The organism is Lysobacter arseniciresistens ZS79 (genome assembly GCF_000768335.1).
Taxonomy (GTDB): Bacteria; Pseudomonadota; Gammaproteobacteria; order Xanthomonadales; family Xanthomonadaceae; genus Novilysobacter; species Novilysobacter arseniciresistens.
Map to the genome: position 1 here is coordinate 1 of NZ_AVPT01000021.1, position 45190 is coordinate 45190.

The following is a 45190-nucleotide window of genomic DNA, read 5'->3' on the forward strand; positions in this document are numbered from 1 at the left end:
AGCCAGAACCCACACCAGATTCCGGATACCCAAAAAAAATACCCCGGCCGAAGCCGGGGTATCCGTCGCATCCATGCGACCACATGGAGGGTTGGACTCAGTCGACCCGGGCCTGCAGGGTTACGCCGGCGAAGGCGCTCTCGCCGACGAGACGGATGTAGTACGACGCTTCGGCCGGCTTGCGCACGCGCACGGCCTCGTTGTTGCCCGGACGGTTGGAGCGGTACTCCCAGGCGTCGCCGGCCGGCGGCTCGCCGCTGCTGACGTAGACGCTGACATTGCCGCTGCCGCCATGCGACATCACGTTGAGCAGCCGAGCGCCAGCCGGCACGTCGATGCGGAAAAGCAGTCCTGTCCCCGCCGCGCCGGACAGGCCGGTCACCGGGACCTTGCTGGCCAGCTGGACGGCGCCGTCGTCGCCCCCGTCATCGCCCCCGTCCCCACCGTCCCCACCGTCACCGCTGAGTGCCAGCGTGATTGCGGCGTCGGCGTCGAGCAGGCCGCTGCCGATCGCGCGGTCCGGCGTCGCCGGGAACGGCCGCGCGCTGTCGACCAGGATCGCCTCCAGCTCGGCCGGCGTCTTCGGCGCCTTGCCGGCACCGACCACCGCGCTCTGCACCAGCGCGGCGACACCGGCGACATGCGGCGAAGCCATCGAGGTGCCGCCCATGCCGACGTAGGTCGGCTCGCCGAGGTCCGGCGAGGTCGCCGAACTGTTGGTTGCCTGCCAGACGTAGCCGCCCGGGTTGCCGTCGACGCCGCCGCCGCCGCCCGGGCCGGTCAGATCGACCACGCTGCCGTAGTTGGAGTAGCTGGCGCGACCACCGGTGATGCGCCCCGCCGCGACCGACACCACGTTGTCGCAGCTGGCCGGGGTGAAGTTGGCTGCGTCGGCGTTGCTGTTGCCGGCGGCCACCACCACCGTGGCACCCAGCGAAGTGGCGGTGTTGATCGCCGCCTGGCTGATCGCCGAGCAGCTGCCGCCGCCGCCGAGGCTGAGGTTGATGACCTCGGCCGGGTTGGGGTTGGCCGGCACGCCGGCGACGGTGCCACCGGCGGCCCAGACGATCGCGTCGGCGATGTCGGAGGTGTAGCCGCCGCATCGGCCGAGCACGCGTACCGGCAACACCCGGGCATCGTGGGCGACGCCGGCCATGCCGATCGCGTTGTTGCTCAGTTCGGCCACCGAACCGGCGACGTGGGTGCCGTGGAACGAGCTGTCCGACGCCGGTCGGCCGGCGGCGCACTCATCCGCGGCCTCCCAGTCGCCGTAGTCGTACGCGCCCGGCACGCGGGCGTCGGTCTCGCGCCGCGACACGAACGCGTCGGTGATGAAGTCGTAGCCTTCCAGCATGTTCGCGTCCATGTCGGGGTGCGGCACGATGCCGGTGTCGAGCACCGCCACCACCACGCCTTCGCCGGTCGAGGCGTCCCAGGCCGCCGGCGCGTCGATGCCGCCGGTCGCGTCGTGCAGGTGCCATTGGTACTGCGCGTAGTACTGGTCGTCGACCACCAGCTGCGGCTGCGCCAGCGTCGCCCGGCGCGGGCCGGGCAGGCCGGTGTGGCGCAGCATCCGGTCGACCTCGACCGAGCGCACCGAGGGGTCGGCCGCCAGCTCTCTGACCAGCGTGGACAGCCCGGCGTCGTCGAGCTTGCGCGACAGCTGCAGCAGGTCGGCGCCGACCGCGAGCCTGCGGACGTGGCGCATGGTTGGCGCCGCGGTTCGGACATCCGACATGCTGCGGACCAGGCGCTGGCCGTGTGCGCGGCGGGCGGCGGCGTCGGCCACCTGCAGCTTCGTCGCGCGATCGGTGCCGGCGTCGCGGTACCGCACGATCAGGCGCGCGCCGTGCGTCTCGGCGTCGGCGGCGGCGGGTAGCGGGCGGGTGTCCAGCGGCGCGCCGGCGTGGGCGGCCGGTACCGCCAGGGCAGCGGCGATCATCGAGGCCAGCAGGCCGGTGCGCGGATGCTTGTTACCAGTCATGTCCATTCCTTCTGGTTGATTGGTCGGGCGTGTGTCGTGGAATGTGGTGGCCGGCTTACCAGCCGAAGCCGACGCCGGCGCCGACCGAGGTGTCGTCACCGCTGAAGGCGCCGCCGAAGGTCACCGTGGCCCGCTCCGACAACGCGCGCTGGTAGCCCAGCGACAGTGCGGTCGCGCCGTTCTGGAAGCCGACGCCGACGCCGACGCGGTTGGCGCTGTCGATGCCCGCCGCGCTGGTGGCCATGTTGACCATCGCCGCGCTCATCGCGCCCATCTGGTCGATGCGGTGCTCCTGCTGGTTGAAGCGTGTGTCGACCTCGCCGCGCAGCGCGGTGAAGTCGTCGTTGAGCATGGTGAAGCGGGTGTCGGTGTACGCATTGGCCGAGTGCAGTGTCTGTGTCGCGGTGGTGTCGGTGTAGGCATTTGCCGATTGCAGCGTCTGTGCCGCAGCGGCGTCGGTGTAGCCCTGCGCACTGGCCAGCACGCCGGCGTCGCCGGCCTGCACCTGATCGAGGCTGGCAGTGCCGGCCGTCGCCGGTCCGGCCCCGCCCACCGTCAGCCGGCCGTCGATGTCGCCGTGGCCGATGGCCGCCACCGGAGCACCGGTCCCGGACGTGTCGGCTGCCAGCGACCCTTCCGGCGAAGACATCGCACCGGCGTCGGATGAACTGGCACTCGCGCGTCGCTTGCGCTTGCGGTCCTTGGCGCGGTTGCCGGGGATCGCATCGATCTCCTCGGCGAGCGAGCTCAAGCGCTGGTCGACCGCGGCGAACGCGCTGCCGATGTCGCCGTAGCTGCTGCCCTGGATCATGTAGCTGGGCGGGGCGAACACACCGCCGACGAAGCCGGCGCCGCCGCCGAGTACCGTCGCCAGCGACTGCAGCTGGCCGACGTTGACCGCGTCGTACGCCTGGGAGCCGGCGGCGACGTTGGTGATTTGACGCTGGAACGCCTCGCTGTAGTCGTCACCGGCGCTGCCAACCGAGATCGTGTTGGCTCGGTCGGCCAGCGAGCCGGCGCCGAGCGCGACGCTGTCGTAGGCATCCGCGTTGACATAGGCATTGGTGCCGACCGCCACGCTGCTGTCGGCGCCGGCCATAGCGCCGAAGCCGAGCGCGGTGGAGTAGCCGCCATCGGCGACCGACATGCTGCCGACCGCGGTATCGCCGATCGATTCGTAGTACTCGCTGCCGGCCACCGCGCCGTTGCCCAGCGCGGTCGCGCCGATCCCGTGGGCGGCGGTCAGCATGACGATCCGGCCCGGCGGGAGGCCGATCACCGCGCCGAGGTCGAACATGCCGCCGGCGGCGTAGCTGTAGTCCCCGGTGGCACTGGTGCCGGCGCCATAGCTGGCCGAGAACGCGCCACTGGCCAGGCTCATGAAGCCGGTGGCCACGCTCGCTTCCCCGCTGGCCAGCGACTGGCTGCCAAACGCGAGCGTGCCGGTGCCGCTGGCCTGGGCTTGCGAACCCAGTGCGACGCTGGCGCCGCCAGAAGCGATGGAACCGCTTCCGAGCGCGGTCGCCCCCGCGGCGATGGCTTGGCTGCCGGCGCCATAGGCGCTTGCGTCGGCGTGGTCGGCCACCGCGTTGAAACCGGTCGCGGTGGCGCCGTCGCCCAGCGCGAACGCGCCCGAACCGAACGCGCCGGCGCCGGTGCCGATCGCGCTGCTGGCCGAGCCGAACGCGCTGCTGTAGTCGCCCTCGGCCAGCGCATCGGAGCCGGCGGCGATGGACTCCTCGCCCAGCACCAGCGCCTCGCCGGCACCGGTCGACTCGAAGTAGATATCGGTCGACCTGGCCATCTCGCCGAGTTCTCGCAGCTGGGCGACGTTGACCGCGTCGGTGTCCTCGACACCGGCGGCGACGTTGGTGATCTGCCGTTCGCTACCTTCGCTGCCGACCGACACGCTGTCGTCGCGGTCGGCGACCGAGCCGCCGCCGAGGGCGACGGCGTTGGCCGCGGTTGCACTGGCGCCGTAGCCCACCGCGGTGCTGTTGATGCCGCTGGCGGAGCTGCCCGACCCGAGCGCCGACGAGTAGAAGGCGCTGGCCTGGCTGCCGGTGCCGAACGCCGACGCGGCGTAGTCGGTCGCGCTGCTGCCTGCACCTACCGCGGACGCGTTGATGCCATCGGCGGTGCTGCCGGCGCCGACGGCGGTGGCGCTGACATTGACCGCCCGGCTGTCGGCACCGATCGCAGTGGCCGCCGAGCCGGTCGCGCTGCTGCCGGCGCCGAACGCCGAAACCTTGTAGCCGAACGCCTGGCTGCCGGCGCCGACCGCGGTCGCGGCCTCGCCCATCGCCATCGCGCCACTGCCGCAGGCGAGGCTCTTCTCGCCGTTGGCCATGGCCGGAGCGGAGCCGTCGGTCAGGCAGATCCCGGCGGCGGCCGCCGGCAATGCGGCCAGCGACAGCGTGGTGGCCAGTGCCAGCGAGAGTGGGGTCAGGCGCGTGCGCGGCGCGGACGAGGGGCGTGCGGAAACGGCGGAAGCGCGCAACGTCGGCGCGTTGTTGGAGACGAGCATGGTGATTTCCCTATGTGTGCGTCCATTCAGAGCGCGCGCCAGCTGGCGTGCCTCTCCCCGAACCAGCCCGCCCGCCCGATCCCGCGCAATGCAACGGCCGGTCATTGGCCAAGAGCGCGGGAGCGTTGCCGTCGCGCCGTCAGGCGACGCGGGGCAGCGACCGGAGTGGTGGCGCGGAGGTCGACGACGCCCGCGCTACCCATAGCGATATCACGAACATGACGGGAATGTGAACAACACGCCGCAGTACGGCACTGCGTTCGCACGCGCGGCGGTTCAGCCCGCCCATCTGGCAAGGCTCAGGCAGGGAAAGGCCGCGGGGCCTGTCGCGGCGCTGCACCACGCGGGCGCGGAATCATTCCTGCAGAAGTGCCCGGATCGCGTCGAACCCCGCCTTCGCCCGCTCCTGCTTGCGCGCAGCATCGGCGACCGGGTCGGCGCCGTCGCGCTGCACTTCGTCGGCCGGCAGTTCGTCGAAGAAGCGGCTCGGCTTGAGCCGCAGCAATTCGCCCCACTTCTGCGCCTGTTTGGAGTACGACAGCCACAGCTGTTCCTTGGCGCGGGTGATGCCGACGTACAGCAGCCGCCGTTCCTCGTCGATGCGGCCTTCCTCGATGCTCGCCTCGTGCGGCAGGTTGCCGTCGTCGACGCCGACGATGAACACGTAGCGGAATTCCAGCCCCTTGGCCGCGTGCAGGCTCATCAGCCGCACCTGGTTGCCGGCGTCGCCCTTGTCGGCGTGCGACAGCAGCGCCAGTTGCGCGGCAAGCTCACCCGGGCCCGCGCCCTTGCCGCCGTCGAACCAGTCGGCCAGCTCTTCCAGGTTCTGCTTGCGGCGCTGGTAGCCGGCCTCGTCCTTGCACTGGGCGCGGATCGACTGCAGCAGGCCGGAGCGATGGGCGAGTTCGCGCACAAGCTCGGCCGGGGTCAGCCGGCGGGCGTCCTCGCGCAGGCCGCGCACGATCGTGGCGAAGCCGTCGAGCGCATTGGCGGCGCGCGGCGGCAGCTGCTTGAGCGCGCCGACCGACTCGATCGCACGTGACATCGGCATGTGCGCGCGCTGCGCGAGTTCGGCCAGCTTCGCCAGCGTGGTCGCGCCGACCTCGCGCTTGGGCGAAGTGACCGCGCGCAGGAACGCGGCATCGTCGTCCGGGTTGGCGACCAGCCGCAGCCACGACAGCGCGTCCTTGACCTCGCCGCGCTCCAGGAACGCAGTGCCGCCGGTCAGGTGGTAGGGAATGCGCAGCAGCTGCAGCGCCTTCTCCAGCGCGCGCGACTGGTGGTTGCCGCGGAACAGGATGCAGAAGTCGCTCCACGGCGCCTGCTTCGCGGCCGCGGTGAACTGGATCTCGGCGGCGACCTTCTCGGCCTCGTGGGCGGCGTCGCGGCACTCCCAGATGCGGATGCGTTCGCCGTCGGCCTGGTCGGACCACAGCGTCTTGGGGTGCTCGTGCGGGTTGTGCGCGATCAGCGCGTTGGCCGCGCGCAGCACCCGGTTGGAGCAGCGGTAGTTCTGTTCGAGCTTGACGATCCGCAGCGCCGGGTAGTCGGTGCCGAGCGACAGCAGGTTGTCGGGATTGGCGCCGCGCCAGGCGTAGATCGACTGGTCGTCGTCGCCCACGCAGGTGAACAGGCCGCGCGGCCCGGCGATCGCCTTGAGCAGGCGGTACTGGGCGTCGTTGGTGTCCTGGCACTCGTCGACCAGCAGGTAGCCGATGCGCTCGCGCCAGCCGGCGGCGCACTCGGCGTCGCTTTCCAACAGTTGCACCGGCAGCCGGATCAGGTCGTCGAAATCGACCGCGTTGAAGGTGCCCAGCCGCGCCTGGTACAGCGCGTAGACGGTCGCGGCGTCGACCTCGCGTGCGCTGCGTGCCTCGGCCATGGCCTGCTCCGGCGACAGCCCGGCGTTCTTCGCTCGCGAGATCAGGTTGCGCATGTCGTCCAGCGCGTCGGGCTTGGTGCCGGTGCCGAGCAGGTCCTTGATCTGCGCCGCGCTGTCGTCGGCGTCGAAGATCGAAAAGCCGCGGCGCAGGCCGAGCTTCGCATGCTCGATCTGGAGGAACTTCAGCCCGAGCGCGTGGAAGGTGCAGATCGTCAGCCCGTCCGCCGCGTCGCCGCGGATGCGCTTGGCGACGCGCTCGCGCATCTCCTTCGCCGACTTGTTGGTGAAGGTGATCGCGGCGATGCGTTTGGCCGGCATCCGCCCGGACGCGATCAGGTGCGCGATCTTCTCGACGATCACCCGGGTCTTGCCGCTGCCGGCGCCGGCGAGCACGAGCAGGGGGCCGTCGGTGTGCTCGACGGCGGCGCGCTGGGGGGGGTTGAGGCCGTGCATCGGACGCGGAGAACCGGGTGGTGCGGCCGGGCATTCTAGCCGGCGCCGCCGCGGCGGACTGCGCGTGCCGGCGCACTCCCGACGCTAGACTGCGTCGATGGCAAAGCTCTATTTCTACTACTCTGCGATGAACGCGGGGAAGACCACGACCCTGCTGCAGTCGGCGCACAACTACCGCGAGCGTGGCATGCGCGTGGCGATCCTGGCGCCGCGGCTGGACGACCGTGCCGGCCCGGGCACCGTGGCCTCGCGGATCGGGCTCAGTGCCAGCGCGGTCGCGTTCGGGCCCGAGCAGGACCTGCAGCGGCTGGTCGAGGCCGACATCCTCGCCCGCGGGCCGCTGCATTGCGTGCTGGTGGACGAGGCGCAGTTCCTGCGCAAGGCGCAGGTCTGGCAGCTGAGCGAGGTGGTCGACGCGCTCGGCATCCCGGTGCTCTGCTACGGGTTGCGCACCGATTTCCGCGGCGAGCTGTTCGAGGGCAGCCAGTACCTGCTGGCCTGGGCCGACGAGATCAGCGAGATCAAGACGATCTGCCACAGCGGCAGCAAGGCGACCATGAACATGCGCGTCGACGCGCAGGGCCGCGCGGTGCTCGAGGGGCCGCAGGTCGAGATCGGCGGCAACGAGCGCTACGTGTCGGTGTCGCGGCGCGAGTACAAGAAGGTGATGCGCGGCGAGGGCACGATCGAGCCGCTGCAGGCGCCGCTGCCGTTGTAGCGGGCGCGGCACCGGGCCCGCGGCGGGACGAGGTCAGCGTGGCGCGGTGGCGTCGGCCAGTGCCGGCGACGGCACTGGCGGCAGGTTGCAGCCGGCCCGTATCGCGGCCACCTCGCGGTTGATCGCGCCGCCTTCCGGCCGGCTCTGGCGCAGCTGGCCGTCGAGCCGGTCGAGCATCATCAGCGCCTCCGCCTGCTGGCCATGGCGGCAGCGCTGCTGCGCGGCATGCGCACCGGCGCGCCACGCGACCTGGCGCAGTTCGATGTCGTCGGTTGGCAGCGCGGCGAGGGTGTCGAGCAGGGTCAGCGCCTCCCGTGCCTGCGTGGGGTCGGCCGCCTGTGCGGCGTGGAGGGCGAGTTCAAGCTCGACCCGGCGGGTGCCGGGGTGGCCGTCGCCGAGCCGCCTGCGTGACACCTCCAGCGCATGCGCCAGCCGCTGCAGGCCGCTGTCGGTCCGGCCCAGCGCCAGTTCGACGCTGCCAAGCACGCGTTCGGCGGCGGCCGACGCGTGCCCGTCGCCGTGCAGGCCGCGGCGCAGTTCCAGCGCCTCCAGCAGCAGCGGGTGGGCCGGCCGGTGCTGGCCGGAGCGGTGCAACACGCTGCCCAGTTCGACCAGCGCGTCGGCGACCGGGCCGGGGACGCCGGCTTCGCGTCGGAGTGCCAGCGCCTGGCGCAGTTCATCGGCCGCGGTGGCGACGTCGCCGCGCTCCCACGCCAGGCGTCCAAGCCGGCCGTGGCCCTCGGCGAGCGCGACGTGGCGGTCGCCGTGGCGCCCGGCCAGCCTCCGCTGGATCGACAGCCAGCGTGCCCGCGCCTCGGCATGGCGCCCCTGGTCGGCGAGGATGCCGGCCAGCTGGCGCTCGACCGTCAGTGTGGTGGCGTGGCCGGGGCCGTTGATCTCGGTGGTGATCGCCAGCGCGTCCATCAGCTCGCGCTCGGCCTCGCCGAGTCGGCCGCCGGCGCGGTGCAGCCGGGCCAGGTTGCGGTCGATGTCGACCAGCAGCGGGTGGCGGTTGCCGGCCTCGTCGCGCAGCTGGTTGCGGGCCGCCTCGAACTCGGCCAGGGCGATGTCGACCTTGCCGGCGTCGGCATCGAGTCCGGCGAGGTCCATCAGGTTCTCGACCTCGCCGACGTGGTCGGTGCGGTTCTCGCGGCGCAGCGCCAGCGAGCGCTCGAACAGCTGCCGCGCGCCCTGCAGCTGCCCGTCGGCGCGCCGGCAGCGGCCCAGTTGCGAGTAGAACTCGGTGACCTGCGGCGGCAGCTGGGCCTGCTCGCGCTGGGCCATCGCCAGCGCAGGCTGCATCAGCTCGAGGCAGCCATCGGCGTCGCCGAGCAGGCGCAGCACGCGGCCACGCTGGGTCAGCGACTCCAGCTGCAGGCTGGTCGGCACGTCGGTGCCCTCGATCAGCCGCGCCTGTCGCGCCAGCAGCGCGCGCGCCTCGTCGTAGTCGCCCAGCCCGGTGCGCAGCCGCGCGATCACGCCGAGCAGCTCGGCCAGTGTGCGCGGCTGCCGCGCCAGCTCGCGGTCGCCACGCTCGACCGCGGTCGCCAGCAATTGGCGCAGGTCCAGCGGCTGGCCGTCGCGGGTGCCGCTGGCGCGCTCGAACACGCCGACCATGAAGTCCTGCATCGCCTGCGCGCGCGCGGCCTCGCGCACCGCTTCGCGTGCCTGCCACGCGACCACGCCGAGCGAGGCGGTCAGCACCAGCGCGGTCAGCGTGCCGGTCGCCAGCGCCCAACGGTGCCGGCCGATGTACTTGGCGACGCGGTAGTTGAGGCTCTGCGAGCGCGCGTGCACGGGCTTGCCGGCGACGTGCCGCTGCAGGTCCTGGGACAGCGCCTCGACCGAGGGGTAGCGTCGCTCCGGCTGCTTGGACAGCGTCTTCAGCACTATATTGTCGAGGTCGCCGGACAACGCCCGCGCGCGCCGCTGCATCGCCGCGGCGGCGGGGTCGTCGTGGCGGCTCTCGGCCGCGCGCTGCAGCGCCTGCGACGGCCGCAGCGGGTCGTGGGTGAGGATCGCCTCCTCCCAGGCCGCGTCGCTGTCGCGCTTGGGCCGGTATGGCTTGTGGTCGCTCAGCAGCTCGTACAGCACCACGCCGAGCGAATAGACGTCGGTCATCGTCGTGACCGGTTCGCCGCGCACCTGCTCCGGCGCGGCGTAGTGCAGGGTGAACGCGCGCATGCCGGTGCGGGTCTGTTCCGGTGCGCCGTCGGTGTCGAGCAGCTTGGCGATGCCGAAGTCGAGCAGGCGCACCTCGCCGGCCGGCGTCACCAGGATGTTGGACGGCTTGAGGTCGCGGTGGACGATCAGGTTGGCGTGGGCGTGGCTGACCGCGTCGCAGATCTGCCCGAACATCCGCAGCCGGGCCTCGAGCGGGGTGCGGTGTTCGCGGCAGTAGTCGGTGATCGGTGCGCCGTCGACGTGTTCCAGCGCCAGGTACGGCAGGCCGTCCGCGCTGATGCCGGCGTCGAGCAGGCGGGCGATGTGCGGGTGCGCCAGCCGCGCCAGGATCTGCCGCTCGCGGGTGAAGCGCAGGCGCAGGTTGGTATCGGCCAGGCCCGGGCGCAGCAGCTTCAGTGCGACCCGTCGCTGGTACAGGCCGTCGGCGCGCGCGGCCAGCCAGACCTGGCCCATGCCGCCTTCGCCGAGCAGGCGTTCGAGCCGGTACGGGCCGACCTCGCCGCCGGGCAGCACGCCGCGCTGCGGCGACACCACCGGTTCGGCGAGGAAGTCCTCCTGCCCGACCTCCAGCGCGATCAGCTCCTCCAGCTCGTCGGCCAGCGCCGGATCGTCGGCACGCAGCTCCGCCAGCCGCCGTGCGCGGCCGTCGGGTTCCAGCTCGAACAGCTCGTCGAGCAGGGGGGAAAGCCGTTGCCAGCGCGTGCTGTCCATCGTCCGGTGGTACCCGTTGCGTCGCCTCGACCCCGTCTGGCGCGGGCCGGTGGCGGCTACTCCTGCAGCGAGGCCAGCAGGAACAGCCGCGCCTTCTGCCAGTCGCGCCGGATGCTGCGCTCGGAGCGTTCCAGCAGCGCCGCGATTTCCAGTTCCGACAGGCCGGCGAAGTAGCGCAGCTCGACCACCTGCGCCAGCCGCTTGTCGACGTCGGCCAGCCGGGTCAGCGCGGTGTCGAGGCCGAGCATCTCCTCATCCAGCCGCAGGCCGCCCTCCAGGTCCTCGGGCAGGTCGGTGACGCGGTGCAGGTCCCCGCCGCGCTTCTGCGCCAGCCGCTGGCGCGCGTAGTCGACCACCACCGAGCGCATCGCCGAGGCCGCGTAGGCGAAGAAGTGCGCGCGGTCGTCGAACTTCGCTTCGCGCCGGCCGGCGAGCTTGAGGTAGGCCTCGTGCACCAGGGCGGTGGCGTCCAGCGTCTGCCCGCGCTGGCCGGCGAGCTGGCGCCGGGCCATGGTGTGCAGCTCCTGGTACAGCGTCGCGAGCACGCGGTCGAGTGCGCCACGGTCCCCGTCGCGGGCTGCATCCAGCAGTTGGGTGATGTCGGCGGTCCCCGCCATCCTGTGATCCCCGTCGCGTTTGCGGGGGACTATAGCGCGCCCGGTCGGCCGGCGTATGGCGGGCTGTGGGCGGTCTGAACGCTGCCGGGGCCACCGCGGGCGCGCGGCCGTGCCGTCAGCGCTGGCAGTGGCCGCACCAGACGGTCGCGCGTTGGCCGACCATGGCGTGCCGCAGCGCGCGGCCACAGGCCGGGCAGGGCAGGCCGGCGCGGCCGTAGACCGACAGCTCCTGCTCGAAGTAGCCCGGCGCGCCGTCGGGGCTGATGAAGTCGCGCAGGGTGGTGCCGCCGCGCGTGATCGCGTGGCCGAGCACCCGCTTCACTTCTTCGGCCAGCCGCCCGTAGCGCCCGCGCGAGATCCGCCCGGCCGGCCGCAGCGGCGAGATGCCGGCGGCGAACAGCGCCTCGGCGGCGTAGATGTTGCCGACCCCGACCACCACCGACTGGTCCATCAGGAAATTCTTGACCGGCGCGCTGCGGCCGCGTGACAGCGCGAACAGGTGGTCGCCGTCGAAGGCATCCGACAGCGGCTCGGGACCGAGCGCGGCCAGCAGCGGATGGACCTCGCCGGGTGCCTGCCACAGCAGGCAGCCGAATCGGCGCGGGTCGTTGAAGCGCAACACGCGGCCGCCTTCCAGCACGAGGTCGACGTGGTCGTGCGCGCGCACCGGGGTGTCGGCCGGAAGCACCCGCAGGCTGCCGGACATGCCCAGGTGCAGCAACGCGCTGCCGGCTGCGGTGTCCAGCAGCAGGTACTTGGCCCGGCGCCGCACCGCGTCGATGGTCCGGCCCGGCAGCAGGGTCGACACTTCCGCCGCGATCGGCCAGCGCAGGCTGTCGCGGCGCAGCGTCGCGCCGAGCACGCGGCGGCCCTGCAGGTGGGGCGCCAGGCCGCGGCGGGTGGTCTCGACTTCGGGCAGTTCGGGCATCGCGCAAGCTTAGTCGCGCCGGAGGCGGCCGGCGGCGGACTTGCTGAATGCGACGGGCGCCGCGCTTGCGCACGTCGATGAACACCCCCATCACGGAATGGACAGGCACCCGCGTGCGGGCCGGTGGGCGATGGCATCATGGTCCGGGGCTCGCATCGCCGCGTCCGCCGGCCCTGCCGCTGTCCCGCCCGTTTGCCCGCTGTCCCGCCGTATCGGAGTTCCGACGCAATGCCCGCTTCCCTGCTCGATTTCCTCGCCGGCGGCCTGTTCCAGGCCGGCTGGGGCGCCCTCGCGCTGTACCTGCTGGTCGCGACCCAGCTGACCATCTTCTCGGTCACGCTGTACCTGCACCGCAGCCAGGCGCACCGCGCGGTCGACTTCCACCCGGTGATCGCGCACTTCTTCCGGTTCTGGACCTGGCTGACCACCTCGATGATCACGCGCGAGTGGGCCGCGATCCACCGCAAGCACCACGCCAGGTGCGAGACCGAGGAAGACCCGCACAGCCCGCAGGTGAAGGGCATCGGGACCGTGTTCTGGCGCGGCGTGGAGCTGTACCGCGAGGCGCGCGGCGACCGCGAGTCGATCCAGAAGTACGGCAAGGGCTGCCCGGACGACTGGATCGAGCGCCACCTGTACACCCCGCACGCGACCCTGGGCCCGACCCTGCTGCTGTTCATCAGCTTCGCGCTGTTCGGCTTCGCCGGCGTCGCGGTGTGGGCGATCCAGATGCTGTGGATCCCGTTCTGGGCCGCCGGCGTGGTCAACGGCCTCGGCCACTGGTGGGGCTACCGCAACTTCGAGACCACCGACACCGCGACCAACCTCACCCCGTGGGGCGTGTGGATCGGCGGCGAGGAGCTGCACAACAACCACCACGCGTTCCCGAGCTCGGCCAAGTTCGCCCTGCGCCGGTTCGAGTTCGACATCGGCTGGAGCGCGATCAAGGCGCTGCAGGCGGTCGGGCTGGCGAAGGTGCTGCGCGTCGCGCCGTCGCTGGACGTGCGCCCGAACATCGCGATGCCCGACGGCGAGACCCTGAAGGCGCTGCTGGCGATCCGCTTCCAGGCGATGACCGACTACTACCGCAAGGTCACCCTGCCGAGCCTGCGCGAGGGCGGCTCGAAGCTGCCGCGCGCGCTGCGCAAGGGCTTGGCCGACGGCGGCCGCTGGCTCGACGACGACAAGCGCGCGCGCCTGCAGGCGTGGCTGGCCGAGCGGCCGAAGATGGCGACGCTGGCCGAGTACCGCCAGCGCCTGCAGCAGGTGCTCGACGACCGCTCGCACGACGCCCAGACCACGCTCGCCCGGTTGCAGGCCTGGTGCGCCGAGGCCGAGGCGACCGGGATCCAGTCGCTGCAGCAGTTCTCGGCGCGGCTGAAGGGCTACACCCTGGTGCCGGCGCGCGCCTGAGCCGGCGCGACACCCCCGTGACCGCGCCGGCCCCGCCACGCGAACGCATGAAGCCCGCCGCGCTTGCTGCGGGCTTCGCGCTGGCCGCGATCGCCGGGGCGGCACTGGCGCCGCCGGCCGCCGCGCAGGTGACCGCGCCGTCGGCCTACCTGGAGCGGATCGACACCGACGGCAGCGGCGACGTATCGCTGGCCGAATACCAGCAGTGGATGGGCTACGCGTTCGAGCGCATGGATGCCGACGGCGACGGCGTGCTCGCCCCGCACGAACTGCCCGGCGGCCGCGGCCGGCCGGTGCGTCTGGCCGACCACCGCGCCGCGCTCGCCGCCGCGTTCGCACGGCAGGACGCCGACGGCGACGGCGTGCTCGACGCCGCCGAGCTGGCCGCGCCGCCACGCTGAGCCGCCGCGCGCGCCGGCGTCAGGCTCAGGCGCCCTCTGCGTCCACCTGCGGCGCCCGGTGCCGGTCGGGGTCGAGCACGTAGGCCAGCAGGTCCTCGTCGGCCGGTTCGCGGTCGTTGAGGAACACGCTGATGTCGCCGGTCACCTCCAGCACCGCGCAATGCACCTGCGACAGCGAGCGGGCGCCTTTCATGCGCAGCTCGGCGTACAGCTCGCGGCGGGTGGTGCGCTCCTTGCGCAGCGCCTCGAAGTCGACCCGGCCGTCGCGCACCAGCACCCGCGGACGCGATTCCATGTAGTCGCGCAGCGGCCGCGAGTGTTCGGCCAGCGTCTCCAGCAGCACCATCACCAGGGTGACGCCGACCAGGATCAGCGCCGCGTACACCAGCGGCACCGACGGGTACAGCAACGCGTCGCCGGCGGCCGAGCCCAGCGCGATCAGCAGCATCTGCTGCATCGGGCTGAGGTCCTGCTGGCCGCGCTTGCCCATCAACCGCAGCACCAGCATCAGGATCGCGAAGACCACCAGGATCTTGAACACGATCTCCAGCATGTAGAGCTTCGGCGGCAGCCCGAGCAGCAGGCGGTCCCAGTCGAATACGCGGATGTCGGTTTCCATGGCGGCCCTTCGCGGTGAGGCCGCCAGTTGGCACCGGCGACGGGCAAGGCGGGGTGACGGATGCGACGCCCGTCGACGCGCCCGCGGTGCGCGCTGGGGCACACTGGGGCCTGCGGCGGTCGCCCGCCGCGCCCGTCGAACAGCCCAGGAGCGCGCCATGAACACGACCCCCACGGTCCATCCGGTCGATCCCGCCTTCGCCGCCGATGCGCGGATCACGCGCGAGCAGTACCAGCGCCTGTACGCCGGGTCGTTGGAGCAGCCGGAGGCCTTCTGGGGCCGCATCGGCGAACGGCTGGACTGGATGACGCCGCCGACGGTGATCAAGGACACCAGCTTCGACCTGCACGACTTCCGCATCCGCTGGTACGCCGACGGCGAGCTCAACGCCGCCGCCAACTGCCTCGACCGCCACCTCGCCGAGCGTGGCGACAAGACCGCGATCATCTTCGAGCCCGACAGCCCCGACGCGCCGGCGCAGCACATCAGCTACCGCGAACTGCACGCGCGCACCTGCCAGGCCGCCAACGCGCTGCGGGCGCTGGGCGTGCGCAAGGGCGACCGGGTCACGATCTACCTGCCGATGATCCCGGAGGCGGTGGTGTCGATGCTCGCCTGCGCGCGGATCGGCGCGGTCCACTCGGTGGTGTTCGGTGGCTTCGCCGCCAGCTCGATCGCCGACCGCGTCGCCGACTGCGGCAGCAAGCTGATCATCACCGCCGACGAGGGCCGTCGCGGCGGCCGCGGCGTGCCGCTCAAGGCCAACGTCGACGCCGCGCTGAAACTGCCGGGCACCAACAGCGTCGAGACCGTGCTGGTGGTGCGCCACAGCGGCGCCGCGGTCGACATGCAGATGCCGCGCGACCGCTGGTTCGACGCGGTGGTCGACAGCCAGCCGGTCGAGTGCGAGCCCGAGCGCATGAACGCCGAGGACCCGCTGTTCATCCTCTACACCTCCGGCAGCACCGGCAAACCCAAGGGCGTGCTGCACACCACCGCCGGCTACCTGGTCTACTGCGCGTACACCCACGAGGCGGTGTTCGACCTGCGCGAGGACGACGTCTACTGGTGCACCGCCGACATCGGCTGGGTCACCGGCCACAGCTACATCGTCTACGGCCCGCTGGCCAACGGCGCGACCGCGCTGGTGTTCGAGGGCGTGCCGACCTGGCCCGACAGCGCGCGCTTCTGGCAGGTGATCGACAAGCACGCGGTCACCATCTTCTACACCGCGCCGACCGCGATCCGCGCCCTGATGCGCGAGGGCGACGAGCCGGTCAAGTCGACCTCGCGCGGCTCGCTGCGGCTGCTGGGCAGCGTCGGCGAGCCGATCAATCCCGAAGCCTGGCGCTGGTATTTCGAGGTGGTCGGCGGCTCGCGCTGTCCGGTGGTCGACACCTGGTGGCAGACCGAGACCGGCGGCATCATGATCAGCCCGCTGCCGGGCGCGATGGACCTCAAGCCCGGCTCGGCGACGCGGCCGTTCTTCGGCGTGCAGCCGGCGCTGGTCGACCCCGCCGGCCGGGTGCTGGAGGGCGAAGCCGAGGGCAACCTGGTCATCACCGATTCCTGGCCCGGCCAGATGCGCACGGTCTACGGCGACCACCAGCGTTTCATCGACACCTACTTCCGCACCTACCCCGGCAACTACTTCAGCGGCGACGGTTGCCGCCGCGACGCCGATGGCGATTACTGGATCACCGGCCGGGTCGACGACGTCATCAACGTGTCCGGCCACCGCATCGGCACCGCCGAGGTCGAGAGCGCGCTGGTGTCGCACCCGAAGGTGGCCGAGGCGGCCGTGGTCGGCTTCCCGCACGACGTCAAGGGGCAGGGCATCTACGCCTACGTGACCCTGGTCGCCGGCGAGGCCAGCAGCGACGGCCTGCGCGACGAACTGGTGCGCCACGTGCGCGCGCAGATCGGCCCGATCGCCACGCCCGACCACCTGCAGTGGGCGCCGGGACTGCCGAAGACGCGCTCGGGCAAGATCATGCGGCGGATCCTGCGCAAGATCGCCGAGAACGCCACCGACCAGCTCGGCGACACCAGCACGCTGGCCGACCCGTCGGTGGTGGAGTCGCTGGTGCGCGACCGCCGCGTGCCCTGACCGGGCCGGCGGCGGCTACTCCACCGCGATGCGCCGCCCCTGCGGCAGCGCCGCGGTGAGCCAGTCCAGCGTGGCGCCACGCATGCCGGTGCTCGCCACCTGGGAGCCACGGCCGGAGGCGTCACACGGCCCCAGCCGCGCGTCCGCCGGCACCAGGCTATGCAACGCGACCTGCGCCGCTACGTCGCCGACGCGGTGGGCCTCGGCGTGGCTGGCGAGCAGCTGCGCGGTCGCGGTTTCGTGCTCGCCGCGGGCCAGCGCCAGCAGCATCGCGACCACGTCCATCCGCAGGTCGGTGGCCCACAGCTCCGGCGGCAGCATCGTTCGGGCGGTGGCAAGGTGGCTCGCGGCGCCCTGCCAGTCGCCGGTGGCGGCGCTGTTCTCGGCCAGGCCGAGTTCGGCGTGCCCCTGCAGCCAGTGGTAGCCGGTGCCCTGCAGTGCCGCGACGGCCTCCCGGTACAGCGTGGCGGCCTGCTCGTGGCGGCCGTTGCGGTCCAGCAGGTAGGCCAGCTCGATGCCGTCGCTCCAGCGGTCCGGTGACGGCGGCTGGCCGGTGACCTCGGCGGCCAGCGCGTCCAGCCGCTGGTCGGCGGCCGGGGTGTCACCGGCCATCTGGTCGAGCCAGGCGCCCAGCCACTGCGCGCGCAGCTCCACGAACGGCTCGTCGGTGCTGCCGCAGCGGTCCAGCTCGATCCGCGCCTGGTCCATCCGGCCCTGCAGCACCAGCAGGTCGCCGCGGGCGCAGGCCAGCCGCGCCAGGGTGGTCTCCGGCAGCCCCGGCAGGCCCTTGCGCTGCAGCCGCTGCGGGGTCTGGCCGAGCGCCGCCATCGCGCCGGCATAGTCGCCGTGCAGGGCCTGGATGAAGGCCTCGAACTGGTCGAGCCAGACCGACTCGTCGGCGGCCAGGTCGTCGTGGCGGATCCGCCGCACGCGCTCGCGGGCCTGGTCGAACTGGCCGGTCAGCAGGTCCTCGTTGAGCAGGTCCAGCTCCAGCGCGCGCAGGCCCAGCGCGTCGCCGGCGGCCTCCGCCGCGGCGCTGGCCTGCTCCAGCCGCGTCCGGTACATCGCCAGGTCGCCGGCGGCGTAGTGCTGGAACGCCGAGCGCCGCAGCAGCTGGATCTCGATGCTGCGGTAGCCGCCGGCGTACGCACGCGCCAGCAGCGTGTCGAACCGCGTGTAGTCACCCGGCGGGCCGGTCAGGTCGGCCGAGACGCGCGCGTACAGCGCGTCCAGATCGGCGCCGATCGACTCGTACAGCTTCGCCGCCTCCTCGAAGCCGGAGCGGTCGGCCTTCGGCCCGTGCTGGTAGACCTCGACCATCGCCAGCAGGTGCAGGGCGCCGGCCAGTTCGCGTTCCCAGCCGGCGCCGGCCGCGCGCGCCATCGCCTCGGTCCGGCCGGCATGTTCGCGCACGGCCGCCGGGTCGCCCTGCGAGAACGCGATGTCGGCGCGGGTCAGGTGCCAGCGGATGCGCACGTTGGCCGGCTGGGCCTGCCAGTCGACCGTGTCGAGCGTGGCCAGCGCCGCCTCGGGGTTGCCGGAGCGGTACTGGTAGCCGGCCTGGTCGAGCCGGAAGCCGGTCTTGCCGGGGTAGTCGCGGGCCAGCGCGTTGTAGGCGTCCGCGGCCTCGAGGTAGCGCTGCGGGTCGACCGTCAGCGCGGCGGCGTCGAGCACCCGGCGTGCGTCGTCTTCCAGCGGGGTCAGGCGGCTGAGTGCCGCCCCCATGTGGGCGACCGCCGGTCGGGCCTGGCCCAGTCGCGCGAGGCTCATCGACAGTTGCAGGTGGGCCAGCCCGAAGCCGGGGGCGCGCTCGACCACGGCCTCCAGCGCCTCGACGCTGCCGGCGAGGTCGCGCCGCGCGTAGCGGTCGTAGGCGGCGGCGTAGGCGCGGGCGGTGTCGGCGTCGATCGCCAGCGCCGGCCAGGCGGCGTCCGCACGGGCCGGCAGCAGCGCCGCCAGCACCTGCGAGGACAACTGGTCGACCAGCGCGGGGATCTCCTCGGCGCTGCCGCGCAGCTCGACGTTGCGCGGGCCGTCGGGTCCGTCGAGGCGGGCGCGGACGAAGTACTCGTCGGGCCGCCCCGCGGCGGTGCCGGAGGCCAGCAGCACGACCCGCGGGGCCAGTTCGCCGGCGTCGGCGGCGAGGTGGGCCTCCGTCAGCAGCATGGCCTCGGGCAGCGAATCGAGCTTGAACTCCAGCCACGCGTGCAGCAGCGCGGTCGGCCAGCTGCGGTCGCGGTCCGTGCCTTCGCCGACCTCGACCAGCGCGATTGCGACCGGTCCGGTGCCCGCGGTGCCGGTGCGCCACGGCGACAGCAGCAGCGCGGCGGCGACCACCAGGAGCGCCACCGCCGCGGCCGCGCCGCCGATGAGCAGGCGGCGTCGCGGCAGGCGTGTGCGGGAGCGGCCCGGCGCGGCGTGCCGGGCGGGCGGGACAGGTGGGGCCGGGACGAAGGCCGGGTCCGGCGCCGGTGTCGTGGCCGGATCGAGCGCCTCGACGGCGTCACGGGACGGCGGCGCGGTCACGGGCTCCGGTGTTGCCGGAGTCACTGGCCGCTCCTCCGACGCAATTCCGGAGGCCGGTGCCGCAACGGCATCCGCCGGCGGAACCGGCGCGGAAGCCTCCGCGGCCGCCGTACCGGCAGTCGACAGCGGGCCCGCCGGTGGAACCGGCAGACCAGCGGCCGTCGGATCGACGACGGCCTCCGCCGCCACCGCCGGGTCCGCCGCCTGTCCAGGCTCGCTCCCTGCCACCACCGACACCGCACCCGGCGGTTCGAACACGTACCCGCTCTTGGCCACCGTCCGCACCCAGTCACGGCGCGCCGGGCCAAGCGCCTTGCGCAGCATCCAGATGCTCTGCGACAGGTTGGCGTCCTCGACCACCAGCCCCGGCCAGACCTGCTCGAACAGCGACGCCCGCGAGTGCAGCACCCGCGGCCGGGCCAGGAACACCAGCAGCAGGTCGAACACCCGCTGCGGCAGTTCGACCTGCTGTTCAGGTCCCTCCACCTGCCGGTAGCGCAGGTCGATCCGCAGGTCGCCGACCTGCAGACGGGTGGCATCGAGCGGCCAGGGTGCGCCGTCCCGTTCTGTCACAGCTCTCTCTCCCCGGGCGGCGCGGCCGCGCCGAACGGACCGCGGCGTCGCCACCAACGGCCAATGAATTCAAACAGTTATGCCCTGATCCATGGGCCTGGGAGAACTCCGGCACTGCATCTTTTAGAACTTAATGAGACCGAATTTAGCACCCCGCAGAAGCGCCGACCCGATCCGGTCACATACATCTGCATGGTGCTCCGGCGCCGGTCAGGATGACAGGCGGCGGGAGCGCGCGGGATCGCGACAGAGGCGGCACGGAACGCCGGACAGCGATACCACGGTCGTGGACGCCGGGATGGATCCGCATCCACGACCTCCTTTATTTCCGGACCCTCCAACGGCATCGGGACGATGCCTGCGGGCCACAGGGGGTCGGGTCCGGACCTTGAGACTGATACCCAGCCAGGCACACGCCAGGGGAATTCCACGATGTCCACAGGTTCCAATCCGCACCGCATGCGCAAGCATGCCCTCGCCGCCGCCACCGCGGCCGCTCTCACCGCCGCCATGGTCGCCGCGCCGGCCGCCGCCGCCGGCAACGGCCTGGTCAACGCTTCCGGCCTGCAGTCGGACGCCAGCAACGACCGCTTCATCGTCAAGTACAAGGACGGCGCCGACGAGCGCGTCAACCCGGCCGCGCTGCGCCGCTCGCTCAACGCCGCCGCGCAGGCAACCGTGCACGGCAAGGCGCTGGGCCTGCACAAGCTGCGCAACATCGCGACCGGCGCGACCGTGCTCAAGACGCAGAAGAAGCTCGGCCGCTTCGAAGCCGAGGCGCTGATGCGCCGGCTGGCCGCGGACCCGGACGTCGCCTACGTCGAGGTCGACCGGCTGATGCAGCCGATCCTGACCCCCAACGACACCTACTACAACGACTACCAGTGGCACTACTACGAGGCCGCCGGCGGCATCAATGCCGATGACGCCTGGAACGCCACCACCGGCACCGGCATCGTGGTCGCGGTGCTGGACACCGGCATCACGGACCACAGCGACCTCAATGCCAACATGATTGCCGGCTACGACTTCATCAGCGATGCCTCCATCGCCGGCGACGGCAACGGCCGCGACAGTGATCCGAGCGACGAAGGCGACGCTTCAGGCGGCCGCAATTCGAGCTGGCATGGCACCCACGTGACCGGCACCGTGGCGGCGGTGACCAACAACAACTCCGGCGTCGCCGGCGTTGCTTACGGCGCCAAGGTTTCGCCAGTGCGCGTACTCGGCAAGGGCGGCGGTTACACCTCCGACATCGTCGACGGCATCGTCTGGGCCGCCGGCGGCAGCGTCTCGGGCGTGCCGTCCAACCCGAACCCCGCCGAGGTCATCAACATGAGCCTGGGCGGCGGCGGCGGCTGCTCGTCCAGCTACCAGAACGCGATCAACTTCGCGGTCGGCCAGGGCACCACCGTGGTGGTGGCCGCCGGCAACAGCAACGACGAGACCGCCGGCTACACTCCGGCCAGCTGCGACAACGTGATCGCGGTGGCGTCCACCACGCGCGACGGCAGCCGTTCGAGCTTCTCCAACTACGGCAGCCTGATCGACGTGGCCGCGCCGGGCAGCGACATCGCCTCGACCATCAACACCGGCACCACCACGCCAGCGTCGGAAGGCTACAGCCTGTTGTCGGGCACCTCGATGGCCAGCCCGCATGTGGCCGGTGTCGTCGCACTGATGCAGGCCGCCGCCGGCGGCACGCTGAGCCCGGCAGAGATCGAGTCGACCCTCAAGAGCACCCTGCGTGCGTTCCCCTCCACCCCCGATCGCGACATCGGTGACGGCATCGTCGACGCCGCGGCGGCGGTCGCTGCCGTGTCCGACGGTGGCGGCGGCGGCGGTGGCGGCGGTGGCGGCGGCGACGGCACCCTGCAGAAGGGCGTGCCGGTGAGCGGGCTGTCGGCCAGCACGGGCAGCGACGTCACCTTCACCTTCGAGGTCCCGGCCGGCGCGAGCAACCTGTCGTTCACGATGTCCGGCGGCAGCGGCGATGCCGACCTGTACGTCAAGCGCGGCAGCGCCCCGACCGACAGCAGCTACGACTGCCGTCCGTGGCGCAGCGGCAATGCCGAGACCTGCAGCTTTGCGACGCCGACCGCGGGCACCTACCACGTCCGCATCAAGGCGTACTCGAGCTTCAGCAACGTGAGCCTGGTGGCCGACTACACCGCCGGCGATGGTGGCGGCGATGGCGGCGGCGACACCGGTCCGCAGACCTACACCAACAGCACCGACTACACCATCTACGACAACAGCTACACCACCAGCTGGCTGACCGTGTCGGGCCGCAGCGGCTATGCCCCGGCGACCACCCGCGTCGACGTCGACATCCGCCACAGCTACCGCGGCGACCTGAAGGTCGAGCTGATCGCGCCCGACGGCAGCGCATACCTGATCAAGGCTGCCAACAGCCGCGACAGCGCCGACAACGTCATCGGCTACGCGACCCTCGATCTGTCGAGCGAGCAGCTCAACGGCCGCTGGACGTTGAAGGCGACCGACAACTGGACCGGCGACACCGGCTACATCAACAGCTGGGGCATCACGTTCTGATCCAGCGTAACGGCTGACCCTGGAAACCCGCCGCAAGGCGGGTTTTCTTTATCCGGCAATGCAGCCAGGAGGCGGCGCGCGCACTCCGGCCGGCACAAAAAAACCCGCCGTGAGGCGGGTTTTTGGTGACTCGAACAAGCCGGAAGGCTTACTTGATCTTTCCTTCCTTGTACATCACGTGCTTGCGAACGACGGGATCGTACTTCTTCATCTCCATCTTGTTCGGCGTGTTTTTCTTGTTCTTGTCGGTGGTGTAGAAGTGACCGGTACCGGCCGAAGAGATCATGCGGATCTTGTCGCGCTTGCCTGCCATGATTCAGTCCTCCTCAGATCTTTTCGCCGCGTGCGCGGAGATCGGCGAGGACGGCGTCGATGCCGTTCTTGTCGATGGTGCGCAGGGCCTTGGTGGAAACACGCAGCTTGATCCAGCGGTTCTCGCTGGCGACCCAGAACCGGCGTTCGTGCAGGTTGGGCATGAAGCGGCGGCGGGTCTTGTTCATGGCGTGCGAGACGTTGTTGCCGGTCGTCGTTCGCTTGCCGGTTACTTGGCATACACGGGACATACGCACCTCGAAAGGTAGTTGGGGCTTCCCTTGGCCAGGGAGGCGGCGGCCCTGCCAGCCGCGGGTTCCGCGGTGGCGCGCGATGCAGGTGGTGGAACCCGCCACGCAGGGCGGTTGCTGGAACCGGCGGGCCGGAATCGCGCTTCCGGAGGGCCGCCTCGCCGACCCCCGTGGGGCGGCTGGACACAGCGAGCCGGGCATTGTCGCGGTTTTTTCGACGTGGGGCAAGCGCCCCGGCGGGCGGACTAGCCGGCGCCGTCGCCGCGCAGCCGCTCCAGCACGCCGTCGAGCGAGTCGAGGTCGCTGTAGTGGATCACCAGCCGCCCCTTGCCACCACGCCCGTGCAGGACGTTGACCTTGGTGTTGAGCGACTCCGAAAGCTCGCGCTCGAGGCTGACGATGTCGGCCTGCGGCTTGGCCCGGGCCGGCTTGGCGCGCTTGCCCTCGGGCACCTTGCCGAGGGCGAACTGCTGCGCGCGGTGCTCGACCTCGCGCACCGACCAGCCGTGCTCGGCGGCGTCGGAGGCGAGCTTGCTGGCCAGTTCCGGCGACAGCGTCAGCAGCGCGCGGGCGTGGCCCATCTCCAGCCGGCGGCTCTCGACCAGCGCGCGGATCACCGGCGGCAGCTCCAGCAGGCGCAGCAGGTTGGACACCGCCGCGCGCGAGCGGCCGACGGCACCGGCGGCCTGTGCATGGGTCAGGTCGAACTCGTCGATCAGGCGCTGCAGCGCGGTCGCCTCTTCCAGCGGGTTGAGGTCCTCGCGCTGGATGTTCTCGATCAGCGCCATCGCCACCACGGTGCGGTCGTCGACCTCGCGCACCACCACCGGGATCTCGGCCAGGCCGGCGCGCTGGCTGGCGCGCCAGCGGCGCTCGCCGGCGATGATCTCGTAGGTGCGCGAGCCGCGGTTGCCGTCGCGCACCTCGCGCACGACGATCGGCTGGATCACGCCCTGGGCGCGGATCGACTCGGCCAGCTCGTCGAGCTTCTCGTCGTCCCAGTGCTTGCGCGGCTGGTACTTGCCGGCGGTCAGTGCATCGACCGGCAGGTGGCGCAGGGTGTCGCTGCCGGTGGCCTCCAGCGACGGCGCCTCGGCGGCGGCCTTCGGCCCGAGCAGCGCCTCCAGCCCGCGGCCGAGCCCGCGCTTCTTGGCGGCGGCACCCTTGGCCGGCGCCTTGGCGATGGTCTCGTCTGCACTCATGCGGTGGCCTCCTGCGGCTGTGGCGTGGCCTGCTGGCGCTCGCGCTGGCGGCGCAGCACCTCGCCGGCCAGGCCGAGGTAGGCGATGCCGCCGCGGCTGGCCTTGTCGTAGCCGACGATGCTCTGGCCGTGGCTGGGTGCCTCGGCCAGGCGCACGTTGCGCGGCACGATGGTGCGGAACACCTTGTCGCCGAAATGGTGGGTGAGCTCGGCCGAGACCGCGTTGGCGAGGTTGTTGCGCACGTCGAACATGGTGCGCAGCACGCCTTCGATCTCCAGCGCCGGGTTGAGGTTGGCCTTGAGCGCCTCGATCGTGTCGAGCAGGGCGCTGATGCCTTCCAGCGCGTAGTACTCGCACTGCATCGGCACGATGATCGAGTCGGCCGCGGTCAGCGCGTTGAGGGTCAGCAGCGACAGCGCCGGCGGGCAATCGACCAGGATGAAGTCGTAGTCGCCGGCGACCGGCGCGAGCGCCCGCTTGAGCTGCTGTTCGCGGCCGTCGACGCCCATCAGGCGGATCTCGGCGGCGGTCAGGTCGATGTTGCCCGGCAGCAGGTCGAAGTCCTCCGGCGCGCGCACGATCGCCTCGCGCGCGGCGGCCTCGCCCAGCAGCACCTCGCAGACCGAGGTCTCCAGCTCGCGCTTGTCGACGCCGCTGCCCATGGTGGCGTTGCCCTGCGGGTCGAGGTCGACCAGCAGCACCTTCTTCGGCGTGCGCGCGAGCGCGGCGGCAAGGTTGACCGCGGTGGTGGTCTTGCCGACCCCGCCCTTCTGGTTGGCGACGGCGATGATGCGGGCCATGCGGCTCGTCCCCGATTCTGTGGTGGTTCTGTGTGTGCGCAGGACGGCGCGTGGCGCCGGTCGGACAGGCGATTATGCCCGCCTCGGCCGGGGCTTGCCCGAACGGGGCCGACGGTGCCGATGCTCGCGCGTGCCGGCGGCGGCCGGCGTGACTGCGGTCACGGCCGCGCGGATGCGTCCCGGTCGTCGTTGCGGCCAACCACCACCAGGTGGCGTTCGGCGGCCAGGCCGGGGACCCGCAGCGGGTGCGATTCGAGCATCGTCCAGCCGGCGGGCAGGGCGGCGATCTCGTCGGCGGGGTAGACGCCCTTCATCGCCAGCAGGCGGCCGCCGGGGCGCAGCAGGTGGCCGCCAAGCTCGACGATCAGCGGCAGCGTCGCCAGTGCGCGCGCGGTGATCGCGTCGTAGCGGCCGGGCTCGTCCAGCGCCTCGATGCGCGACTGGGCCACGCGTACGTCGGCCAGCGACAGCCTGCGGATCGCCTCGCGCATGAAGCGCGCCTTCTTGCCGTTGCTCTCGACCAGGGTCACGCGCAGGCCGGGCCGGGCGATCGCCAGCGGGATGCCGGGCAGGCCGGCGCCGGTGCCGAGGTCGGCCAGTGTGCCGCCGGCCGCGGCAATGCCGGCGACGAACGGATGCATCGCCAGCGAATCGAGCAGGTGCTTGTCGACCATCTCCAGCGGGTCGCGCACCGCGGTCAGGTTGTAGGTGCGGTTCCAGCGCAGCAGCAGCGCGAGGTAGTCCAGCAACGGCCCGGCCAGCGCGCGGTCAAGGCCGAGCGTGTCGAGGCCGGCGGCGAGGTGGGTATCGAGTTGCGTGCGCAGCGCGGGCGGGAGGGCGTCGTTCATCGGCGCGATTATGCCGCGGGCGCCGCCGGCGGCCGCCGCCACGCGAGTGCGCCGAGGTAGCCGGGGGCCGGCCGCAACTGCCGCAGCTGCCAGTCGGCCGGTGCGCCGAGGGCGGGGTCGCAGCCGGCCAAACGCGGCTCGCCGTCGTCGTCGATCACGATGTGCAGACGGTCCAGCCCGAACGACAGCCCGCGCCCGTGCGCCTTCAGCACGGCCTCCTTGGCGCACCACAGGCGGATGAACGCATCGGTGCGCGTCGATGGCGGCCGCGCGGCCAGCCAGTCGGCCTCGCGCGGGTCGAAGAAGCGCCGCGCCAGTTCCCCCGCGCGCGGCCGCGGGCGCAACCATTCCAGGTCGACCCCGACCCGCAGCCGGTGGCCCAGCGCCACCAGCAGGCCTTCGCCGCTGTGGCTCCAGCTGCAGTCGGCGTCGTCGAGCGGCGGCCCCAGTTGCGGGCGGCCGCGGCCGGTCCGGGACAGCGGCAACGTTATGGCGTCGTGTCCCAGCTGCGCCGCCAGCCAGGCCCGCGCGAGTGGCTCGGCACGGGCGCGGCGCGGCAACGGCAGGAACGTCCAGCGCGGCGGCGGTGGCGCAGACAGGGACATGAAAGCTCGGTTGGCGCGTGGCCGGCGGGCCAGCGTAAGCTAATCCACAGGGGGCGGCGTGGCCGCAGGAACACAGAAGAACAATGTCCGCGGTGATTGAAACCACTGCCGCGCAGGTCGCCTCGGGCGCGCGCGCGGCGTTGACGATGGGGGCGCCCGGGCGTGCGATCGCGTTCGACGCCCGCGGCGACATCCTGCTTGAGCAATTCCGCCGCGAGGTCCGTGGCGTGGCCGCGACGCTGCCGGCGGCGCCGTACGCAATCAACCTGTGCGAGGACCGCTACCGGTTCCTGGTCGCGTTCTGCGCGGCCGCCTCGCGCGGGCAGGTCACGCTGCTGCCGTCCTCGCGCGCCGCGGCGGTGGTCGACGAAGTGCTGGCCGCGCACCCCGGCAGCTACTGCCTCGGCGACCAGCCGCTCGATCCGGTGCCACCGCATTACACCTGCCTGCCGCCGCAGCTGCCGCAGCTCGACGGCGGCCCGCTCGACATCGCCGCCGACGCGCTGGTCGCGATCGGCTTCACCTCCGGCAGCACCGGCCAACCGAGCGCCAACCGCAAGCACTGGAGCTCGTTCCGCCGCAGCACCGCGCAGAACCTCGCCGCGCTGGCCGACCTGCTCGATCGCCACGGCAGCACCCACGTGGTCGCCACGGTGCCACCGCAGCACATGTACGGCATGGAGATGTCGGTGCTGCTGCCGCTGCTGGGGCCGGTCGCGGTGCACGGCGCGCGGCCGTTCTTCCCGCAGGACGTCGCCCGCGCGCTGGCCGAGGCGATCACCCCGCCGCTGCTGGTGACCACCCCGGTCCACCTGCGCGCGCTGCTGGAATCGGGCATCGGCCTGCCTCCGCTGGCCGGCATCGTGTCGGCGACCGCGCCGCTGCCGGCCGAACTGGCGCAGGCCGCCGAGGTCCGCTTCGGCTGCGAGGTGCGCGAGGTGTTCGGCTCGACCGAGACCTGCGTGTTCGCCCGCCGCCGCACCGCGGTCGAGACCGCCTGGACCCTGCTGCCGGGCGTGCGCCTGGCGCCGCAGCCCGATGGCACCGCGGTGCACGCGCCGCACCTCGACCACCCGGTGGTGCTGGCCGACCTGGTGGAACTGTGCGCCGACGGCCGCTTCGAGCTGCGCGGCCGCAACGCCGACCTGCTGGAGATCGCCGGCAAGCGCGCCTCGCTGGCCGACCTGACCCGCAAGCTGCTGGCGGTGCCGGGCGTGGTCGATGGCGTGGTGCTGCAACTGGATGCCCGCGACGGCGCCGGCGTGCGCCGGATCGCCGCGCTCGCGGTGGCTCCGGGGCTGGACGCCGCGGCGATCCTGGCGGCGCTGCGGCGCCAGGTCGACCCGGTGTTCCTGCCGCGCCGGCTGCGTTGCGTCGACACCCTGCCGCGCAACGACACCGGCAAGCTGCCGCGGCACGCGCTGCTGGCCCTGCTGGAGGGGTGACAGACCGCCCGTTCAGGCGGCCGTGGCGGCGCCCGTTAATTCCCCACATCGCCGTCACGTGGGCCTATACAGACTGAAATCCGCCCCCACGCAGGGGTGCGTTCCCACCCTCTGTAACGGACCAAGGAGACACAACCATGATGGGTATCATCATTTGGCTGATCGTTGGCGGCATCATCGGCTGGATCGCCAGCATGATCATGAAGACGGATGCGCAGCAGGGCATCTTCCTGAACATCATCGTCGGCATCATCGGCGCCTTCCTCGGCGGCTGGATCGGCAGCATGCTGGGCCTGGGTGGCGACATCAACGACGGTGATTTCAGCCTGTCGGGCCTGTTGCTGTCGCTGGTCGGCGCGATCATCCTGCTGGCGATCGTCAACCTGTTCCGCCGCGGCCGGGTACGCTGAGTCCGGCTGTAAGGTGGATCGAAAAGCCCGGCACCCCGCCGGGCTTTTTGTTGCGGCCCGCGTCATGGCTCCGCGCGGGCCGCGGAAACCGGCACGGGCCGAACTGACGGGTCGGGCAAGGTCGCCCGCGGCGGTCGATGCGAAGATGCCGGCTGGCCCCGGAACCCGAGTCGCCCGTGAACCTCCGCCATCCAGTCCTGTTCGCCTGCATCACCGCCGCCCATCTCGCGCTTGCCGCCCCGGCCGCGCTCGCCGACGCGCCGGCATCCGCGCAGGCCGCCGCCACGGACGCCGCGGCCGCGCCCAGTGCCGCCGACCGGCAATTCACCGCCATCCATGAACGCGAGTGGGAGTGGCGCCGGCAGCAGTTCGGCATGGCCGACGAGGACAGCGCCGGCGATGACGCCCGGCATACCCTGCCGTCGGTCGACCCGGCCAGCCAGGCCGCGCGGCTGGAGGTCTGGGAAGGCGTGCTGGCCGAGCTCGACGCCCTCGCCACCACCGCGCTGTCGCCGGAGAACCGCATCCACCTCGCGGTCTACCGCCCGCAGATCGAGAACCTCGCCGCCGAGGTGCGCTTCCGCGGCTACCAGATGCCGTTCAACTCCGACTCGTCGTTCTGGTCGAACCTCGGCTTCATGGCCCGCGGCGACTTCGACGGCGTCGGCGACTACCGCGCCTACATCGACCGCCTCGCCGACGTGCCGCGCTACTTCGACCAGCAGATCGCCAACATGCGCGACGGCCTGGCGCGCGGCTTCAGCGTGCCGCGCGCGGTGCTCGACGGCCGCGACGTATCGATCGCGATGGTGGCCGAACTCGACGACCCGACCGCGTCGTCGCTGTACGAACCGTTCAACAGGCTGCCGGCGACGATCCCGGCCGACGTGCAGGCGCAGCTGCGTGCCGACGCCCGCAAGGCGATCGCCGAGCGCGTGATCCCCGCCCACCGCGAGCTGCTCGCGTTTTTCCGCGAGGAGTACGTGCCGCAGGCCCGACCCACCCTCGGCGCCTCCGAGCTGCCCGACGGCGAGGCGTACTACCGCCAGCAGATCCGCGAATACACCACGCTCGACCTCTCGCCCGACGAGATCCACCGCATCGGCCTCGCCGAGGTCGCCAGGATCCGCGCCGAAATGGACAAGGTGATCGACAGGACCGGGTTCGACGGCAGCTTCGCCGAGTTCCTGCACTTCCTGCGCACCGATCCGCAGTTCTACGCCAAGACCCCGCAGGAGCTGCTCAACCACGCCGCCTGGATCGCCAAGCGCATCGACGCGGTGGTCGGCGACTACATCGGCACCCTGCCGCGCGCGCGCTTCACTATCGTCCCGGTGCCGCCGGAGATCGCGCCGTTCTGGACCGCCGGCCGCGGCGGCAACAACACCTACTGGCTCAACACCTACGACCTGCCGTCGCGCCCGCTGTACAACCTGCCGGCGCTGACCCTGCACGAGGCCTCGCCCGGCCACGCGCTGCAGGGTGCGCTGGCCGAGGAGCAGAAGGCGCTGCCGGACTTCCGCCGCCACACCTACATCTCCGCCTTTGGCGAGGGCTGGGGCCTGTACGTCGAGAAGCTCGGCGAGGAAATGGGCATCTACGAAACCCCGTACCAGCAGTTCGGACGCCTGACCTACGAGATGTGGCGCGCCTGCCGGCTGGTGATCGATACCGGCGTGCACGCCAAGGGCTGGACCCGCGAGCAGGCACTGGCCTACCTGCGCGACAACACCGCGCTGAGCGAGCACGAGGTCACCACCGAGGTCGACCGCTACATCTCGTGGCCCGGCCAGGCGCTGAGCTACAAGCTCGGCGAGCTGGCGATCGTGCGGCTGCGCGGCGAGGCCGAGCAGGCGCTCGGCGCCGACTTCGATATCAAGGCCTTCCACGACATGGTGCTGGCGCTGGGCTCGGTGCCGCTGCCGGTGCTGGAAACGCAGGTGCGCGCGTTCATCGCGGACCGCGCGGCCGCGGCGAAGGAGAAATCCGCGGCGAAGACCGCGGCGCGCTAGTCGTCCGAATCGCCCGGGCGGGCGACGTCGAGCAGGTCTTCCAGCTGGCCGAGCACGGCGTCGTCGCGGATCACCCGCTTGAGCCAGGCGTGCAGGGGCATCTCGCCCCAGTGCGCGGCCTTGTCGGCGAGGTAGGCGACCGGGCTGTGCGGCTCGGTGCGGCGGAACCAGTTGGCGACGTTGCGCAACTGCGCGATCGCCTCGGCGCGGCTGGTGATCTCGCCGTTGCGTGCGGCCGGCGCCGCGGCCGCGGCGGTGCCGGGCGCGGTGCCAGGTGCGGCCGGCGCGTCGTCGGCGAGGTCGACCAGCACGCCGGCCTCGCGGGCGAAGCGCTGCACGGTGTCGTCGAGCCGGGCCAGCTGGTCGCGCAGCGCGGTGAAGCTGGGACCGTCCTGGCCGAGCCGTTCGTCGACCACCTGCTCCAGCGCGGCCAGAGATTCCTGGCACAGCGGCATCGCGTTGCTCAGCTGCAGGTAGAACTCGTGCGGGGTATCGCGGCGCGCGGCTTCCATCGTCTCCAGCGTCGGGCCGTCGCCGTCGTCGCCCTGGCGCGCGCGCGCGGCCTCGAAGTCGGCCAGGCCGAACCGGCCCTGCGGCGCGCGGGTCAGCGGGACCTGCCGCAGCCAGTCGCCGGAATGGCCGATCAGCCACACCAGGTTGCCGATGCGCTGCTCCAGGTCGCCGTCCTCGACCGCGGGATGGACATCGTCCCAGTAGCGCTCGCACAGCCCGGTCAGCAGCCGGTAGCCGGCGGTCAGCCCCTCGATGCCGTGGTTGCGCGCCTGCGCCTCGGTCCACCACACCGCCAGCCGCAGGTCCTTGCTGCGCTCGCGCAGCAGCTGGCTGCACTGGCGCGCGACCGCCGGCCAGTCGGCGGTCTTGAGTTCGGTCACCCACTCGCCCTGTTCCAGCGACGGGTCATCGGCGCGGCGCGCCTCCTGGATGGTGTCGTACTCCAGCGAGAACGACAGGTCCTCGCCGGTCGGGCGGCTGTCGGAGACGGGCTGCAGCAGGGTGTCGAAATCGAGCATGGCGGTCCGGGCGGGGTGGCCGCCCGCTCGGGTCAGGGCAGGGTGATGGTCAGGTGGGCGGTGCGCTCGGGCAGCTGCACTACCTTGTCGTAGCCGGCCAGCTGCTGGCCGGTGTCGCGCTCGAGCAGGGCGGCGATGCCGAAGTAGCCCAGCAGGCCGACCCCGGCCAGCACCGCGGCCGGCGCCCAGAGCGGCATCACCCGGCGCAGCGCGTGGGTGACCTGGTCGGGCGGTGCGCGGTGCGGCGCGAAGCCGGTGCGGCGGCCTTTCAGGTAGACGATCTCGTCGCCGAGCCGTGCCACCAGATAGCCGAGCTTTTCCGGCCCTTCCAGCCGGTACTTGCCCTCGAAGCCGAGCAGCAGGCAGTAGTGGTAGACCTCCAGCGACGGCAGCCGCGGCGCGCCCTGCGCGCGCAACTCCTCCAGCCGGTCGAAGAAGTGCTCGCCGGCGAGGTGCTCGCCGAACAGCCGCAGTTGCAGCGGGTTGCATTCCCACGCATCGCGCAGCGGCGAGGGCTGGGTCAGCATCGCCTCGTCGACCGCGGCGCAGAATGCGTACTTGGCCGCGTAGACATCCTCGGCGGCGATGCCGAGGCGGTTGGCGCCGCGCTCTACGCCGTCGAGGAAACGCTGCACCGCGTCGACGAACGACTTCTCCGAGACCGGCAGCCGGCCGCGCTTGAGCAGCATCAGCAGGTAGAAGCCGTCGCCCATCAGGTCGAGCAGGCTGCGCGGGTTGGCCGCGCCGGTGCCGGCGGGCGCGGCCTGGGCCGGCGAGAGCGACGGCATGTGCCGGGGAACGGGCGGTTGCGGGTATTCCATGACTTCCGTGTCCGAGAGGGGGTTACGCGGTCAGCGCGATCAGTTCGAGCTTGAGGTCGCGGATGCCGGCGGGGACGTAGATCATCAGCGACTGCGACTTGAGCATGCGTTCGTACAGCGGCCCGCGCGGCTCGACCTGGAAATACTGCGAGCCGGGCCGGACCGGGATCGCCGACGGCACCTGCGCGGCATGCAGCAGCTTGAGGCCGGGCAGCGCCGACAGCACGCACTTGTCGACATCGTCCGGCGCGCCGAGCTTGAACCGTACCGGCACCGTCTGCACCAGCTCGGTGCCGGGGAGGTCGGCGCCGACCGCGAGGTACAGCGCCGAGCGCTCGTCGATGCGCTGCGAATCCAGCCGCGCCAGGTGGAACGACGGCTTGACCTCGTTCAGCGCGATCGAGAAGTAGCGCTCGGAGATCACCGTGCCGAGCAGGTCGCGGACGATCCCGAACAGCTGCTCGAAGCCGGCCTCGGGCTGGTCGTGGCGGTAGGCCGGCAGGTCGGCCAGCGAGTGCTCGCCGGAGAAGGTCAGAAGGCCGCCGGCCAGCCGCAGCAGCTCCTGGTGCAGGCGCTCGGGATGCAGGCCGGGATGGCGGAACAGGTGCGACAGCGCGGCGAAGCCGGCGTTGACCGTGTGCAGCAGCCAGAACGAGGCGATGTCGCCGGAGCGGAACTCGATCACCGACTGCGACGGCGCGCGATGCAGGCCGTGCAGCGCCTCGGTCTTGGCCTGCAGGTTGTCGAGCAGGCGGCGCAGTTCGGCCAGCAGCGCCGGCGCGGCGCCGATGCCGAGCGCCGGCGGCAGGAAGTCGTCGTCGAGCTCGAACCCCGCGGCCGCGGTGCGGCGCACGCGCGCGACCGGCACGGTCACGTACGGGTCGCGCGGCTCGTCATCGGTCAGCAGCCGCACGCTCTTGCGCAGGTAGGCCATCTCGGCCTCGCCGGCGTCGGTATAGAGGTCGGCGGTCGGGTGGTTGCTCTGCTGGTAGCGGGTCGCCACCCGGCCATCGCCGCCGCCGCAATTGCCGCCGTGCTCGCGCAGCAGCGGCAATGCCAGGTGGATGGTGGTGGACTGCACGCCGGCCGGCAGGTCGCCCAGCGCCAGCGGCTCGGGCAGCTCGTCCGCGGCCGGCGCGTCGTACAGCTCGCCGTCGGGGAACACCACCGACAACCGCTGCGCGCGCAGGGTGCCGCTGGCCAGCGACTGCGGGTCGAAACGCAGCTCGCGCACGCCCCAGGCGTAGGGATGCATCGCACTGGCGAGCGCCTGCAGGCGCGCCTCGTGGTAGGCGTCCTGGCGCTGGAAATGCTGCGGGCGCAGGAACAGGCCCTCGCCCCACAAAACCTTCGACATCCGGCTCATCGCGATCCTTGCTGGCTGTTGCTCCGTCGCATCCGCGGCCCCGGGAGGCGGCGGTGCGGGCGGCAGGGTACTACATCCGGTCAGCGGCCCGGCGTTCCGCACCGGCTCGACGACAGCATGTGCGCGCCGCTGGCGAGGCCGGTCAGGAGGGTGCTGCTGCTGGTGGTCATCGCGCAGCCGTGCAGGCCGACGGTGATGCCGTCGGCGGTCGCGCGTCGCGCGTCGAAGGTCAGCCGCCAGCGCGTCTGCGCCGGCTGGCGGAACAGCGCGACCACGCCCAGGTGGGTGCCGTCGGCAGCCAGCGGCTCGATGAACTCGTGGCGCTGGCCCGGCGCCAGCAGCACCTCGGTCACCCGCACCAGGTCGTCGCCGAGCACGTCGCGTTCGCGCTGCTCGTCGATGAAGACGTCGAACGCGGCCTGCTCGAACCGCTCCGTGGCGCGCAGCTGGTACACGCGGACCACCAGCGAGGCGGCGCGTCCGCCGTCGCCGGCGTTGAGGTTGTCACCGGCGTGCAGGCGCACCGGCAGCAGCGCAGGTCGCGCCTGCAGGGGTTCGAGGCCGACCGACTGAAGGGTCGAGGACACCGCCTCGCGGAAGCCGCCGTCGCTGGCGCAGCCGGTGGCGACCAGCAGAAGCAGCGCGGGCAGGAATTTCAGCGCGGCCGCGCGCAGCGCGCGCGCGGCGTGATTCGATCGTCCATCCATGGTGCATCTCGCTCCGTCGAGGCCGCCTGTACCGGGCCGTTTGGCCGGGATTTGCACAGTCGGCCGTCCGTGGTGAAGAATACGCCCGCCGGGGTCGTGCGACTCCGGCGGAACCCAAGGCTACTATACCCAGCCAAGGTGCCTTCAAGTGTCCGCCCCGCGAGCGCTTGAGTCATGGAGATCTGCCGCACACGCACCGTGCGCGCCCACAAGGAGAGTGTCGGATGAAACCCGTTCGCCCGTGTGTCCCGTTCCGCCTGCTGGTTGCCGCCGTGCTGGTGGTGGCCCTGTCCGCCTGCGCCTCGTTGGGCCGCAAGGACGGCGGTGACTACGCTGCCCTGCTGGCCCAGGCCGAGACCGATGTCACCGCCGGCCGCGTCGAGACCGCGCTGGTCGCGTTCGACCAGGCCGCGATGGCCGACCCCACCCGCAAGGAGCCGTGGCTGCGGATCGCGCAGCTGCAGTTCGACGCCGGCAACTACGGCCGCGCGATCGTCGCCGCCGAGGAAGTGCTGCACCGCGACCCCGACGACGCCGTCGCCGACAGCGTGTTGACGGTCGCGGGCCTGCGGATCGCCTCGCAGTCGCTGCAGCGCCTGCAGGGCAACGGCGCGCTGGCATCGGCCACCGCCCGCACCGAGGCCGAGCGCCTTGCCGAGACCATGCGCGCGACCATGGGCGATTCGATCCTCGCCCAGGAAGAGCCCGAGCCGGTGCGCCGCCGCGCCACCCGCCGCCGCGCACCCGCTGCCGCACCGGCCCCGAAGCCCGCGGCCAAGCCGGCCGTCGCCAACCCGTTCGGGTCGCTGGGCGGCTGAGCCGTCCCGCATCAAGCAGTTCGTTCGTCAGGGAGACGATGAAATGTCCAAGAAGGAAAGCATCCAGAAGCGCCTCGAGAAGGTGCGTCCGCCGCGTGTCCAGCTGACCTACGACGTCGAGAAGGGCGACGCCATCGAGCAGAAGGAGATTCCGTTCGTGGTCGGCGTGCTCGGCGACTTCAGCGGCCAGCCGGAGCAGCCGCTGGCGCGCCTGAAGGACCGCAAGTTCGTCAACGTCGACCTCGACAATTTCGACGAGGTGATGGAGGGCATGGCGCCGCGCGCGCAGTTCCGCGCGCCCAACACGCTGGCCGGAGACGGCAGCGAGATCGCGGTCGAGCTGAAGTTCAACTCGATCGACGACTTCCGTCCGGAATCCGTGGTGCAGCAGGTCGAGCCGCTGCGCAAGCTGCTCGAGGCGCGCTCCAAGCTGGCCGACCTGCGCAACAAGGTCGCGGGCAACGAGAAGCTCGAGGACCTGCTCAACGACGTGCTCGCCAACACCGAGCAGCTCAAGCAGCTCGGCCAGGCCGAACCGGCCGACCAGGAGTAAAGCCATGAACGCACAGGCAAGTGCAATGCAGGCGGGTGCCGGCGCGGCCGAGCTCGGCCTGCTCGACCAGATCGTCGAAAAGAGCAAGGTCGCCAAGTCCGACGCCGAGCACCAGCGCGCCCGCGACATCATCTCCGAGCTCGCCCGCGAGGTGCTCAAGGGCACCGTGGTGGTGTCGGAGAACCTCAACCTGACGCTCGACGCGCGCGTCGCCGAGCTCGACCGGATGATCTCCGAGCAGCTCACCGCGGTGATGCACGCGCCGCAGTTCCAGCAGCTGGAAAGCACCTGGCGCGGCCTGCACTACCTGTGCGGCCAGACCTCGACCGGCGCCCAGCTCAAGATCAAGGTCCTCAACGCGCCCAAGAAGGACGTGGTCAAGGACTTCAAGTCGGCGATCGACTTCGACCAGAGCGCGCTGTTCAAGAAGGTCTACGAGGAAGAGTTCGGCACCTTCGGCGGCTCGCCGTTCGGCGCCCTGCTGGGCGACTACGAGATCGGCCGGCAGCCGGAGGACATGTACTTCATCGAGCAGATGTCGCACGTCGCCGCCGCCGCGCACGCGCCGTTCATCTCGGCCGCCAGCGAGGACATGTTCGGCCTCGAGAGCTTCACCGAGATGGGCAAGCCGCGCGACCTGGCCAAGGTGTTCGACACCGTCGAGTACGCCAAGTGGAAGTCGTTCCGCGACTCCGAGGACAGCCGCTACGTCGGCCTGACCCTGCCGCGCTTCCTCGGCCGGCTGCCGTACAACCCGAAGGACGGCACCACCGTCGAGGGTTTCAACTACGTCGAGGACGTGGCCGGCGACGACCACTCCAGCTACCTGTGGTGCAACACCGCGTACGCGTTCGGTGCGCGCCTGACCAGGGCGTTCGAGGACTTCGGCTGGTGCGCGGCGATCCGCGGCGTCGAGGGCGGCGGCCTGGTCGAGGAACTGCCGACCCATACCTTCCGCACCGACGACGGCGAGGTCGCGCTCAAGTGCCCGACCGAGGTCGCGATCACCGACCGCCGTGAGAAGGAGCTGTCGGACCTGGGCTTCATCCCGCTGGTCCACTGCAAGAACACCGACTACGCCGCCTTCTTCGGCGCGCAGTCGGCGCAGAAGCCGAAGAAGTACAACACCGACGCGGCCAACGCCAACGCGTCGCTGTCGGCCCAGCTGCAGTACATCTTCGCGGTCTCCCGCGTCGCCCATTACCTCAAGGCGATGATGCGCGAGAAGATCGGCAGTTTTGCCTCGGCAGGGAACGTCGAGGATTTCCTCAACCGGTGGATTGCCCAGTACGTGTTGTTGGACGACAACGCGACGCAGGAAGCGAAGGCGCAATTTCCGCTGCGAGAGGCTTCGGTGCAGGTGTCGGAAGTCCCCGGCAAGCCCGGCGTGTACCGCGCCGTGTCGTTCCTGCGCCCGCACTTCCAGCTCGACGAGCTGTCGGTATCGCTGCGACTGGTGGCCGAGCTGCCGGGAGGCAACAAGTAGCGGCGTCTTGCGGTACGCGGTAGCAAACAGGCCACAGAGTCTGGTGTGGTTGGCAGTTCGCAATGGCTGTAAACCGCGCCGGGACGTCGTCGACCGACGGCGGAACCGGCACCACTCTCACGGAAGAACGGAACAAAGGAAACCAGATCATGCAACACGCATTCCTCACCATCGACACCATCAAGGGCGAGTCCAAGGACGCCGAGCACAAGGACTGGATCGAGATCGAGTCGTTCAACCAGGACGTCCTGCAGCCGCGTTCGGCGACGGCGTCCAGCGCCGGTGGCACCACCGCCGCCCGCGTTGAAATGACCCCGATCGAGATCAACAAGCGCATCGACCTGTCGTCGACCGCTCTGTTCCAGGCCTGCGCCAACGGCACCACCTTCCCGAAGGCCCGCATCGAGTTCATGCGCGCCGACAAGGACGGCAAGGCGATCAACTACTACACGATCGAACTGCTGAACGTGCTGGTCCACCGCGTCTCGACCGCGCTCGGCCACGACGGCATGCCGTCGGAGCAGGTCGCGCTGAGCTTCGGCGCCATCAAGTGGTCGTACACCCAGCAGAAGCAGGGTGGCGGTACCGGTGGCAAGACCGTTGCCCAGTGGAGCAACACCAACAACAAGCCGACCTACACGGTCTCTTGATGTGTTGATGCGGTGGCGGCTCCGGTCGCCACCGCACTGCAGCCGCCGGATGGCTGCGGTGATCACGGCGGACAGGACATGAAAGGATTCGAGCCCAGCCTGCTGGAGAAGCTGTTCGATGACGAGCCGCGCGCAACCGCGCCGAGCCGCATCTTCAAGTCGATATCACTCGACCAGTACAAGGAATCGGTCGCCCGCGACCTCGAAGGCCTGCTCAACAGCCGGGCCGCCTTCGACGAGGCGATGCTGAAGGAATACCCCAACTGCCAGAAGTCGCTGATGACCTACGGGTTGCGCGACTTCTCCACCCGCAGCCTGGCCAACGGCCATGACCGCGCCGAGATCTGCCGGTTGCTGGAGCAGTCGATCGCCCGCCACGAACCGCGCCTGCACAACGTCCGGGTCACCCTGGAAGGTAACGGTCGCGGCGTCGGTGGCCTGCATTTTTCGATCCACGCCCTGCTCGACGTGCAGCCGGCGCGCGAACCGGTCAGCTTCGACGCGATGCTGCAGCCGAGCACGCTGCAGTACTCGGTCAGCCGGCTGCGCCGCGCCGTGGCGGCGTGAGCGGCGCGTGGACGTGATCGCCTGAAATGGAAGACCTGCTGCCCTACTACGAGCGCGAGCTCGCCTTCCTGCGTCGCTACGGCCGCGAGTTCTCCGAGCGCTACCCGAAGATCGCCGGGCGCCTGCTGCTGTCCGGCGACGGCAGCCAGGACCCGCATGTCGAGCGGCTGATCGAATCGTTCGCGCTGCTCAGCGCGCGGGTCAGCAAGAAGATCGAGGACGACTACCCGGAATTCACCGAATCGCTGCTGGAGGTGCTGTACCCGCACTACCTGCGGCCGTTCCCGTCGTGTTCCATCGCCCGTTTCGATATGGGCCCGGCGCTGGCCCAGCTGACCGCGCCGGTGACCATCGAGCGCGACGCGCTGCTGCATTCGCGCAGCGTGCGCGGCGTGACCTGCCGCTTCCGCAGCGCCTACGACGTTACCCTTGCGCCGGTGCGGGTACGCGCCGCCCGCTACCGCGGCATCGCCGATGCACCGATGGCGACCGCGCTGCCGGCGGGCGCCGGCGGGCAGATCTCACTGTCGTTCGAGCTGGTCGGCGAGACCGCGAACGTCGATGCGCTCGGCCTCGACACGCTGCGCCTGTTCATCGACGGCGAGCCGTCCTTCTGCGCGGCCATGCGCGACGCGCTGGCGTTCGGGGTGCGCGCGGCCTACCTGGAACCGGCCGACGGCGGCCGCTGGGTCGCACTGCCGGGCAACCCGCTGCGGCAGGTCGGCTTCGCCGACGACGAGGCGCTGATCGACTTCCCCGAGCGCTCGCAGCCGGCCTACCGGCTGTTGACCGAGCTGTTCGCGTTCCCCGAGAAGTTCGGCTTCTTCGACCTCGACCTGCGGTCGATGAAGCACCACCCCGGCGGCAGCTTCACCGTGCACCTGGTGATGGCGGCGCAACCGCCCGGCCACCCCGCCGCGCGCATCCTCGAAGGGCTGCAGCGCGACCACGTGCAGCTGGGCTGCACGCCGGTGGTCAACCTGTTCGCCCAGCACGGCGAGCCGATCCGGATCAACCACCGCAGCACCAGCTACCCGGTGGTCGCCGACGCCCGCCGCGCGTTCGCCTACGACGTGTTCTCGATCGACTCGGTCAAGCGCGTGCGGCAGACCCCGCAGGGCGAGAAGGTCACCGAGTTCCGGCCGTTCTACTCGCTCCACCACGGCGAGACCCCGGACGGCACCGGCCACTACTGGCTGGCGCGGCGCGACGAGCGCGTCGCGCGCAGCAGCCCCGGCTTCGAGACCGAGCTGTCGTTCGTCGACCTCGACTTCAACCCGGTGCAGCCGCAGACCGACGTGGTCAGCCTCGAACTGACCTGTAGCAACCGCGACCTGCCGGCGCACCTCGCCTACGGCGTGCAGGGTGGCGACCTGACGATGGAGGGCGGCGGCCCGGCGCGTTCGATCGCGCTGCTGCGCAAGCCGAGCCAGCCGATGCGCTTCGAGCGCGGCCGCGGCGTGCAGTGGCGGCTGATCTCGCACCTCGCGCTGAACCAGCTGTCGCTGAGCCAGGATGGCCTGCCGGCGCTGAAGGAGATGCTGCGGCTGTACGACATCGCCCGCACCAGCGTGTCGGGCCGGCAGATCGAGGGCATCGTCTCGATCGAACACCGCTCGACCAGCGCGTGGCTGCCGGGCAAGCACTTCGCCAGCGTCGTGCGCGGGGTCGATATCCGGCTCGGCATCGACGAGGCGGCGTTCGTCGGCCACGGCATCGCCGCGTTCGCGCGCGTGCTCGACCACTTCTTCGGCCTGTACGTGCACGCCAACAGCTTCACCCGATTGACCCTGGTCTCGGCCACCAGCGGCGAGGAACTGCTCCGATGCGAACCGCGCAGCGGCGAATCGATCCTGGTGTAGCGCAGCAGCTGCTCGCCCGGCCGCAGCGCTTCGAGTTTTTCCAGGCGCTGCGGATCCTCGAGCGGCTGTTCGCGCGGCAGGGCGTCAGGCCCGACGAGGTGCTGCCGGGCCGGCTGCGCTTCCGCAACTCGATGTCGATGGGGTTCCCGGCCGGCGAGATCGAGTCGGCGCAGGCGTTCTCCAGCGACGGCACCGAGCTCGACCGCGACGCCGCCGTCGAGCACGCGGTGACCATGGAGGACCTCGGCGAGGTCCACCTGACCCCGTCCTTCATCGGCCTGCTCGGCAGCCACGGCGTGCTGCCGCTGCACTACACCGAGAGCCTCGCCAGCCGCGAGCTGTACCAGCGCGACCGCGCCGCCCGGGCGTTCCTGGACATGTTCAGCAACCGCGCGGTGGCGCTGCACTACGCGGCGTGGAAGAAGCACCGGCTGGCGTTCCAGTACGAACTCGACAGCAACGAGCGCTTCCTGCCGCTGGTGACGTCACTGGCGGGCCTCGGCCTGCCGGGCCTGCGCAACCGGCTGCACGAGGGCGAGGGCGCGGTGTTCGACCAGGCGGTGGCGCACTACGCCGGGGTGATCCGGCAACGGCCGGTGTCGGCGGTGATGCTGCAGCGGATCCTGTCGGACTACTTCGCCGTGCCGCTGAGGGTCGAATCCTTCGTTGGCGCCTGGTATCCGGTGCCCGAGGCCCAGCGTACCCGCCTCGGTGTCGGCAACGCCGCGCTCGGCAGCACCGCGCTGGCCGGCGAGCGCGTCTGGCAGCGCGACCTGCGCATGCGGCTGTGGTTCGGCCCGCTCGACCGCACCCGTTTCGACCAGCTGCTGCCCGGCGGCAGCGCGGCGAAGGCGCTGGCGCGGTGGCTGACCCTGCTGACCGGCGCCAGCCTCGAGTACGAAGTGCGGCTGAGCCTCAAGCCCGGGCACCTGCGCGGTGCGTCGCTCGGCGCGGCCGGCGTGCGGCTCGGGTTCGACAGCTACCTGTGCTCGAGCCCGCCCGCGAGTCCGCGTTCGGACACCCGCTACGGCATCCACACCCTGCAATGACGGCCGCCGACCCGGCCGCCCACACACCTTCCGGAGCAACACGCATGGAGCGCATCGCATGAGCATCAACCTCAAGACCCTGATCGGCAAACTCAACGACACCTGCCGCCAGTCGGCCGAACGCGCCGCCAACCTGTGCCTGTCGCACGGCCACTACGAGGTCGACCTGGAGCACCTGTTCCTGGCGCTGCTCGAACACCCGCGCGGCGACGTCGCCCTGATCGCCCAGCGAAGCGGAATCGGCCTGGACGGGTTGCGGCGCGACATCGGCAACGAGCTGGCGCGCTTCAAGCAGGGCAACGCGCGCACGCCGGTGTTCAGCCCGCACCTGCCGACGTTGTTCGAGCATGCCTGGCTGATCGCCTCGCTGGACTCGCAGACCACCCGCATCCGCAGCGGCCACCTGCTGCTGGCGCTGCTGACCGAACCGGGGCTGGCGCAGCTGGCGTACCGCGGCTCGGCCCAGTTCGCGAAGATCAAGCGCGACGAGCTCAAGCACAATTTCGCCAAGCTGACCGAGGGCTCCAGCGAGGCCGGCGACGTGCGCTTCGCCGATGCCGGCGCCGGGGTTGAAGGCGAGACCGAAACGCCGCCCGAGCCCGGCCTGTCGAAGACCCCGGCGCTGGACCAGTACACGACCAACCTGACCGCGCGCGCCCGCGACGGCCACGTCGACCCGGTGGTCGGCCGTGACGCCGAGATCCGGCAGATGATCGACATCCTGCTGCGGCGCCGGCAGAACAACCCGATCCTCACCGGCGAGGCCGGCGTCGGCAAGACCGCGGTGGTCGAGGGCCTGGCCGCGCGCATTGCCGAGGGCGACGTGCCCGACGTGCTCAAGGCGGTCGAGCTGCACGTGCTCGATCTCGGCCTGCTGCAGGCCGGCGCCAGCGTGAAGGGCGAGTTCGAGAACCGCCTCAAGGGCGTGATCGACGAGGTCAGGAAGAGCCCGCACCCGATCGTGCTGTTCATCGACGAGGCCCACACCATGATCGGCGCCGGCGGCCAGGCCGGCCAGAACGATGCCGCCAACCTGCTCAAGCCGGCGCTCGCCCGCGGCGAACTGCGCACCATCGCGGCCACCACCTGGAGCGAGTACAAGAAGTACTTCGAGAAGGACGCCGCGCTGGCCCGCCGCTTCCAGGTGGTCAAGGTCGAGGAGCCGTCCGAAGTGCTGTGCGCGGCGATGCTGCGCGGCATGGTGCCGCTGATGGAGAAGCACTTCGGCATCCGCGTGATGGACGAGGCGATCACCGAGGCGGTACGCCTGTCGCACCGCTACATCAGCGGCCGCCAGCTGCCGGACAAGGCGGTCAGCGTGCTCGACACCGCCTGCGCCAGGGTCGCGCTGGGCCAGAGCGCGACCCCGGCGATCATCGAGGACACCCGCAAGCACCTCGACCGGCTCGCCGCCGAGATCGCCGCGTTGCGCCGCGAGACCGCCGGCGGTGCCAGCCACGATGAGCGGCTGGCCGAACTGCTGGCGCAGCAGTCACAGGCGCAGGCGGTGCTGGCCGACAGCGAAAAGCGGCTGAAGGCCGAGAGCGACATCGCCGGCAGGATCCAGGCATTGCGCGCGGAACTGGAAGCAGGCGATGACGCCGCTGGCGCTGCGGCGCCGGAGCAGCCTCGCACCGACGCAGGCGACGCCGGCGGCACCGCGGTTGCCACCAGGCCGAAGACCGCGAAGTCGAAGAAGGCCGCCAGCGCGCTCAGCCCCAGGCTCGCCGAACTCGACCTGCTGCGGGCCGAGCTGCGCGCCTTGCAGGGCGAAGCGCCGATGGTGCCGCTGCAGGTCGACGGCGGCATCGTCGCCGAGATCGTCAGCGCCTGGACCGGCGTGCCGCTGGGCCGAATGGTCAAGGACGAGATCCGCACCGTGCGCAACCTCGCGCCGTTGCTGGCCGAACGCGTGATCGGCCAGGACCACGCGCTGGAGGCCATCGCCCAGCGCGTGCGTACCGCCTCGGCCAAGCTCGAGGACCCGAACAAGCCGCGCGGCGTCTTCATGTTCGTCGGCCCCTCCGGCGTCGGCAAGACCGAGACCGCGCTGGCACTGGCCGACATCCTCTACGGCGGCGAGCGCAAGCTGGTCACCATCAACATGAGCGAATACCAGGAGGCGCACAGCGTCTCCGGCCTCAAGGGCAGCCCGCCCGGCTACGTCGGCTACGGCGAGGGCGGGGTGCTGACCGAGGCGGTGCGCCGCAACCCGTACTCGGTGGTGCTGCTGGACGAGGTCGAGAAGGCCCATCCGGACGTGCTGGAGATGTTCTTCCAGGTCTTCGACAAGGGCCAGATGGACGACGCCGAAGGCCGCGAGATCGACTTCCGCAACACGCTGATCATCCTGACCAGCAACATCGGCAGCTCGCAGATCATGCAGGCCTGCCTCAACAAGCCGGCCGCGGAGATCCCCGCCGCCGACGCGCTGGCCGAGGCGCTGCGCCCGGTGCTGATGAAGACCTTCAAGCCGGCCTTCCTCGGCCGCATGAAGGTGGTGCCGTACTACCCGATCAGCGACGACGTGCTGGCGCTGATCATCGCGCTCAAGCTGGGTCGCATCCGCGACCGCGTCGAGGCCAACCACAAGGCCGTGTTCGAGTGGGACGACAGCCTCGTCGAGGCGGTGCTGCAGCGTTGCACCGAGGTCGATTCGGGCGCCCGCAACGTCGACCACATCCTCAACGGCACCCTGCTGCCGGAGATCGCCGAATCGGTGCTGGCGAAGATGGCCGAGGGCGAGCGGGTCGCGAAGATCAAGGTGAGCGCCGGCAAGAAGGGCGACTTCAAGTACAAGGTCGCGTAGCCGGGTATCATTCGCGCAGACTGGTTCCGCATGGATGCGGGGCGGCCCTCACGGCCGCCCGGCGAATCGCAGGGAGCGAACAGCCATGGATGTCCTCGCAACGATCTTCGCGGCGCTCGGCGCCGGGCCGAAGCAGCACGACCGGCTGCTGCGGCTGCACACGCCGCTCGGCCCCGAGGTGCTGGTGGCCGAGAGCCTCGACGGTGTCGAGGCGCTGGCCCCAGCCCCCGATGGCACGGCCGGGTTCCGGTTCGAGCTGACCGCGCTGTCGGTCGACGCCCACCTCGACCTGTCCGAACTGCTCGGCCAGCCGGTGCTGCTGGAGCTGCAGACCGCCGCCAGCTTCAGCGAGCTGCGCCCGTTCCACGGCCACGTCACCGCGTTCGAGCGCATCGGCAGCAATGGCGGGCTGGCGCGCTACCGGCTGGTGGTCGAACCGTGGCTGGCGCTGCTGCGCCGGCGCGTGGACAGCTACGTGTTCCAGGACATGACGGTGGTCGAGATCGTCGAGTCGGTGTTCGCCGACTACGCCGCGACCGGGCGCATGGTGCCAGCCTGGCGCTGGGAGCTCGCCGACCGCGCGGTGTACCGCAAGCGCAGCCTGGTCACCCAGTACGAGGAGAGCGACCTCGCCTTCATCGAGCGCCTGCTGGCCGACGAAGGCCTGTTCTACTGGGTCGAGCACGAAGGCGCGCCAGGCGATGACAGCCTCGGCGCCCACACGGTGGTGATCGCCGACCACAACGACGCCTTCGCCGACCTTGGCGCGGTGCGCTTCCACCGCAGCGACGTGACCGAGCGCGACGACGGCATCCGGCACTGGTCGGCCGCGCACCGCTGGCAGACCGGGCGGCTGAAGCGTGCCAGCTGGGACTACCGCCGGCTCGACACCCGAGATGCAGAACTCGACGGCGACGCCCACGGTGCGGTAGTCGCCGAGGACAGCGACATCGCCGGCCCCTACGCGTGGCCGGACCGCGCCACCGGCGAGCGCCACCTGGAGCGGCAGCTGGAAGCGCTGCAGGTAAGCCGCGCGTCCATCGAAGGCGGTGGCAGCTGGCGGCGGCTGGGTGCCGGCGGCTGCTTCGCGCTGACCCGGCATCCGGGCGTCGATGCCGACGGCGCGTCGGGCAACCGCTTCGCCTGCCTGCAGCTGCGCCACCGCGCCCGCAACAACCTCGGTGCCGACGTGCTGGCGCAGGTCGAACAGCAACTGGGCCGCGCCGGGCTGCCGTCGCTGGCGTTGCCGGCGGCGCTCGGCCACGAGGCCGCGGCTTCCGTCGCCGCCGACGCGGCAGAAGTCGACTTCTACCAGAACAGCTTCACCGCGCTGCCGGCGGCCACGCCGTTCCGCGCCCGCACCACCGACGGCCACGGCCTGCGC

34 protein-coding genes and 2 pseudogenes are annotated in these 45190 nt (G+C 71.4%); 18 read left to right on the top strand and 18 right to left on the bottom strand.

Translation table 11 applies throughout. From position 1 onward, the window contains the following. Nucleotides 1–97: 97 nt before the first annotated feature. The 3 genes from N799_RS10310 to N799_RS10320 all read right to left on the bottom strand — a co-directional run bounded on the left by N799_RS10310 (nt 98) and on the right by N799_RS10320 (nt 6846). Nucleotides 98–1984 carry a S8 family peptidase gene (locus tag N799_RS10310; RefSeq protein WP_036212019.1) on the bottom strand — a complete coding sequence of 629 codons (1887 nt, stop codon included), beginning with the start codon at nt 1982–1984 and terminating at the stop codon, nt 98–100. 55 nt (nt 1985–2039) lie between these two features. Beyond that, nucleotides 2040–4511, bottom strand: coding sequence for a YadA-like family protein (locus tag N799_RS15670; RefSeq protein WP_036211946.1), 2472 nt, complete (start codon nt 4509–4511; stop codon nt 2040–2042). Nucleotides 4512–4866: 355 nt separating this feature from the next. Further along, nucleotides 4867–6846 carry a UvrD-helicase domain-containing protein gene (locus tag N799_RS10320; protein WP_036211949.1) on the bottom strand — a complete coding sequence of 660 codons (1980 nt, stop codon included), beginning with the start codon at nt 6844–6846 and terminating at the stop codon, nt 4867–4869. A gap of 97 nt (nt 6847–6943) precedes the next feature. On the opposite strand from N799_RS10320, the gene N799_RS10325 reads away from it, so the two are divergent. Beyond that, the gene (locus N799_RS10325) at nt 6944–7564 is read left to right on the top strand and encodes a thymidine kinase (protein WP_036211952.1); all 621 of its coding nucleotides are present in this window, start codon (nt 6944–6946) and stop codon (nt 7562–7564) included. A gap of 33 nt (nt 7565–7597) precedes the next feature. On the opposite strand, the gene N799_RS10330 is transcribed toward N799_RS10325, so the two are convergent. The 3 genes from N799_RS10330 to mutM form a co-directional block, all read right to left on the bottom strand. After that, nucleotides 7598–10459 carry a serine/threonine-protein kinase gene (locus N799_RS10330; protein ID WP_036211955.1) on the bottom strand — a complete coding sequence of 954 codons (2862 nt, stop codon included), beginning with the start codon at nt 10457–10459 and terminating at the stop codon, nt 7598–7600. A 56-nt stretch (nt 10460–10515) separates the two neighbouring features. Next, nucleotides 10516–11076, bottom strand: coding sequence for an ECF-type sigma factor (locus N799_RS10335; protein WP_036211958.1), 561 nt, complete (start codon nt 11074–11076; stop codon nt 10516–10518). Nucleotides 11077–11191: 115 nt separating this feature from the next. Continuing rightward, nucleotides 11192–12004 carry a bifunctional DNA-formamidopyrimidine glycosylase/DNA-(apurinic or apyrimidinic site) lyase gene (mutM, locus tag N799_RS10340; RefSeq protein ID WP_036211961.1) on the bottom strand — a complete coding sequence of 271 codons (813 nt, stop codon included), beginning with the start codon at nt 12002–12004 and terminating at the stop codon, nt 11192–11194. A 228-nt stretch (nt 12005–12232) separates the two neighbouring features. On the opposite strand from mutM, the gene N799_RS10345 reads away from it, so the two are divergent. Together N799_RS10345 and N799_RS10350 are read left to right on the top strand one after the other, a co-directional pair. Beyond that, on the top strand, nt 12233–13417 hold the full coding sequence (locus N799_RS10345; protein ID WP_036211964.1) for a DesA family fatty acid desaturase: 1185 nt from the start codon (nt 12233–12235) through the stop codon (nt 13415–13417). A gap of 47 nt (nt 13418–13464) precedes the next feature. Beyond that, nucleotides 13465–13818: an EF-hand domain-containing protein gene (locus N799_RS10350; RefSeq protein WP_036211967.1), complete on the top strand. Its 354-nt coding sequence runs from the start codon at nt 13465–13467 to the stop codon at nt 13816–13818. A gap of 25 nt (nt 13819–13843) precedes the next feature. Here the strand turns inward: N799_RS10350 and N799_RS10355 are convergent, their stop codons facing one another. Continuing rightward, on the bottom strand, nt 13844–14437 hold the full coding sequence (locus tag N799_RS10355; protein ID WP_036211970.1) for a DUF421 domain-containing protein: 594 nt from the start codon (nt 14435–14437) through the stop codon (nt 13844–13846). A 157-nt stretch (nt 14438–14594) separates the two neighbouring features. Here N799_RS10355 and acs point away from each other — a divergent pair, with 157 nt between their 5' ends. Next, on the top strand, nt 14595–16547 hold the full coding sequence (gene acs, locus N799_RS10360) for an acetate--CoA ligase (RefSeq protein ID WP_036211973.1): 1953 nt from the start codon (nt 14595–14597) through the stop codon (nt 16545–16547). Nucleotides 16548–16562: 15 nt separating this feature from the next. Here the strand turns inward: acs and N799_RS10365 are convergent, their stop codons facing one another. Then, nucleotides 16563–19646, bottom strand: coding sequence for a winged helix-turn-helix domain-containing protein (locus tag N799_RS10365; protein WP_036211976.1), 3084 nt, complete (start codon nt 19644–19646; stop codon nt 16563–16565). Nucleotides 19647–20078: 432 nt separating this feature from the next. On the opposite strand from N799_RS10365, the pseudogene N799_RS10370 reads away from it, so the two are divergent. Continuing rightward, a pseudogene (locus N799_RS10370) lies at nt 20079–21815 on the top strand (S8 family peptidase); the annotation flags it as partial. Between the two features lie 153 nt (nt 21816–21968). Then, nucleotides 21969–22202: pseudogene (locus N799_RS15990) on the top strand (proprotein convertase P-domain-containing protein); the annotation flags it as partial. A 148-nt stretch (nt 22203–22350) separates the two neighbouring features. Here N799_RS15990 and rpmG read toward each other — a convergent pair. The 6 genes from rpmG to N799_RS10400 form a co-directional block, all read right to left on the bottom strand. Next, entirely contained in the window at nt 22351–22518 is a 168-nt protein-coding gene (gene rpmG / locus N799_RS10375) for a 50S ribosomal protein L33 (RefSeq protein WP_203225050.1), read from the bottom strand. A 10-nt stretch (nt 22519–22528) separates the two neighbouring features. After that, nucleotides 22529–22765 (bottom strand): 50S ribosomal protein L28, encoded by a 237-nt coding sequence (gene rpmB / locus N799_RS10380; RefSeq protein WP_036211982.1) that lies wholly within the window; start codon nt 22763–22765, stop codon nt 22529–22531. Nucleotides 22766–23010: 245 nt separating this feature from the next. Further along, nucleotides 23011–23967, bottom strand: coding sequence for a ParB/RepB/Spo0J family partition protein (locus N799_RS10385; RefSeq protein WP_036211985.1), 957 nt, complete (start codon nt 23965–23967; stop codon nt 23011–23013). Continuing rightward, nucleotides 23964–24767 (bottom strand): ParA family protein, encoded by an 804-nt coding sequence (locus tag N799_RS10390; RefSeq protein ID WP_036211988.1) that lies wholly within the window; start codon nt 24765–24767, stop codon nt 23964–23966. The genes N799_RS10385 and N799_RS10390 overlap by 4 nt, the downstream gene beginning before the upstream one ends. Before the next feature lie 158 nt (nt 24768–24925). Continuing rightward, entirely contained in the window at nt 24926–25615 is a 690-nt protein-coding gene (gene rsmG, locus N799_RS10395) for a 16S rRNA (guanine(527)-N(7))-methyltransferase RsmG (RefSeq protein ID WP_036212025.1), read from the bottom strand. Between the two features lie 8 nt (nt 25616–25623). Continuing rightward, nucleotides 25624–26220: a 4'-phosphopantetheinyl transferase family protein gene (locus N799_RS10400; RefSeq protein WP_052101455.1), complete on the bottom strand. Its 597-nt coding sequence runs from the start codon at nt 26218–26220 to the stop codon at nt 25624–25626. A gap of 146 nt (nt 26221–26366) precedes the next feature. Here N799_RS10400 and N799_RS10405 point away from each other — a divergent pair, with 146 nt between their 5' ends. The 3 genes from N799_RS10405 (at nt 26367) to N799_RS10415 (ending at nt 30087) form a co-directional block, all read left to right on the top strand. Further along, on the top strand, nt 26367–27665 hold the full coding sequence (locus N799_RS10405) for an AMP-binding protein (RefSeq protein ID WP_238978912.1): 1299 nt from the start codon (nt 26367–26369) through the stop codon (nt 27663–27665). Nucleotides 27666–27805: 140 nt separating this feature from the next. Then, nucleotides 27806–28075 carry a GlsB/YeaQ/YmgE family stress response membrane protein gene (locus tag N799_RS10410; protein WP_036212034.1) on the top strand — a complete coding sequence of 90 codons (270 nt, stop codon included), beginning with the start codon at nt 27806–27808 and terminating at the stop codon, nt 28073–28075. Between the two features lie 176 nt (nt 28076–28251). Further along, nucleotides 28252–30087, top strand: a complete 1836-nt coding sequence (locus tag N799_RS10415) for a DUF885 domain-containing protein (RefSeq protein ID WP_238978905.1) — start codon at nt 28252–28254, stop codon at nt 30085–30087. Here the strand turns inward: N799_RS10415 and tssA are convergent. From tssA to tssJ, 4 genes are all read right to left on the bottom strand, one after another. Continuing rightward, nucleotides 30084–31118: a type VI secretion system protein TssA gene (gene tssA, locus N799_RS10420; protein WP_036211991.1), complete on the bottom strand. Its 1035-nt coding sequence runs from the start codon at nt 31116–31118 to the stop codon at nt 30084–30086. The genes N799_RS10415 and tssA overlap by 4 nt on opposite strands. A 32-nt stretch (nt 31119–31150) precedes the next feature. After that, nucleotides 31151–31939: a type IVB secretion system protein IcmH/DotU gene (icmH, locus tag N799_RS10425; RefSeq protein WP_036211994.1), complete on the bottom strand. Its 789-nt coding sequence runs from the start codon at nt 31937–31939 to the stop codon at nt 31151–31153. Between the two features lie 22 nt (nt 31940–31961). After that, on the bottom strand, nt 31962–33296 hold the full coding sequence (gene tssK / locus N799_RS10430) for a type VI secretion system baseplate subunit TssK (RefSeq protein WP_036212040.1): 1335 nt from the start codon (nt 33294–33296) through the stop codon (nt 31962–31964). A gap of 89 nt (nt 33297–33385) precedes the next feature. Beyond that, nucleotides 33386–34012, bottom strand: a complete 627-nt coding sequence (tssJ, locus tag N799_RS10435; protein ID WP_081974965.1) for a type VI secretion system lipoprotein TssJ — start codon at nt 34010–34012, stop codon at nt 33386–33388. 224 nt (nt 34013–34236) lie between these two features. Here tssJ and N799_RS10440 point away from each other — a divergent pair, with 224 nt between their 5' ends. The 9 genes from N799_RS10440 to N799_RS10480 form a co-directional block, all read left to right on the top strand. Next, the gene (locus N799_RS10440) at nt 34237–34830 is read left to right on the top strand and encodes a tetratricopeptide repeat protein (protein WP_203225049.1); all 594 of its coding nucleotides are present in this window, start codon (nt 34237–34239) and stop codon (nt 34828–34830) included. A gap of 43 nt (nt 34831–34873) precedes the next feature. Then, nucleotides 34874–35383: a type VI secretion system contractile sheath small subunit gene (gene tssB, locus N799_RS10445; protein ID WP_036211997.1), complete on the top strand. Its 510-nt coding sequence runs from the start codon at nt 34874–34876 to the stop codon at nt 35381–35383. 4 nt (nt 35384–35387) lie between these two features. Then, entirely contained in the window at nt 35388–36869 is a 1482-nt protein-coding gene (gene tssC, locus N799_RS10450; protein WP_036212000.1) for a type VI secretion system contractile sheath large subunit, read from the top strand. 149 nt (nt 36870–37018) lie between these two features. Continuing rightward, nucleotides 37019–37519: an Hcp family type VI secretion system effector gene (locus N799_RS10455; protein ID WP_036212003.1), complete on the top strand. Its 501-nt coding sequence runs from the start codon at nt 37019–37021 to the stop codon at nt 37517–37519. 78 nt (nt 37520–37597) lie between these two features. Then, the gene (gene tssE / locus N799_RS10460) at nt 37598–38086 is read left to right on the top strand and encodes a type VI secretion system baseplate subunit TssE (RefSeq protein ID WP_036212006.1); all 489 of its coding nucleotides are present in this window, start codon (nt 37598–37600) and stop codon (nt 38084–38086) included. Between the two features lie 26 nt (nt 38087–38112). Beyond that, on the top strand, nt 38113–39948 hold the full coding sequence (gene tssF / locus N799_RS10465) for a type VI secretion system baseplate subunit TssF (protein ID WP_036212008.1): 1836 nt from the start codon (nt 38113–38115) through the stop codon (nt 39946–39948). Next, entirely contained in the window at nt 39912–40997 is a 1086-nt protein-coding gene (gene tssG, locus N799_RS10470) for a type VI secretion system baseplate subunit TssG (RefSeq protein WP_036212010.1), read from the top strand. Before tssF ends, tssG begins: the two co-directional genes overlap by 37 nt. Nucleotides 40998–41055: 58 nt before the next feature. Then, nucleotides 41056–43806, top strand: coding sequence for a type VI secretion system ATPase TssH (tssH, locus tag N799_RS10475; RefSeq protein ID WP_036212013.1), 2751 nt, complete (start codon nt 41056–41058; stop codon nt 43804–43806). Nucleotides 43807–43891: 85 nt separating this feature from the next. Beyond that, on the top strand, nt 43892–45190 hold a 1299-nt coding region (locus N799_RS10480), incomplete at its 3' end, for a type VI secretion system Vgr family protein (RefSeq protein WP_036212016.1).

Bases quoted from the DNA above. Each gene is read 5' to 3' on its own strand.
- N799_RS10310 (WP_036212019.1), bottom strand. From the start codon at position 1,984: ATGACTGGTAACAAGCATCCGCGCACCGGCCTGCTGGCCTCGATGATC.
- N799_RS15670 (WP_036211946.1), bottom strand. From the start codon at position 4,511: ATGCTCGTCTCCAACAACGCGCCGACGTTGCGCGCTTCCGCCGTTTCC.
- N799_RS10320 (WP_036211949.1), bottom strand. From the start codon at position 6,846: ATGCACGGCCTCAACCCCCCCCAGCGCGCCGCCGTCGAGCACACCGAC.
- N799_RS10325 (WP_036211952.1), top strand. From the start codon at position 6,944: ATGGCAAAGCTCTATTTCTACTACTCTGCGATGAACGCGGGGAAGACC.
- N799_RS10330 (WP_036211955.1), bottom strand. From the start codon at position 10,459: ATGGACAGCACGCGCTGGCAACGGCTTTCCCCCCTGCTCGACGAGCTG.
- N799_RS10335 (WP_036211958.1), bottom strand. From the start codon at position 11,076: ATGGCGGGGACCGCCGACATCACCCAACTGCTGGATGCAGCCCGCGAC.
- mutM (WP_036211961.1), bottom strand. From the start codon at position 12,004: ATGCCCGAACTGCCCGAAGTCGAGACCACCCGCCGCGGCCTGGCGCCC.
- N799_RS10345 (WP_036211964.1), top strand. From the start codon at position 12,233: ATGCCCGCTTCCCTGCTCGATTTCCTCGCCGGCGGCCTGTTCCAGGCC.
- N799_RS10350 (WP_036211967.1), top strand. From the start codon at position 13,465: ATGAAGCCCGCCGCGCTTGCTGCGGGCTTCGCGCTGGCCGCGATCGCC.
- N799_RS10355 (WP_036211970.1), bottom strand. From the start codon at position 14,437: ATGGAAACCGACATCCGCGTATTCGACTGGGACCGCCTGCTGCTCGGG.
- acs (WP_036211973.1), top strand. From the start codon at position 14,595: ATGAACACGACCCCCACGGTCCATCCGGTCGATCCCGCCTTCGCCGCC.
- rpmB (WP_036211982.1), bottom strand. From the start codon at position 22,765: ATGTCCCGTGTATGCCAAGTAACCGGCAAGCGAACGACGACCGGCAAC.
- N799_RS10385 (WP_036211985.1), bottom strand. From the start codon at position 23,967: ATGAGTGCAGACGAGACCATCGCCAAGGCGCCGGCCAAGGGTGCCGCC.
- N799_RS10390 (WP_036211988.1), bottom strand. From the start codon at position 24,767: ATGGCCCGCATCATCGCCGTCGCCAACCAGAAGGGCGGGGTCGGCAAG.
- rsmG (WP_036212025.1), bottom strand. From the start codon at position 25,615: ATGAACGACGCCCTCCCGCCCGCGCTGCGCACGCAACTCGATACCCAC.
- N799_RS10400 (WP_052101455.1), bottom strand. From the start codon at position 26,220: ATGTCCCTGTCTGCGCCACCGCCGCCGCGCTGGACGTTCCTGCCGTTG.
- N799_RS10405 (WP_238978912.1), top strand. From the start codon at position 26,367: ATGGGGGCGCCCGGGCGTGCGATCGCGTTCGACGCCCGCGGCGACATC.
- N799_RS10410 (WP_036212034.1), top strand. From the start codon at position 27,806: ATGGGTATCATCATTTGGCTGATCGTTGGCGGCATCATCGGCTGGATC.
- tssA (WP_036211991.1), bottom strand. From the start codon at position 31,118: ATGCTCGATTTCGACACCCTGCTGCAGCCCGTCTCCGACAGCCGCCCG.
- icmH (WP_036211994.1), bottom strand. From the start codon at position 31,939: ATGGAATACCCGCAACCGCCCGTTCCCCGGCACATGCCGTCGCTCTCG.
- tssK (WP_036212040.1), bottom strand. From the start codon at position 33,296: ATGTCGAAGGTTTTGTGGGGCGAGGGCCTGTTCCTGCGCCCGCAGCAT.
- tssJ (WP_081974965.1), bottom strand. From the start codon at position 34,012: ATGGATGGACGATCGAATCACGCCGCGCGCGCGCTGCGCGCGGCCGCG.
- N799_RS10440 (WP_203225049.1), top strand. From the start codon at position 34,237: ATGAAACCCGTTCGCCCGTGTGTCCCGTTCCGCCTGCTGGTTGCCGCC.
- tssB (WP_036211997.1), top strand. From the start codon at position 34,874: ATGTCCAAGAAGGAAAGCATCCAGAAGCGCCTCGAGAAGGTGCGTCCG.
- tssC (WP_036212000.1), top strand. From the start codon at position 35,388: ATGAACGCACAGGCAAGTGCAATGCAGGCGGGTGCCGGCGCGGCCGAG.
- N799_RS10455 (WP_036212003.1), top strand. From the start codon at position 37,019: ATGCAACACGCATTCCTCACCATCGACACCATCAAGGGCGAGTCCAAG.
- tssE (WP_036212006.1), top strand. From the start codon at position 37,598: ATGAAAGGATTCGAGCCCAGCCTGCTGGAGAAGCTGTTCGATGACGAG.
- tssF (WP_036212008.1), top strand. From the start codon at position 38,113: ATGGAAGACCTGCTGCCCTACTACGAGCGCGAGCTCGCCTTCCTGCGT.
- tssG (WP_036212010.1), top strand. From the start codon at position 39,912: ATGCGAACCGCGCAGCGGCGAATCGATCCTGGTGTAGCGCAGCAGCTG.
- tssH (WP_036212013.1), top strand. From the start codon at position 41,056: ATGAGCATCAACCTCAAGACCCTGATCGGCAAACTCAACGACACCTGC.